Raw genomic sequence first — 57,391 nt, 5'->3', positions numbered from 1 at the left:
GCATCATCCAGTCGCTGCAAGGCCGCATAAGTCATGCGGGCGCGCTCAACGGCGCGCGTCAGGCTGTTGGATTGCCGGAACAGCCGGGCTGCTTCGTCGCTGCCTCCTGACAGTTCGCGCGATAGCACGGCCTGTGTTTCGGCAACGCCTGGACGCACCAGCACTTGTGACGCCTGGAAGAAGGCATCGCTCGTTGCCGCGTCGCCGCTCATCCTCGCTGCCAGCAGATCAAAATAGGGGGACATCTGCCGTGAAAGGCCGGAAAGACCATTCTCGCGCTCGACAGAACGGGCCACGACCTGACGGTATAACGGCTCTGCTTCGGCCGGGCGGCCATGACGCATCAGGTAGGCTGCCAGCCTCGCCTGGGCCGCTGCCATGCTGCGGGTTTCCGGGTATTGTACGCTAACGATCTCTAGCGCAGAGCGCAGCAGCGCTTCTGCGTCAGAAATGCGCCCCTCGTCTTCGGCGATCGTTGCCAGCTCGTTCAGAACTTGCGCGCGCATCCGCACGATCGAGACGACGCGGCCGTTGCGCACCGCCAAGGCCCGAGCCTGCGCCTGTTCCAACGCGGCGCGAGCCTCGACCTTGCGCCCCACAAGACGCAGCGCCGTTCCGCGCAACTGGAGGCTTTGTGCATCCAGAATTGTGGCTCGTTCGTCATCTGTCAGCCGCAGATCATCGACCAATCCCATGGCGTTGGCCGTCAGATCCGAGGCGTTGATCCGTCGCGAAACCGAAGGCGTAAGTTCCATGGTGGCGCGCAGGCTGTCCGCGCCCATGGCGCTCGTCTGCCGCAGGGGCTGGCCCAGCCGGTCCAACGCCTGAGCATACCTTTCCTGATTGAGCAGGTGAATGGCTTCGTAATTGCGACGCAACCGTTCCACCACGCCGCTACCGGCGGGCATTGCAGCGGCTTCGGAAAACAGGCGGTCTGCCTCGGCAAACTGGCCAAGGTTGGAGCGTTGCAGGCCAGCGTTTACAAGGAACTCGACGCGATCCATCGGAACATCGCCTGTCGAAGCCTGCCGCTGGTCCAATGTCTCGAAGTATGCCGCGGCCTCGGCGTAATCGCCAGAATTGTTGCGACGATAACCTTCTGCCAGCGCTGTTGCTGGATCAAGCGTTAGGGCCTGTATCCGGGCATAAGCTTCGGTGTCGTTGATGGAAGTCGTGGCAATCTCGATCGGCTCGTCCAAAATACGATCCGCATAGATCGACCGCAGAGCCAGATCGAGCGCACCGTGATAGGCGGAGAAGCCTTCCACCACGAATGTCGTGTTGCCTCTGGCCACGCTCACCACTTCGTAGGCCAGATCAGGGTCTTTCCACCGGCAATCCGTCCGCATGCGCCCAGCAACGGACGCGCGGCTGGCGTCTAGGCAGGTGACCTTCTGGCGACGCCGATCTGCCAGACGGGCAAGTTCATCGTCCTGGCCATGCCGCAGGGCAAATACATATCCAACCGGCAGGGCGGAATCCCGGCAGACGATGGCCCATGTCCTGTCCAGGGGCGATCGGTTGGCCTGATCCGTCGTGCGCGACTGGACCTGGCAAAGTGCCTTGCTGCCGCCCGATCCGAGAGGGAAACTGTCGCGCAGGAGCAGCGATTCCTCAGCTGCCACCGCGTGGCCAACCGAAGGGCCGCACACCACTGCAAGCGCAGCAACGCCCGTTGCCAGTCTGATTCCGAAGCTCGCCAATCGGTTACGCATCGCCTGCTCCCTTAGCCCGGCCTTCACGATCCACGCGAAGACCAAGACCACTGCATCGAATTACTGCGTATCCCGAAGACTCTTGTGCCCTTTGCCACAGCATAGGCGCGTCGATGCGGCAATGCCAAGTGATACACCGGCAATGTATGACGAAATGTCGCGGTCAGGGTGTGACAAAATGTCGCGGTCAGGCGTCAGAAGCCCTCGAAAGTCACTGCCTCTTCCAGCGCCGCGCGAGGTACCTCAAACCGGTTTATGGCTGCGTCCTGATCGCTATAGCCGATCGCCAGCCCACAGAAGAACACATGATCCTTGGGGATGGCGACGCATTCCCGGACTTGCTTCTGATAAACAGCCCAGGCCTCCTGCGCGCAGGAATCAAGCCCTTCCTCACGCAACAGAAGCATGACCGTCTGCAGCCACATGCCGATATCCGACCACTGCGGCGGCCCCATGTAGCGCGGCGTGTGGACCAGCATCAGCACTGGCGCACCGAAGGCCCGGAAGTTGCGCATGAACTGGGCCAGGCGACCGCGCTTGTTGTCCCGTTCGATGCCAAGCGCAGCGTACATCGCTTCGCCCACACCAAATCGCCGCGCTTCGTAAGCACCCTCAAGATCGGGCGGATAGATGGCGTATTCGGGCGCGTGAGCATTGCGCCCCATTGGTATTACGGCTCCTACGGTTCTGACCAGCCGGTCGAGCGGCTCACCCGAAATGACGTGGGCGTTCCAAGGTTGGACATTGCCACCCGAAGGAGCTCTTTGCGCCTTCGTGAGGACACGCTGAAGGATGTCGAAAGGTACGGGGTCCGAGCGAAAAAGACGCACCGATCGCCGCGTCAGCACTGCCTCGGTTACGTCCATCGAACCGCTTCAGAAACCGAGGAATCGCACGTTTCCGTCGATCGGCTCGCGCTGGCGACTGAAGCCGTTCACGGGATTGCCATCATCACGGTATCCAATCGCAATGCCGCAGAAGAAGATGTGGGTCTCATCAGAAACGCCAATGAACTCCTTGATAAGCTTGGCATACATCGAGAGGAACTCCTGGGGGCAGGAATCAAGCCCCTCTTCGCGCAGAAGCAGCATGAACGTCTGCAGCCACATCCCGACGTCCGACCACTGCGGGGGGCCCATGCGACGATCGAAATAGCAGAGCAGCACCGCCGGGGCGCCGAAAGACGTGGCATTGTTGCGAACGAAGTCGGCCCTTGCATCCGCATCGGCTCGTCCCACGCCCATCGCCTGATACATGGCGGCTCCGACCGCATGGAGGCGAGCCTTGCATTCGGGAATGACCTCGGGATCAGACCACGAATATTCGATCGGATCCTGCATCGGTGACGAAAGCATCTTCGCCTGCAACTCGGCCAGGGGAGCGCCGGTCACAATGGTCGCTTCCCAAGGTTGAAAGTTACAGCCAGACGGCGCCCACCTTGCCTTGTCCAATACGCGACGCAAGGTCTCGAGCGGCACAGGGTCAGGCTTGAAAGCCCGGATGGAACGACGGGAAAGTACGGCTTCGCTGACGGTCATCGTGCTCATGCCGGATTAACTGCCCGGTTAAACCGACATCGTCAAGCGGGACCTACTCGTCCTCGAACAGATCTGCCAACTGTTCGATAATCGTGCCGCCCAATTGTTCAGCATCCATGATCGTCACTGCGCGGCGGTAATATCGGGTCACATCGTGACCGATGCCGATCGCGACAAGCTGGACCGGCGATTGCTTCTCGATCCAGTCGATCACCTTGCGAAGGTGCTGTTCCAGGTATCCCGCGTTGTTGACGGACAAAGTGGAGTCATCAACCGGAGCGCCATCGGAAATGACCATGAGGATGCGGCGGTCCTCGGGCCGGGCCAGCAGCCGGGTATGCGCCCACAGCAGCGCTTCGCCGTCGATGTTTTCCTTGAGCAGACCCTCGCGCATCATCAGGCCGAGATTCTTTCTCGCACGGCGCCAAGGCTCGTCGGCCTTCTTGTAAACGATGTGGCGCAAGTCGTTGAGACGGCCCGGCTGCGAAGGCTTGCCACCGGCCAGCCATGCCTCGCGGCTTTGCCCCCCCTTCCACGCGCGGGTGGTGAAGCCGAGCACTTCTGTCTTGACCCCGCAACGCTCAAGCGTGCGCGCAAGAATGTCGGCGCTGATCGCTGCGATCGAGATGGGGCGCCCGCGCATCGATCCGGAATTGTCGATCAGTAACGTGACGATGGTGTCCTTGAACTCGACATCGCGCTCGATCTTGTAGGACAGCGAATGACCCGGCGAGATCACCACGCGGGCAAGCCGAGCCGCGTCCAGCAGGCCCTCTTCCTGGTCGAAGTCCCAAGACCGGTTCTGCTGCGCCATCAGGCGACGCTGCAGCCGGTTGGCGAGGCGGGTGACCACGCCCTGCAGCCCCTTGAGCTGGGTATCGAGGTAGGCGCGCAGCCGCGTCAGTTCTTCCTCGTCGCACAGGTCAGTAGCCGAAACGACCTCGTCGAACTGCGTGGTGTAGCTCTTGTAGTCGAAGTTCTCGGGCAGGTCGGTCCAGGGACGGTTCGGGCGCGTCGGCAGCATGCCCTCCTCGCCCTCGTCGGCCATGTCCGAATCGGCCGCATCGTCGTCCTGTTCGATTTCCTGCTCGGACTCCGAATCCTCGTCGCCCTCGCTGGTGTCGCCAGCCACTTCGGACGGTTGCTGCTCCTGATCGTCGGAGTTCGAGGGCTCTTCCTCGCCCTCGTCTTCCTGCTCCTCGCCCTCGTCGTCCTGCGTGTCCTCATCCTGTTCGGACGCGGACTGCGTCAGGTCGAGATGCTGCAGCATGTCCAATGCGAGCTGCTGAAACGCCCGCTGGTTGTCGAGCGAAAGGGCAAGGCCTTCGATGTCCTGGCCAACCTTGCTCTCGATCCAGCTGCGCACCATCGCCATGCCGGTATCGGTCGACGCCGGGGATTCCTGTCCCGTCAGCTTCTCGCGCAGGAGCAGCGCAAGCGCGGTTGGCAGCGGCACGTCCTCGGGCTTTGCGGCGCGACTGATCGGGTCGGAGGCCATGCGCATGGCGAGGGCCGCACCGAGGTTGCCGCGCATGCCGGCATAGGCGTTCGCGCCAAGCGCCTCGTAGCGGACCTGCTCCACCGCATCATAGCAAGCGCGCGCCAGTGCCTCGGTCGGCGCATTGCGGCCGTGCATGGCAGCGTTGTGATGGCGCAGCCGCAGCGCCATCGAATCCGCATGACCGCGGGCTTCTGCTACCTGCTCTGCCGGGAGCGAACGCCCTGGCATTGGCACGCGCATGGACTGCCCGGACTGCACCGGCGCATCCGCCGTCCACGCCACCTCGACCTCGGGATCGAGCGAGATCGCCCGCGCAGTGCCGGTCAGCACCGAACGGAAACGGTCGAGGGGAGTTTCGTCAGCCAATGCGCAAATGCCCGTGATTCAGAACGTTCAGCCGATCTTCTGGCCGGTCTTCGCCCAGTCCGCAAGGAAGCCTTCGATACCCTTGTCCGTAAGGACATGTTTGAACAGGCCCTTGATCACGGCCGGGGGCGCAGTGATCACGTCGGCACCGATGCGTGCGCTCTCCAGCACGTGAACGCCATGGCGGATCGAAGCGACGAGGATTTCGGTCTCGAACGCATAGTTATCGTAGATCAGGCGAATGTCGCGGATCAGGTCCATGCCATCGAAGCCGTTGTCGTCATGACGGCCGACAAACGGCGAGATGAAGGTCGCGCCGGCTTTGGCCGCAAGCAGCGCCTGATTGGCCGAGAAGCAGAGCGTGACATTGACCTTCGTGCCGTCGCTGGTCAGCGCCTTGCAGGTCTTGAGACCGTCAATCGTCAGGGGGACCTTGATGCAGACGTTGTCGGCGATCTTGCGCAGGATCTCGGCCTCGCGCATCATGCCTTCGTGGTCCAGCGCCACGACTTCGGCCGACACCGGACCATCTACCAGACCGCAGATCTCACGGGTGACTTCAATGAAGTCCTTGCCCGCCTTGGCAATCAGGGTCGGGTTGGTGGTCACGCCATCAAGCAGGCCAGTGGCAGCAAGGTCGGCAATTTCAGTGGTATCGGCAGTGTCGACGAAGAACTTCATGGGACGAGGCCTTCCAGCAGGGAGAAGTGATTCCCCCGTGCCTATAGGGAAAGCCTCGGCCAATGTCAGTGCCCGAGCATGCGAATTTGTCAGACTATTTCAGGCCAAAAGCGGCCATCAGCACCGGATCGTTGGTCGAACGAGGGTCAGAACGGATGGCGGCCTCTTCCCGGCCGATTGCGCGGAAGATTGCATTGTCCGCCTCATAGGCCAGCGAATTGGCAATGCCGCCAACGTCAACACCTGTCAGCGCGCCAAGGACCTGCCCCAGCAGCGGGTCCCGGCTCACCCGGATCGCATCGCCGAACTCCGGCACCATGATCTCGACAAGGCTCGTGCCCATCTCCTGGTGCAGGAACGACGTCGCCCCCATCGGATCTGAACCGCGCAGCAGCGCGAGTGCATTGCGAATGCCGATAGTGCGCACCGCGTCTGTCACCGCAGGCGCTGCGCGTTCCGCCGCGTCATAGGCCATGTCGTTGAACGCCCGCTGCAGCCGGTCCCTGACGATCGGTCCGGTCAGGATCCGCTCGAGCACGCCGCCGCGGTTTCCGATAGCCTGGGGCAGGGCAAGCCGGGTTACCTGATCGTCCCAGAACCCGCCCGGCGCCAGCAAGCGCGCAAAGGCCCTATCGGTCGACAGGAACAGCAGCCGACGCACGGCCTCTTCCAGCGAGAACTGCGGATAGCTCGCACAGCCGGAAACGGCGAGCACGGCAGCTGACGTCATGCCGCCAAGCAGGACCCGGCGGTTCAGGATGGTGGAAGCCTGCGACACGTTTTTCTCCTCAATTCCTTTGCGCCCGGGCTTTGCCCGTTGCGATGCAGCCCCATATAGACCGGCGAACATGAACCGCGTCCGATGCCTTGTCTTCAACTCCGCGCTCGGCCCGCTCGACTATCGCGTGCCCGCCGGGATGGACGTGGAACCTGGCAGCGTCGTGATCGCACCGCTGGGGCCGCGGCAGATCATCGGCGTGGTCTGGGAAGCGGAACGGCTGCCGGGAACTGAAGTTCCGGATGCCAAACTCCGCCCATTGCTTCAGGTTCTCCCTGTCCCTCCCCTGCCCGCACCATTGCGGCGCCTGATCGAGTGGACTGCCGACTATTACGTCGCGCCGCTTGCGGCAGTGGCGCGCATGGCGCTGTCAAGCACGGCCGCACTGCAAGGCGGCGGCACCGTCACCGAATATCGCCTGACCGGCCGCGAGCCGGATCGAATGACGCCCCAGCGTCTCATCGCTCTGGACCTGTTGCAGGACCAGCAGGCAACGATCCGCGAACTGTCGGAAATCGCCGGGGTCTCCGACGGCGTGCTGCGCGGAATGGTCAATGCCGGGCTGCTTGAACCGGTGGTGGTCGATTCGGACCGGCCCTATCCTCCCGCGGATGCTGGTTTCGCCGCGCCCGACCTGTCGGATGAGCAATCGGAAGTTGCCGCCCGCTTTGTCGAGGCGGTCAATGCACATGCCTTCCACCCGTTTCTGCTCGACGGCGTGACCGGCTCCGGCAAGACGGAAACCTATTTCGAAGCGGTGGCAGCCGCGATTGAGCAAGGGCGGCAAGTCCTCGTGCTCCTTCCGGAAATCGCGCTCACAGAAACCTTCCTCAAGCGCTTCGAAGCGCGCTTTGGGGTACCGCCGGTCACGTGGCATTCCTCGCTGAAATCGTCCGAACGGCGGCGCGCGTGGCGGGCTGTGGCAGCAGGAACGGCGCAAGTGGTGGTCGGTGCACGCAGCGCACTGTTCCTGCCCTTCGCCCGCCTCGGCCTCATCGTCGTCGACGAAGCGCACGAGATCTCGTTCAAGCAGGACGACGGGGTGCGCTACAACGCCCGCGACGTCGCAGTCATGCGCGCTCATTTCGAGAAAGTGCCAGTCATCCTCGCCAGCGCCACGCCGGCGCTGGAAAGTCTGCAGATGGCCGAAGCCGGGCGTTACGAGCGGGTGGTCCTGCCCGCACGCTTTGGCGGGGCGACGATGCCAGACATCCAGATTGTCGACCTGCGCGAGCAACAGCCCGAGCGCGGACACTGGATCGCGCCGCCATTGGTCGAGGCACTGAAGGATCGGCTCGCCAAGGGCGAGCAGTCACTGCTTTTCCTGAACCGGCGCGGCTATGCTCCGCTTACCCTGTGCCGGACCTGCGGCTATCGGTTCCAGTGCCCCAACTGCTCGGCCTGGCTGGTCGAGCACCGCCTCTCGCGCCGCCTCGCCTGTCACCATTGTGGACACGAGATCCCGCCGCCCGATGCCTGCCCCGAATGCAGCGAGCCCGATTGCCTTGTCGCCTGCGGCCCCGGGGTTGAACGCATTGCAGACGAGGTTGCGGCGATCCTGCCCGAAGCCCGCGTCGCGCTGGTCACTTCCGACACGCTGACCAGCCCCGCGAAGGCTGCAGAGTTCGTCGAGATGGCAAGCAACAAGGCGATCGACGTGATCGTCGGCACCCAGCTTGTCACCAAGGGCTACCACTTTCCGGAACTCACGCTGGTCGGCGTGATCGATGCCGACATGGGCCTCGAGGGCGGCGATCTTCGCGCAGCCGAACGCACCTATCAGCAAGTGGCGCAAGTCGCAGGCCGCGCCGGCCGTGGTGAAAAGCCCGGCGAGGTGCTGATCCAGACCCGGCACCCCGAAGCGCCGGTTATCGAGGCCCTGGCCAGCGGCGACCGTGACGCCTTCTACGCCGCCGAAGCCGAAGCCCGGCGCGATGCCGGAGCGCCACCCTTCGGACGTTGGGCCGCGATCATCGTTTCAAGCGAGGACGAAGCCGAAGCGCGCGACGCTGCTCGCGGGATTGGAGGTTCGGCGCCGCGACTGGACGACGTGCTGATTCTCGGGCCTGCCCCGGCGCCGCTGTCGCTCCTGCGCGGCCGCTATCGCTACCGCCTGCTGATCAACGCACGCCGCTCCACCGAACTGCAGCGCGTAATCCGCGACTGGCTCGATCCCCTGCGCTTCCCGCCGGGCGTCCGTGTCGCCGTGGATATCGATCCCTACAGCTTTGTCTGACGCTTAGGGGGCCTGACCCTTAGAGGCAGGTTGAACCAAAACGTCACTCGGCCATTCCGCAAGGATGACCGGCCCCGTCCTCGTTCCGATCCTTGGCGACCAGCTTTCGCCTGACATCTCCAGCCTGGCTGATCGCAAGCCGGACGACACCGTGATCCTAATGATGGAAGTGGCCGAGGAGACCACCTACGTCCTCCATCACAAGGCCAAGATCGCGCTGATCCTCTCGGCCATGCGCCACTTCGCCAAGGAATTGTGCGAGGCTGGCTGGACGGTCGACTACGTTCGCCTTGATGACCCGGAAAACACCGGCAGCTTCACCGGCGAAGTTGCCCGCGCCATAGCTCGCCATGACGTACGCGGCGTGCAGGTGACCGAGCCAGGGGAATGGCGGGTGCGGCAGGCAATGGAGCAGTGGCGCACTGACCTCCCGGTCCGCGTCCGCATTTTGCCCGATACCCGCTTCATCTGCCCCCTGCCCGACTTCTTCGAATGGGCGGCAGGCCGCCGCGAGTTGCGCATGGAATGGTTCTACCGTGAAATGCGCCGCAAGACCGGGCTTCTCATGGACGGTGACAAGCCAATGGGAGGTCGCTGGAATTTCGACGCGGAAAACCGGAGAGGACCCGAGAAGAGCCTCGCGCCGCCAGTTCTCCCCGCGTTCAAGCCGGACGAGGTGACGCACGAGGTTCTCCAAATGGTCGCCGAACGATTTGACAGGCACTTCGGCTCGCTCGGCAACTTTGCCTGGCCGGTTTGCAGGGCCGAGGCGGAGCAGGCAAGAGACGCCTTCCTCAAGGACCGTCTGCCAATGTTCGGCAGGTATCAGGACGCAATGGTGACGGGGCAGGATTTCCTGTTTCACGCCGCACTGTCCCCCGCGATCAATATCGGCCTCCTGGATCCGCTCGACCTCTGTCGCCGTGCCGAGATGGAATGGCGCGAAGGCCGCGCACCACTGGAAGCCGTCGAAGGCTTCATCCGCCAGATCATCGGCTGGCGGGAATACATCCGCGGCATGTACTGGCTGGAAATGCCGGCGCTCGCCGAAGCCAACGGCCTTGATGCCCACCGTCCGCTACCCGACTTCTACTGGACGGGCGACACGCAGATGCACTGCATTGCCGAATGTGTCCGCACCACGCGGGACAATGCCTATGCCCATCACATCCAGCGGTTGATGGTGCTCGGCAATTTCGCTCTTCTTGCCGGCCTTGACCCTCGGGAAGTGGCGGAATGGTATCTGATCGTCTTTGCCGATGCCTATGAATGGGTCGAACTGCCCAACGTGGCAGGCATGATCCTTCATGCCGACAAGGGCCGTCTGGCGTCCAAACCCTACGCGGCCAGCGGCGCCTACATTGATCGCATGAGCGACTATTGCGGCAAATGCACTTACGACGTGAAGCAGAAGACCGGCCCCGGCGCCTGCCCGTTCAATGCACTCTACTGGCATTTCCTCGCGCGGAATGAAAATCACCTGTCGAGCTATCATCGGCTCGCCCAACCTTATGCCACGTGGCGAAGGATGGACGAAGACCGGCGTGACGAATACATTGCCAGTGCCGAGCTTTTCCTGAACAGCCTTTCCCAAAAGCCCTGAACTTCGGGCCGGAACCGATCCGCATACGGTCGTGCTTGCCGATAACGAAAGAATGAAGGACTGCTCTTGCGAACTTTTCCGGCAATGGGTGGTTGATCTGGCGTAAATATTTCTGGCTTGAAGATTTTCCTGCGGTCCATCGCATTTGGGACAAGCATCCTCGTCTCGGCAACTACTCCAGCTTCGGCAGAAAGCTGGTACAAGCTCGATTCCCGCCATTTCGTGCTGCACAGCGCGGGCAGCGTCGAACTCGCCACAAAGTTGTCGAATGATCTCGAACGATTCGATTTTCTGGTCCGGCAGATTTTCGGCATTCCCGATGATCCCAATGCCATGCCGCTGCCGATATATCTGCTGCCCAACAAGGCTGCAGTTGGCGCATTGTACAAGGTCCCGGAGGTAGCGGGGTTCTTCTCGCATGACATCGAAGGCCGCTTCATCGTCTCGCACCGCGAGGTTGCCATGTCCGAGCTCGAACTTGGCGCCCAGGCAACCTTGTTCCACGAATATGCCCATTTCCTGATGTTCCGAAACTCCCGCTTCGCCTATCCCTCCTTGTACGTGGAAGGCTTCGCGGAGTATCTTTCCACCGTCGAGTTTGACAGTCAGGGTCGCTTCGATCTTGGTCGTCCGGCCCGTCATAGAGCGTGGACCCTTGCGCGGGACGATATGCCCCTGACCGAGGTTCTGGCTGGCAAGCAGGGGCGCAATTCGGATCTATTCTACGGCGAGTCGGGGCTGCTGGTACACTTCCTCAGCACGAGCGAGGAGCGGAAGGGCCAGCTCGGCAATTATCTCTCGCTCGTGGCAGGTGGAACGCCGCCCGACGAAGCCGGCACCGCTGCATTTGGTGACCTCAAGAAGCTGGATCGCGAACTCGACAAGTACATGCGCGGAAGCATCAAGTTCTCGCGCTCCGCCACGCCCTTGCCGCAGCCTGCCGCCCCTGCCCTCGAACACTTGTCGCCAGTCGATTCGGCCATCGTTCCCCTGCACCTCATGCGCTTCATCGACAAGCGTGAGGAAGAGGCACTTGGCGAACTGCGCCAGATCGCGCTGGCAAATCCGCAGTCCGCCAATGCCGCTTACGAGTGGCAAGAGCAGCACAGGCGCTCGCGAACAACACCGAAGATACGGCTAAAGAAATCGCGTTGTGGAACGAGGCCGAGAAGTTCAACGAACTTGCCTTGAAACTGGCGCCGGGGATGGCGCGGGCGAACCTCCTGAAGGGCGAGATCGAGATGCACCGGCTCGGGAACGTGTCCATCAGGGCGCCCGAACGGTGGACTGCGGCCAGAAACTGGGTCAAGAAGGCCAGCGACGCATAACCTTACGATTCCTTCGCGTTCTGGACGCTGTTCCAGAGCTACAGTAGCGAGTCGGCGGATATACCCGGTTCTGCGCGCTACGCCTTGCGACGGGCGCTCGAACTCGCGCCGGAGGCGAACAGCATACGCGCAGCCTTTGCCTGGGACCAGGCGAACCAGGGGCGGTTCGATGACGCTATCGCCCATGCGCGCATCCTCGCCAACGATCCTCACGGCGGACAGTACGGTAAATCCCTCCTCGCCCGGATCGAGCGTTGGAAGTCAACCGGGCAACCAGAGAAACCTTGTACGGCAGAGGAAAACGCCTGCGAAAGTGAATGATGCCTCGGCACTGGCGAGGCGACCGCTCCGTCAGTGCCGCGCCCACATGGGTGGCCGTATGCCACCCTGACGGACGACGCGCAGGAGCAGGAACAACCCTGCGCCAGTCGCCACCAGCATGGCGATCACGCTTGCCTCCAGACCGAACGCACCGCCAGTCAGCCAGTCAGGCCCGTTGCGTGTTGTCGCCAGCAGGCCATTTGGCGTGGCGCCCCCTGAAACCGGCACGCTGAACACCCAGCCCTGGGTGAAATTCCACGCGGCATGAATGCCGATCGGGATCCACAGCCTTCGTTTCCAGAGGTATGCCGCGCCGAGCAGGATGCCTGCTTCCATGGCAATGGCGAAGGCGGCAAAGAAGGTCGCTCCCTCGTTTCCCAGATGTGCCGCCCCGAACAATGCCGCGGTAATGCCAAGTGCCGCCCAGGTGCCCAACAGCGCCTCGATGTGTCGCAGCAGGATGCCCCGGAACAGGATTTCCTCGAACGTGGCGGATGTCACCGCCATCGCAAGCATGGCCCACAAGGCCCCAATGCCGTTCACGCCTTCGACCGCAAACCCGCCCAGGACGGCGACGATCCCTGTCATGAGGCCGAACAGCGCGGCCCCGATGAAGAATCCAAGAGACACTTCCCGCCCGAACATGACCAGCGGCAGTTCATCGTTCCCGCGTCGCTCGATCCATCGCCGACAAGCGAAGTACGTCGTGATGGCCAGTGCCGCGGTGATCAGGGCGGCAAGAAAGTCCAGGAAGGTATCGTCCGGCACCACCCTCTTCAGCAACAGCGAAGCCAGCGATGCCACGAAGGCAACAAGCCCGAATTCGATGATGATCAGGACTGCGGGAAAACCGACGATCCGCCGCAACAAGCTTTGCCTTGCCGGTCCGGAAACATCATTCATGCTGGCTCCCCTTCTGGTGCCGTTCCTTGTCGAGCAACCGTTGCTTGATCTTGAGCCCGTAGGCGTAACCACCGAGAGAACCGTCCGACCGGATCACGCGATGACAGGGAATGAGCACCGCCACGTTGTTCGCCCCGTTTGCGGTGCCTGTTGCGCGCACCGCGCCCGGTTTGCCAACGGCTGCCGCGATCTCTGCGTAGGAGCGGGTCTCACCAGGCGGTATCTGTCGCAAGGCCTGCCACACAGCCTCCTGAAATGACGTTCCCTTCACGTCGATCGGAATATGAGAATGATCGCCCGGAGCCTCGACGGCCGCGATGACCTCCTCCAGCAGATTGGCGAAATCCGCCCCCCCTTCTTCCAGAGCGGCCTCGGGAAAGCGCCGCCGCAAAGCTTCGTCGCTCTCGTTGAACGCAAGACGGCAGATGCCTTTGTCGGTCGCAGCGACGAGCATGTTCCCAAGAGTTGTGGGAACGACTGCCCAGCGAATCCTCACTCCCCTCCCACCATTGACCCAGGCCGATGGCGTCATTCCCAACCGCTTCCCAGCAGCCGAATAAAACCGCGAAGGTCCCGAGAAACCGGCATCGTAGATTGCATCGGCAACCCTTTCCGTTCCTGAGAGCGCCTCGGCCATCCGGGCATTTTGCAACGCCCGCGCATAGGCTGTTGGCGACAGTCCCGTTGCCTTGGCAAATACGCGCTGGAAGTGAGTGGGCGAATACCCGCAGCGTTTCGCCAGATCGGCCAGACCCACCGGTTGGCCCGCCGACTTGATAGCCTCGATAGCCGTCAACACGGCGCGCTCGTCGCGCGATACATCATCGGGGGAGCAACGCAGGCAGGGCCTGAGACCTGCCCCACGTGCAGCCTCCCCATCTGGGAAGAAGCGCACGTTTTCGCGGCGGGGATGCCGTGCAGAGCAGGACGGTCGACAGTAAATCCCCGTGGTCAGCACACCTGTGACAAAATGGGCATCATAAGAGCGATCGCGTGCCAGCACCGCCGCCCACGCCTCGTCGTCGGCAATCTTCGATCCACTCGTCATAGGCTTTCGATAAAGCTCCGAACGATAGCTGCAAGCCCGCGTCGCCTTGTGCATGGTCACATCTCCTTCTTGTGCAAAGTTTCTGCCCGCGCTCCATGCCAAAAGCGTCCCGCACCTTGCGGTCAAAGCAATATGGCGCAAAAAGCGGGTACATGCGTGTTGCCAAACAGATAATTGCCCTCCTTGCAGCTCTTTTCGCATTGGTAGCGGCGCCTGTCGCCATGGCCGATCCGGCGGACATCAGCGCGGCAAGCCGCTCCGTGGTTCGCGTGGTGATCATTGAAAGCGACGGCGATCGCGCCCGGCTGATCACCCATGGCACGGGATTCGCCGTGACCCCGAACCTGATCGTCACCAATGCCCATGTCGTCGAGGAGCTGCGCGGAGACGACACTCTCATCGCCGGTGTCGTCCCCGCCGAGGGCCGCAACGGATATCCGGCCAAGCTGGTCGCCTATTCGCCCGGCAATGACCTTGCCCTGCTGCGCATCGAAGGTGGCGGCACCCTTACGCCAATCACGCTCTTTCCCGGTGCACCAACCGATGGTTCGGAGGTCTATGCCGTCGGCTATCCCGGCAACGTCGATCTGGCGCAAGGCTTGTCGATGGCCGATCTCGTCACGCCGCAGGAAGCGGTCAAGACACGCGGCTATCTGTCCGGGGGCCGCTCCTCGCGGTCATTCGATACCCTCTTGCACACGGCCCCGCTTGGATCGGGAAATTCGGGCGGCCCGCTGCTCGATTCCTGCGGCCGCGTAATCGGCGTCAACTCCTTCGGCACGGTCAGCGACAACAGCACCGATTCGTCCTTCTACTTCGCCATTTCGATGCGCGAGCTTTCGGCCTTCCTGCTCCGCGCCAAGGTGGACGTGCATAGCAGCGGCCTGCCCTGTCGCTCGATCGCCGATCTGGACCGCGCCGAAGCGCAACGCGCAGCCGGAGAACAGGCGCGCATGGCTGCCGAACGCGAAGCACGCGCGCAAGCCAGCCAGCAGCAGTTCGAAACTGCGCGGCGCGAGGCTGAAATGGCAGTGCTTTCCGAGCGTGACAACGGCATGGCCCTGGCCGCCCTGCTGCTCGTCGGCGCGCTCGGCGTTGGCGGTTGGGGCATGGTCCAGGCCTCACGGCGGCGCGGAAAATTTCAGCGCAAGCACGTCTTTGGTGCTGCGGCGCTGCTTGTGTCCGCTATCGCAGTATGGTTCCTGCGCCCGTCGCTCGCATCAATAGATAGCCGCGCACGGGAAAACCTCGAACAACCCCAGGCGTCTTCCAGCAGTTCGGCAGCGGCACTCGATCGCCCTGGCTCAGGACGCATGATCTGCGTGCTCGATCCCGAACGCAGCCGCGTCACCGTTTCCGATATCACCGATGTTCCGATCGAATGGACCGAAACTGGCTGCATGAACGGAAAGACGCAGTACGGCCTCGCCAACGATGGCTGGAGCCGAATCCTTGTGCCGAACGGCGAGGAAACGATCTCGGTGAATTCGTATGATCCACAATCCCGGACCTACACCGTGGAACGGTTTCTCGTGGGTCTGGATGCCATGACCGAGGCCCGCGCTGCACGCGCCAGGCTCAATGCGCCCGCATGCGGCGCCGGTGAAGAAGCCGCCCGCCAGTTCGGCCAGAACCAGCAGTCCATCAAGGCACTGCTTCCTCCCGAACCCAATGAGCGCATGCGCTACAACTGCCAGCCTCAGCCCTGAGACCTGTCGATCGGACGTCGATCGAGGAAATCACGATCATACCTATGCACAAGAAGCCAAGTCGCATCTTGTCATATGGGCCTGACGTTGCTAGGCGCGCCCCGTCTGCAGGCCACCCGGTGTTCATCGCCGGGTAATGGTCTGCCTCGGCTTATCCTGGATGAAGGAACTTCGGCGCGTGGAGATTTCCAGCGGCATTACGGCCAGCCTGTCAGGGCGTTACGCCTCGGCATTGTTCGATCTGGCCAATGAACAGAGCTTCGTTTCGGCGGTCGAAAGCGATCTCGAGAAGCTCGATGCTGCACTGCGCGAATCGGCTGACCTCAAGGGCCTGATCAGCAACCCGCAGCTTGGCCGCGATGCAGCCGGCCGCGCAATGGATTCGGTTGCCGGCCTGCTCGGTCTTGGCGACCTTACGAAGAAGTTCCTCGGCGTGCTCGCTTCGAACCGCCGCCTCTCGGCCCTGCCCGACGTGATCCGCGCCTTCGGCCAGATCGCTGCCGCCCATCGCGGCGAAGTCAGCGCCGAAGTCGCCAGCGCTCACCCGCTCGACGATGCACAGATCGCAGCCCTCACTGAAAAGCTGAAGGCCCGTACCGGCAAGTCGATCAAGCTCAAGACCAGCGTCGATCCCGAAATCCTTGGTGGCCTCGTCGTCAAGATCGGCAGCCAGATGATCGACAGCTCGATCCGCACCCGTCTCAATTCTCTCGCCCAGGCGATGAAGGCCTAACGGCCCGCACAGGTTCCAGGAAGGACAGAACATGGAAATCCGCGCCGCTGAAATCTCGAAGGTCATCAAGGACCAGATCGCCAGCTTCGGCACCGACGCCCAGGTCTCGGAAGTCGGGTCGGTTCTCTCGGTGGGTGACGGTATCGCCCGCATCCACGGTCTCGACAAGGTCCAGGCCGGCGAGATGGTCGAATTCGCCAATGGCGTTAAGGGCATGGCCCTGAACCTCGAAGCCGATAACGTCGGCGTCGTGATCTTCGGCTCGGACGCCGAAATCAAGGAAGGCGATGTCGTCAAGCGCACCGGCACCATCGTCGACGTTCCCGTCGGCAAGGGCCTGCTCGGCCGCGTAGTCGATGCTCTGGGCAACCCGATCGATGGCAAGGGCCCGATCGTCGACGCCACCCGCACCCGCGTCGAAGTCAAGGCTCCGGGCATCATCCCGCGCAAGTCGGTGCATGAACCCGTGCAGACCGGCCTCAAGGCGATTGACGCTCTCGTACCCGTCGGCCGTGGTCAGCGCGAATTGATCATCGGTGACCGTCAGACCGGCAAGACCGCCGTCGCGATCGACACCTTCATCAACCAGAAGGCCGTCAACGCCGGCACCGACGAAGGCAAGAAGCTCTACTGCATCTACGTCGCCGTGGGTCAGAAGCGCTCGACCGTCGCGCAGATCGTCCGCCAGCTCGAAGAGAACGGCGCGATGGAATACTCCATCGTCATCGCCGCCACCGCTTCGGAACCGGCTCCGCTCCAGTACCTCGCGCCCTACACCGGTGCGACCATGGGCGAATTCTTCCGCGACAACGGCATGCACGCCGTGATCGTGTACGACGACCTTTCCAAGCAGGCCGTTGCCTATCGGCAGATGTCGCTGCTGCTCCGTCGCCCGCCGGGCCGCGAAGCTTACCCCGGCGACGTGTTCTACCTCCACAGCCGCCTGCTCGAGCGCGCCGCGAAGATGAACGACGAGAACGGCGCTGGATCGCTCACCGCTCTGCCGATCATCGAAACCCAGGCGGGCGACGTGTCGGCCTATATCCCGACCAACGTGATCTCGATCACCGACGGCCAGATCTTCCTTGAAACCGGCCTGTTCTACCAGGGCATTCGTCCGGCCATCAACGTCGGTCTGTCGGTGTCGCGCGTCGGCTCGTCGGCACAGACCAAGGCGATGAAGAAGGTTGCCGGATCGATCAAGCTCGAGCTCGCCCAGTACCGCGAAATGGCGGCCTTCGCCCAGTTCGGTTCGGATCTGGATGCTTCGACCCAGAAGCTCCTCAACCGCGGTGCACGCCTGACCGAGCTGCTCAAGCAGCCGCAGTTCTCGCCGCTCGGCTTCGAAGAGCAGACTGCGGTGATCTTCGCCGGTACCCAGGGCTACCTCGACAGCGTGCCGGTGAACCGTGTCACCGAGTATGAAGCCGAACTGCTCAGCTTCCTGCGCACGCAGCACGCTGACCTGCTCGGCCTGATCCGCGACACCAAGGACCTTGGCGACGAAGCCAAGGGCAAGCTGGTCGCGGCGCTCGACGCTTTCGCCAAGCAGTTCGCCTAAGTCTTTGAAGTCAACGCCACCCCGTCCAGCGCGGCGGGGTGACGGATCAAGGGAGCCGTCATGGCCTCGCTGAAGGAACTCAAGGGCCGGATCAACTCGGTCAAGTCGACCCAGAAGATCACCAAGGCCAAGCAGATGGTCGCGGCGGCCAAGCTGCGCAAGGCGCAGGCGGCTGCCGAAGCCGCGCGCCCCTATGCCAGCCGCCTCGCGGAAGTCATGGGCAGCCTCGCTGCCAAGGTCGCGGGCCAGGACAACGGTCCGCTGCTTATGCGCGGCACCGGCTCCGACCAGCGTCACCTCCTTGTCGTGGTCAACACCGACAAGGGCCTTTGCGGTGGTCTGAACTCGAACATCGTCAAGGAAGCCAAGCTGCAGGCGCGCGCGCTTGAAGCCGCGGGCAAGACGGTGTCGTTCTACCTCGTCGGCAAGAAGGGCCGCGCCCCGATCCGCCGTGACTATCCGAACGGCATCGCCGCCGGATACGATACCGGCAACGTGCGCACGCCCGGCTTCGACGAAGCCAGCGCGATCGCTCGCGAACTCCTCGATATGTTCGAAGCCGGCAAGTTCGACGTCGCGCATCTCGTCGCGCCGGAGTTCAAGAACGCGCTGACCCAGCTGCCGGTCACCACGCAGATCATCCCCGTCCCCGCTCCGACCAACACCGTCGCCATTGACGCGGTGGTTGAATACGAGCCGGGCGAGGAGGAAATCCTCGAGGAACTGCTGCCGCGCTACGTGACCACGCAGCTCTTCGGTGCCCTGCTTGAGCGTGAAGCCTCGGAACAGGGCGCGTCGATGACCGCGATGGACAACGCGACGCGCAATGCGGGCGAGCTGATCAACAAGCTCACCATCCAGTACAACCGCAGCCGCCAGGCCGCGATCACCACCGAACTCATCGAAATCATCGCTGGCGCCGAAGCGCTCTGACGACGACATAGAAGGCAAGGAAACAACAATGGCCACCGCAGCAGCTACCGGCAAGATCAGCCAGGTCATCGGCGCCGTCGTCGACGTCGCGTTCGACGGCGAACTCCCCGCCATTCTCTCGGCGCTCGAAACCGACAACAACGGCAACCGCCTCGTTCTCGAAGTCGCGCAGCACCTCGGCGAGAACACCGTTCGCACCATCGCGATGGACTCGACGGACGGCCTGACCCGCGGCCAGCCCGTGACCAACACCGGCGCGCAGATCTCGGTGCCGGTCGGCCCCAAGACCCTCGGCCGCATCATGAACGTCGTCGGCGATCCGATCGACGAGCGTGGTCCGGTTGGCGCCGAGCAGACCGCTCCGATCCACGCCAAGGCTCCGGAATTCATCGAGCAGTCGACCGAAGCCGCGATCCTCGTGACCGGCATCAAGGTCATCGACCTTCTCGCTCCTTACGCCAAGGGCGGCAAGATCGGCCTGTTCGGCGGCGCAGGCGTGGGCAAGACGGTTCTCATTCAGGAACTGATCAACAACATCGCCAAGGGCCACGGCGGCGTGTCGGTCTTCGCGGGCGTCGGTGAACGCACCCGCGAGGGTAACGACCTCTACCACGAGTTCCTCGACGCTGGCGTTATCGCCAAGGACGCCGACGGCAACCCGACCCCCGATGGTTCGAAGGTGGCTCTCGTGTTCGGACAGATGAACGAACCGCCGGGCGCCCGCGCTCGCGTCGCTCTGTCGGGTCTCACCATGGCCGAGTACTTCCGCGACCAGGAAGGCCAGGACGTTCTGTTCTTCGTCGACAACATCTTCCGCTTCACCCAGGCGGGTTCGGAAGTGTCGGCACTGCTCGGCCGCATTCCTTCGGCGGTGGGCTACCAGCCGACGCTCGCGACCGACATGGGCGCGCTGCAGGAGCGCATCACCTCCACCACCAAGGGTTCGATCACCTCGGTGCAGGCGATCTACGTTCCCGCGGACGACCTTACCGACCCGGCACCGGCCACCTCGTTCGCCCACTTGGACGCAACGACCACGCTGAACCGCGCGATCTCTGAACTCGGCATCTACCCGGCGGTCGACCCGCTCGATTCGACCTCGCGCGTGCTGACGCCCGCCGTCGTCGGTGAAGAGCACTACCAGACCGCCCGCCGCGTTCAGGAAACGCTGCAGAAGTACAAGTCGCTGCAGGACATCATCGCGATCCTCGGCATGGACGAGCTTTCGGAAGAAGATAAGCTCACCGTCGCCCGCGCCCGCAAGATCCAGCGCTTCCTGTCGCAGCCGTTCCACGTCGCCGAAGTGTTCACCGGCATCTCGGGCAAGTTCGTCCAGGTCGAAGACACCGTGCGTTCGTTCAAGGCGGTTGTCGACGGCGAGTACGACCACCTTCCCGAAGCCGCGTTCTACATGGTCGGCGGCATCGACGAAGCGGTCGAAAAGGCCAAGAAGCTGGCTGCTGAAGCCTGATTGAGCTAGCTCCCCGGGCTGGCCCCGGGGAGACCGAAAGGCAAGAGATGTCGCTCCACTTCGAACTCGTCACCCCGGCCCGCCTCGTCCGTTCGGAAGAGGTCCACATGGTTGTCGTTCCTGGCACCGACGGTGAATTCGGCGTGCTGGAAGGCCACGCGCCTTTCATGTCCACGGTCAAGGACGGGACGATCAAGGTCTACAAGTCTGCAGGTTCGGCACCTGAAGAGATCACGGTCCAGGGCGGCTTCGCGGAAGTCGGCGCCAAGGGCCTGACGGTTCTCGCCGAACACGTCGAAGGCTGATTTGCCTTAACCGACACGCAAGGGGGCTGGTCCGCAAGGACCGGCCCCTTTCGTTTTTGCAGAACCGAACCCGGTCGTATGTGTCACATACATTTTTTGCGCAATTCAGCATTCCGAACTTTTCAAGCACGCGAAAATAGGGCAAAGCGACTCCACATCCGCGAAATCGCATCGGGAGAGCCAAGAAACCATGTCCCAGACCCTCGAACAGGTCATCCAGAATGCCGGTGACCTCGTAAACTTCGTCCGCAACCAGCAGGTCGGCCCCAACGTCTATCCCGGTGTTCCGGCAGAATACTCGAACTGGCGCAACGAACAGTGGGCGTGGGCGCACTCGGCGGTGCTCTACAACCAGTCGTACCATATGGTCGATCTGGCGGTTAAGGGGCCTGACGCCTTCAAGATGCTCGAACACCTCGGCGTCAACTCGTTCAAGAACTTCCAGCCTGATCGCGCCAAGCAGTTCGTACCGGTGACGCCCGACGGCTACGTCATCGGCGACGTGATCCTGTTCTACCTCGACGAAAACCACTTCAACCTCGTCGGCCGCGCACCGACGATCGAGTGGGTCGAATACCACGCTGCTTCGGGCAACTGGAACGTCACGGTGGAGCGCGACGAACGCTGGGCGATGCGCACCGATGGCAAACGCAATTCGTACCGTTTCCAGGTGCAGGGTCCGAACGCGATGAAGATCATCGAGAAGGCCACCGGGAAGACCGCGCCTGACCTCAAGTTCTTCCACATGACCCGCATGACCATCGGCGGCAAGGAAGTGCGCGCGTTGCGTCATGGCATGGCTGGCCAGCCGGGCTTCGAACTGATGGGCCCGTGGGAAGACTATGGCGCCGTCCACGCCGCGCTGGTCGATGCCGGCAAGGAATTCCAGATGGCGCTGGTTGGCGGTCGCGCCTACTCGTCCAACACCCTGGAATCGGGCTGGATCCCCTCGCCCTTCCCCGCGATCTACACTGGCGAAGCGCTCCGCCCCTATCGTGAATGGCTCTCCGCCAATTCCTACGAAGCCAAGTGCTCGGTCGGCGGCAGCTACGTGCCCGAAACCATCGAGGGCTACTACACCACGCCGTGGGATCTCGGCTACGGCCCCTTCGTCAAGTTCGACCATGACTTCATCGGCCGTGCCGCGCTCGAAAAGATGGCCGCTCAAGGCAAGCACCGCACCAAGGTCACGCTCGCGCTCGACAACGAAGATGTCATGCGCGTCCAGTCCTCGGCACTGAGCAAGGGCGATCGCGCCAAGTTCATGGAGTACCCGAGCGCGGTCTACTCGATGCACCCGTTCGATCAGGTCCTCGCCGATGGCAAGATGGTCGGCCTTTCCACCTGGATCGGCTACACTGCCAACGAAGGCAAGTTCCTGACCCTCGCGATGATGGAACCGGGCTACGTCGAGCCTGGCACCGAGGTCAGCCTGCTCTGGGGCGAACCCAACGGCGGCACCACCAAGCCGACGGTCGAACCCCACGTCCAGACCGAAATCAAGGCCACCGTTGCTGCAGTGCCCTACTCGGAAGTTGCCCGCGACAGCTACGCCGAAGGCTGGCGCACGAAGAAGTAAGTCTCAAGGCGCAAGCCTGACAGCGAGAGCGCCGGCCCATCCCGACGGGTCCGGCGCTCTTTGCATTGTAGCACTTCCTGCGCTGCTAACGCCTCGTCATCCAGAACTTGTATCAGGATCCATGTCTAAACGCAGGCAGCCTGGTGTGGGGACGGATGTACCCTGAAACGAGTTCAGGGTGACGGCGGTCGAGGCACAAATTTCGTTTGTGTTACTAACAATATCTGGCAAAGTGCGGGTGACAAGAACCGAGCCAGAAACCCGAGGATGCCATGGCCGCCAACAATACCATTACCTTCTACGACCTCGCCCTTTCCACCGGTGCGACGATCAGCCCGTTCGTCTGGGCGACCAAGTACGCGCTCAAGCACAAGGGCTTCGATCTCGACGTCGTGCCAGGCGGCTTCACCGGCATTCTCGAACGCACCGGCGGCAAGACCGAGCGCCTGCCTGCCATCGTGGATGACGGCGAATGGGTGCTCGACAGCTGGGGCATCGTCGAGTACCTCGACGCGAAGTACCCGGATCGCCCTGCCCTGATCCCGCACGAAAGCGTTGCCGTCACGCTCAAGGCACTTGATCACTGGTTCTGGAACGCCGCCGTTGGCCCTTGGATGTTCTGCTTCTGCGCCGACTATCGCGATCTCTCGGTGCCGGCAGACCACGAATACGTCACCCACAGCCGCGAAAAGATGCTCGGCCGCAAGCTCGAGGATGTGCAGGCCGGCCGCGAAGAGCGCCTGCCCAGGATCAGCGCCGCGCTTGAACCACTGCGCGCGGCGCTCGGCCAGCACGAATGGCTCGGCGGGTCGTCGCCCAACTATGCCGACTTCCGAATCATGGGCGGCATCCTGTTCACCGCATCGGTCTGCAAGACTCCGGTCCTTGCCAACGACGACCCGCTCCGTCCCTGGATCGAACGCTGCCTCGATCTCTACGGCGGCCTCGGGCGTCATCCCGGCCTCTTCCCCCTGTTTGGCCTCGAACAGCGCGAAGGCGATCCGGACCTGTTCAACCGCTCGGCTGGCCAAGGCGGCATCTACAAGCGCAACACCGGCCCGGATTCGACCCGCGCCGAAACCCAGCGCATCACCGAAGGAATGAAGAAATAAAAGGAATGGGCCGGAGCGATCCGGCCCTTACTTCCTGAGCTTGGCCAGCATGTCCCCGAACGTCAGCCGCGTGTCGATCGTGGTATAGACGCGGATCGGACGTCCTTTGGGGTTCGGCCTGCAGGTGCCATCGTCCTGCACCGTAGGCGCAGGCACAACGGCGTAATCGCTCGAAGAAGGGTCAGGCTCGAACGCGGACTGAAGCACCGTCAGCGTGACCAGCGGGCTATCGCCCAAGGCATAGGCTTCGCCCACCTTAAGCCCCATCTTCGCTGCGGCCTCGGACAGTCCGGATATCTGACCCGCCAGCCAAGCCCCGGTCCCGCCATTCTCCTTCATCGCTTGGAGTTCGGCCATCGAGAATAGCATTCGCCGATACGTGTTGCGCGGCACTTGCCATATCGCAACGTCGGAGCGGTTGAAGACGACCTGTGCTGCGGCAACGTCAATTGTTATGTTGTACTCGCCCGGAGATCCACCCGGCACGGGCAGGCCAAGCCCGGGATACTCCGGCCCGCCAATCCACACCAGCGTCAGCCGCTTGGCGATGCGCGGCTCGATCAGCAAGGCTGAAGCAAGATCGGTCAACCCGGCCCCGGCGCAATAGAACAACGGCAGGGGATCGTCCCGCATCGCCTCTGCAATGATCGCATCGACCGCTGCCGAGCGCGCCGGGACGAACGCGGAGACCATCGCTTTCTCCGACCCGACGTTGACGGGAACCTTGCCGGTCAGCCCCATGACTCCAAGCAATTCGCGGGCCTTGTTTGCTCCATCCGTTGCCTGATGCTCTGATTTTGCCCAGATTTCATCGACATGAAGATGCGATCCGATGATCGCCCGCACTTCGACCGAAGGCGAGCGCAAGTGGTGCGCCAGCTGGAACAGCCCGTCCGGGTCGCCGGAAAAGTCGTTATCGCAAATCACGCGAAAGCGACGTTGGTCTGCCGAGGCTCGCGCCAGGCCGGGTACGACCACCAGACCTCCAGCGGCGTGCAATAGCCCCAGAAAAGACCTGCGCTTCATCACTTTACCGCTCCTGCCACGCGCAGCAAAAGTTGGCGCACCCGCTCGGCCAGTTGTTCATCGAAGCGTACCGCAGGGACAGCCACGCTGAACGCACCGGCAAGCTGCTCGTCGATCCATACCGGGACCGCCATGCCGCATATCCCGACCGTCGCCTCTTCCTGGGCGAGGCTGAAGCCAGTGGCCATGATCTGCGCAAAGTCGGCGCGAAGCTCCCCCTCTGTCGTCCTTGTCTGCGGCGTCAGCTTGGCGCGTTCGGTCTCGGCGAAATAGCGCTCCATCTCGGCCGGCGGCAGCCACGCTGCCATGATCTTGCCGGCGGCCAGTGCATGGAGCGGGCGTCGCGTGCCAGGGTCGACGGCATAGCGCAGCGCCTGATCGCTGGCCTCTGTGACCAGCGCTTCGACTTCCCAGCCACGGCGCACCATGAAAGACGATGTCTCGTTCAACTCGCTGCGGAGGGCGCGGACCAGCGGCGCCACCCGATCCTCAAGCGTCAGTGCCGTTTCAGGGGCTCGCAGCCGCTGCAGGCCCGGCCCCGGCAAATAGCGTCGCCCTTCCCGCGTCAAGTATCCACGCTCGGTCAAGGTGGCGAGCAGATAGGACAGGCTGCTGACCGGAATGGCCAGCGCGCCCGCAATCTCCTGGGCCACCGCGCCCTGCCGATGCGCCACGACGTACTCGATTACGTCGAGCGTCCGCATCGCCGACTTGACGGGGTTGGATGCGGTTGGTGCGTTCACTTGAACGTCAGGCTGCCGCGGCGCTCTGCGAACCGCCAGCCGTCGGCGGTAAGCGCAAAGCGATCGTGGAAAGAGCCGACGAGCGGGGCGCCGTCGCCTGTGAACAGCAGCATGGCGCTGGTGCCGCATGCAGTCGCCGGCCCTTCAACATCAATGACCACGTTCGAGCAGACATGTCGTGTAGTGCGTGGCGGACGGGCCTTGAACGCGGCGAGGATCGCTTCGCGTCCCACTACTCCCTGATCTGGCGCGGTCGGGCGGTACATGACACCATCCTCGGTATAGAGGGCTGCCACTTCCTCCCAACGCGCCTCGTCGTTCAGGTTGGCATAAAGCGCAACCAGCCGGGCGCAATCATGCTCGGCCGCGCGGCGGTCTTCCGGACTCACAGGCGGCTCGCTGCGATGTCTGCGCCTTCGCGCAGCGACTTGAGCTTGCGCCACGTCACGATCGGATCGAGCTTGCCATAACCGGCAAATGTGCCGAAGCCGCAGTCGGTGCTGGCGACCACGCGGTCCACGCCGACGAAGCTGGCAAAGCGCTCGATGCGCTGGGCGATCAGCTCAGGATGCTCGATGTAGTTCGAGCAGGTGTCGATCAGGCCCGGCGCAAGGATCTTGTGATCCGGCAGCTTCGCGTCCCTCCACACCGTCCATTCGTGTTCGTGGCGCGGGTTGGCGCCTTCGAACAGGATCGTGGCGGGTCGGGCCTTGATCACGATGTCGACCACGCGTTCCAGCGGGATATCATGATCGTGGGGGCCTTCGTAGTTGCCCCAACAGATGTGCATGCGCATCTTCTCGGGCGGAATGTTGGCCGTCGCCGCGTTCAGCGCTTCGACGTTGGCGGCGGCTACCTTGAGGAAGTCCTCTTCCGACATGTCCTGATAGCCGGTGTGACGGCTCATCGCGAGATCGGGACAATCGAGCTGGAGGTAGAAGCCCGCGTCCACGATCGTCTCGTACTCCTCGCGCATCGCATCGGCGAGGTCGGCGAGGTAAGCTTCGTGGGTGGGATAGTGGCGATTGACCTGGAAGGCGGTGATCAGGCCCGGCGAGGCCGCATTCATGAACGCTTCCGTATCGGGCGCTGCGTGCTTTTCCAGCGCCGCCTTGAAGCGGCGGATATCGTCGTGCAGCGGCTGCAGCGTGACCTTTCGCACCGGCCCGATGCACGAAGCGCGGACGAATTCCTGGCTGCCCATGATCGCCGAGAGCTTCTTCGCAAGATTGGGCACTTCGGCAAGGTCAGCAGCGGGCTTGCGATCGATGTGGCCGCCGAAGCCGGAGAGGCGCTCGATCATGTACGTGGAGTAGCCGACCTTGCCGAGTTCGCCATCGGAGACCACCGAGACTCCGGCATCGACCTGCATCTTCACCGCGGCATCGACGGCGGCAGAAACTTTCGCGTCGAAATCCGCGGCATCGTAGGGCTCACCCTTGTCCCGGGCGAGGAGCAGAGGCGTCAATTCATCCCCGCGCGGGAGGCTGCCGACGTGGGTTGTCTTGATCTTGGCCATTTCAGTCGCCTCTTCCGCAGTTCATATCCATGAAAAATTCATAGAGAACTTGGCGGGCGAAACAAGGGGAATTGCTGGCTTTTGCGCGGAAACGCCGCGGGAGGGAGTTTACGGGTTTACAGTGTCCTGAGAAAAATGCCGCAACCGCCCCGGGTACACTTCAAGCGGCAGATCAAAGCACTGAGCCATCATTCCCCACGCCAACGACGCGCTGCCATATTTCCATGCTGTAGGACAGCCCTGCCGATCAGCGGCAACAAATTGACACTGCCTTGGGCCGGAATGGGACAGACGGGCAGAACCCCACGATATTCCAGCGAATTCATTCAAGTTGGATCCGTCGTTAGTAACGAGTGCAAGTCTTTGATTCTAATCGTTTAACAGCATGAAACACCATCGATGGTATTGCCTCTTAATACCGAAGGTTAGTAATGCCCCCTTGCTGACACAATGGTTAACACAGTTTTAATACTTGTTACTTTCGCGTATACCAAAACCCGACCCCAACAATCGAGTCGCAACCGAAAAGGGGCAGCAAACTCCAATCCAAGGATAATGCACATGCGCAGGATGATGATTGCGGCCGTTGCCGCCACGGCCCTTATTTCGACTTCGGCAATTGCCGCCGTATCGTTCAATTACGACACCGGCACAGGCTTCGTCGGCAAGGGCGACGTTTCCGTGCTTTACGGCTGGAACAACGCCCAGGCGAAGGCCAACATGACGGCAGACGCGCTGTCATTCTACACCCTTGCCAGTTCCGAAGTCGAAGCCACGTGTGAATGGACGACCGGCGTCAAGAAGAAAACCCCGCATCAGAAGAAGCGCAAGATCGCAGTGATCGATGCCAACGCTGTGACCTTCGATGTTCGCAACAACAAGAACGGCACCGTTACGGGTATCAACCTGCTTGGCTATGGCGCTGATCTTGGTTCGACCACCGACGCTCCCGAAGTCGGTTCAGTCTGCGTCGGCGACGGCAATGAAGACAATGGCGCCAACGGCATCATCACCAGCGTCGTCGATGTCCCGGGCTCGGAATCGGAAGCCATGCTTTACGTCTCGTTTGGCGGCGTCGACTATGCCTTGCCGAACACTCCGATCGTCACCACCACGATCTGATCGACGGCTTGATGTCCTTGGAGAGGGTGCCGGGCAACATCGGCACCCTTTTCCTTTGCGCCAGCGTGAATCCCTTCCGATTGCATCGGACGGATGGCTCCTAACTCCTGTTCTACCGCGTTTTCAGGGTCACCTGATGATGCCATCTGGTTCGAAAACGCCCAAGAGCGCCTTCGTCAAAAGGTCTTGCGGACGCCGATCTGTATAGAGCGGCCCACAGCGTCGAGCAGGTAGGGCTGGTAGCGCAAGGGCGTGTTGCCGGTCCCGTCCGTAACGCGCTGTCGACTGTCGAACAGATTTCGCGCATTGATGCTGACGCGTGTGCCGCTTGCCCAAGTTGCATCAGGCAACACGCGCCCAAGGTCGGCGAACAGCCGGACATCGATCAATGCGCGCGAGGCATAGCGCAGATCTGCAGCAGACGGGGAAGTGCCGGCTCGGATACTTGTTGCACCTTTCCATGTCCCGCTGGACTGCAGCCCGAATCCCTTTCCTGCAATGCCGGCATTGAATTGAATGGCGTGCCTGGCCTGTCCGCCGCCATAGCCGAATGCGCCGCCATCAAGAAGATCGACGCTGGGCAAACCTGCACGGGCCAGGCGTTGGGCCTTGAGCGTCCACGTGTGGTTCAGGGAGAAGTTGACGCGCCAAGGCTTGGGCCCTTCCAGGCCCGGGCTGCCAGCCGGGCCATCTTCGTCATTGTCGATCAGCGCCGTGCCCAGTTGACGGGCCTGCCGGACCTGAGCCTTGCCGAAAAAGCGTGAGAAGTTGACGCCCCATCGCAGTTGCTCATGCTCCTCGCGTGCAAAGGACACCGGTCTATTGTCCACCCGGACGAGGCGGCCACTATCATCCCGACCAAATCGGTCAGCGAAAGCCTGCTGCACTTCGGCATTGAGCGGTGGCAGCGCGCCGATCCGGTTGAGATAGCGTGTGCGCGTGAAATCTGCGTTGAGATTCAGCCTGCCGCGGTCTTGCAAGGCCAACGTCCCGCCCAAGCTCAAGGTTCTGCGACTTTCGTTGCGCAAGGCGGCATTCCCGCCACTGGTGACGGTGACGTCCACCGTTTCATTGCGAATGAAATCGAAGAAGCGGACGTTTGGATAGACAATAACTGGAGCATTGACGATCGCCAGCTGCGGGGCAATGTCCTCGCCCGTGAACCCGCCCCGCAAGGAGACACTGGAAACCGGTTGCCAATTCAAGCCGTAGGCGTGGTTCCACAAGCGCCCCACGCCGCTTGCGTTTCGCAAGCCCAGCGCAAGATTGGCCCGGAGATCCCCGATCGCAGCCAAGACATTGTTGCGCCGGCTTGCGAGGGGCACATCAACCGACACCTGCCCGTTCGCATCGTTCCTTCGTGTCGAAACGAGCGAGCCGTTGCTTTCCGAACGTTGCCAATGGATGCCGCCCCCACCCCGGAGCGAAACCATGATCTCCCCGGTCGGCAATTTGGCGGCCGGGCCAGTCAACGTCGCCTGTGCACTGGCCAGATCGCTGTTCGAACGGGCGATATCACGCCGGGAAATGCCGAGGAAGGCATTCGGCACTTCAGCAAATGGGCTGAACAGGTTTGCATCAATTGCCGCTTGCAGCGCCGCAGTATCAACGCCCCGATCGGTCAGTGTCCGATCTTCGCGGTGATTGTAATTCAATGAAAGCGTGCCGGTCCACTTGCCCAGATTGTGGTTGATGGTTGCTGCCAGATTAGCCCCGCCTCCTTGCCGCTTGGCCTCCAGCGGCACCGGCAGATAGCGCGCCACATTGACAGCTTGCGAAAAGACCGAGACCGGACTGGCAGGGTCCAACCCCAGGAGCGCCGTGGCCGCCCCTTGCAGCGAACGGCTGCGGGTCAGCTCACCATTGGCGGTGATGTTGACATTCGTGCGGGGTCCGAGCCGGCGCCCCAGCGTCGCATTCATCGACCAGGTCCGGGAATCCGGCACCAGGCTGCGGTATGCCGCAATACCATTCAGGTTCGTTGCATTGGCATTGGCAACAAACTGGGCCAGTGTCGGGTTAGTGGACGGAACGGCCGCCACCGTTACCCGGGTGCCGGCAAGCTGGCTGAACATGGGGTCGATTTCGTTGCCCGATCCTGCAAGAGCCACGACGTTGCCAGCAAGATCATAAGGTGTGACCCCTGCCGGAGTGGGCAAGATCGGGCGGTCGCTTTCAAGCAGCATGTCGGTGTCACGCATGCGCGCCGTGATCGTGGTCCGGTTCGAACCTGATATCTTGGTGTACCCGGCGGCGGCGCCGGCGCCAGTCCCCTTGCCCGCAGTGGCGAAGGCGCCTTCGGCATTGAGCGTCGCCTGGCGGAAAGCGGGCTTCAGTTGAATGTTGACGACACGACGCTCCGGTCGCTGACCGATGCGCGATGCGGTATCACGGGGAAGCAGCTGGATCTTGCGAAGCGCCTCGGGCGGCAAGTCGGCAATGTCATCAATTCCATTCGCCAACTGGCCATTGATCAGAACGACCGGGCCGTCATCGGAAGCGTCAATGCCGGATGCAACCTGATCGAGAAGGTCCCCCACCGTATCGGTTCCATAGGCCGAGATATCCGCTTCCTCGAGCTCATCCTCGGCAATGATGCCGTCTATGATCGACGTTTCGCGCTGCCCCTTTACGACGATGGGATCGCCCGTGTCTCGAGGATTTGCCGTCAGGGCGCCGGGAACCTGCGCATCCTGTTCAGCACCGGCGCCGAATGCGGGATGCGGCAAGAGGAGGCACGCAGCAGACAGCGCGACCGCTTCGCTTCTTGTCAGCGCATGAGACAAAGAGGCTCCCCCGTTTACCCCTCGAAAACAGGACCGATCTTGGCAAAGATTTGCCATAATTGCCAGCCGATCCTGTTAAAGAGGAGCAGTAATCTGAAAAGCATCACTTTAGTTAAAGATGACTGCGCGATAAGCAAATCTGACGAGACACAGGTCGACGGTGATCCGTAAACATGACTAAACAGGTCTACGCCTTGTCTTGCGAAGGCCGCCGACCGGTAACCCGCTGGTAGAAGCGGGAGAAGTAGCTGGGGTCTTCGAAGCCGAGTTCGGCGGCAACCTGGGTGGCGGTGGCATTGGTATAACGCAGCAGGCGGTGGGCTTCGAGAGCGAGGCGGCGGTGGATCAGGTCCATCGGCGAACAGCCTAGCCGCGTGGCGGTGAGGCGCGAGAGCGTGCGCCGGGTCAGGCCAAGCGATCCGGCGTAGAAATCGAGATCGCGGTGCTGGCGGTAATGCAGTTCGACAAGTTCGCGGAAGCGGTCAAGGCGCCGGTCGGAGCGCTCGAGCGCATCCCCTGCAGGCACATCCCTGACCAGCGTGCGGATCAGGCTTTCGGCCAACGAGAGGAACAAGGGGTCATGCTGCTGCCAGTCCTGCTGGAGCAAGAGCATTTCACGCGCCAGCCAGAACGCGCGGGTGGCAGCTTCTTCGGAAAGGGCAGCGATTCCGCCTTGGGCCAACGCGGGGAGCAGCGGGTCTGAAGGCTCTGCTGCGCGTGTGGAAAAGTCGGTGGACAAGGTGAGGACAAATCCGCTCGTCCCCTGACGGAAGCGGAAGCCGTGGACGGCAGCGGCAGGAACGATAACCCTGCCCGGCCCTTCCAGCCCGACGGTGCGCGTATCGAGCGTGATGGTGGCGTGTCCTTCCTCTACCAGAAGGACCTGCACGAAGTGGTCATGCCGATGGATGCCGATTTCCCAATCGTGCAGCGCGCTACGCTCGGCAATCGTCTCGATATGCGCAAAGCCGCCAGCGGTTGGCGCCATCCCTTCGCCATAGAGCGCGTATCTGGGAATTGCCTCGATCATGTCCCAAAAGTGCCAGCTGTTTGTCCTGACGCTGCATTCCTCCAGATGCCGCACTCTGTCAAATTCCGCAGGATCAGGCCCGCATCCCAGTGCGGGCCGCGTGGGAGAATTGTCATGAAGACCCAGGTCGCCATCATCGGCGCAGGCCCGGCCGGCCTGCTGCTCGGACACCTGCTCAAGGCCGAGGGCATCGATTGCGTGGTGCTCGAACGGCAGACGCCCGATTACGTGCTTGGCCGCATTCGCGCCGGGGTACTCGAACAGATCACGGTCGGCCTGATGGCACGCCTCGGGCTGGATGCGCGCCTCAAGGCCGAGGGACTGGTCGAGGAAGGCTTCAACCTTGCCGATGGCGAACGCCTGATCCGCATCGACGTCGCCAATCTCACCGGCAAGACGGTGGTGGTCTATGGCCAGACCGAGATCACCCGCGACCTGATGGACGCCGCCCCCGAACGCGGCCTGCAGGTGATCTATGGTGTTGGTGACGTTGCGCTGCATGACATCGAAAGCGAAGCGCCCTACGTCACCTATGCGGCCGACGGCACGCAGCTGCGTCTCGATGCGCGCTTCATTGTCGGTTGCGACGGGTTCCATGGCCCCAGCCGCAAGGCCATCCCGGCCAGCGTGGCGCGCGAGTATGAGCGCGTCTATCCGTTCGGCTGGCTCGGCATCCTTGCCGATGTGCCGCCGTGCAATCATGAGCTGATCTATGCCAACCACGAACGCGGCTTTGCCCTCGCCTCGATGCGCAGCCACACGCGCAGCCGCTATTACGTCGACGTGCCGCTGACCGAAAAGGTCGAGGACTGGTCGGACGAGCGCATCTGGGACGAGCTGGCGGTGCGCCTTGGGCCCGAGGCTGCGGCGAACATGACGCGCGGGCCTTCGATCGAAAAGTCGATCGCGCCTTTGCGCTCCTACGTGTTCGAACCGATGCGCCACGGCAGCCTGCTGCTGTGCGGCGATGCTGCGCACATTGTCCCGCCCACCGGCGCAAAGGGCCTGAATCTTGCCGCCAGCGACGTGCATTATGCCGCCGAAGCCCTGAGCGGATATTTCAAGCGTGCCGATAACGATGCGATCACGGGATACTCCGCCAAGGCGCTGGCCCGCGTGTGGAAGTCCGAGCGTTTCTCGTGGTCGCTGACCAAGCTGATGCATCGCTTCCCCGAGGACGGCCCGTTCGAGCGCGCCATGCAGGTGGCCGAGCTGGAGTACATCGCGTCCAGCAAGGCAGCGCAGACGAGCATCGCCGAGAATTACGTCGGCTTGCCGGTGTAACATCGTCATTTCACCGTCACAAAGTCGATACAGAAAGCTCCTGGAAACAGGGGCTTTCTTTACATGCGGCACATCGACATCCTGCTGACAGGCAACCTATCCGGAGGACGGGAACCCTTCGTTCATTCCGATCTGCGCGTGGTGTTTCACCGCTGGAAATCTGAGGCCCCCCTTCCCCTCATGGAAGGGCGGCCCTGGGCGTTCATCGATTGGGTGCTGGACGAAATGTCCGGCCTTGAACTGTGCCGCCGTCTGCGCTGCGGCGACAGCTTGGGGCAGGAAGCGCATATCACGATGATCCTCGAGGAAGACGACGCCGAGGCCAAGCGCCGCGCCCTGCGGGCCGGAGCGGATGACTATATCGTCGGTCCCGTTGACCGAGGCGCGATTCTCGACCGGGTGCTCTCCATCCAGCTTCCCGAGCACGAAGCGCCGACGCGGGTGCTGCGGTTGGGCGAACTGACGCTGGACCTTGCTGCGCTGCAGGCCCGCTGGCGGGAGAAGCCGCTGCTCCTGATGCCGAACGAGATGCGCCTGCTGCGCTACCTGATGGAGAAGCCCGGCCACGTATTCAGCCGCACCCAGCTGATTGCGGCATTGGGCAAGCACGATCAGCCGATCGACGAGAGGACCGTCGACGCCTGGATCAGCCGCCTGCGCCGCGCTTTGCGCGATGTCGGCGCAGGATCGCCGCTGCGCACGGTGCGCTCGATGGGGTACGTGCTGGATCGGCCGTAAGGTCAGGTTCGCAGGAATTCCGCCAGTTGACGCAGGCTTTCCGCCGTTCCATCGCAGGCGCCTGATGCCAGTTCCTGTTCGAGCGCTTCGGCACTTGGAAACAGGTTCGAAATGGTGACTTCGGTGCCGCCATCGCGCTCGGCAAAGCTGACCGTGGTTATCGCTCCGTCGGCGCTCTCTTCGTTGGTCCAGACGATCCTGAGATCCCGCTCGACTTCGAGATAGGTTCCGTAGAACGCCATCGGTCGATCCATGGACACGTGGCCGATCTCGAGCCGGTAAGTGCCGCCGACGCGCACGTCCATCTCGCACGAGACGAGCGTCATGCCGTATGACCGTGGCACCCACCACTGACGGAACAGCGCGGGGTCGGCCCATGCGCGATAGACCAGATGCACCGGCGCCCTGAAGCAACGGATGACGACCAGCTCCCTGTCCGACGGACGTTCCACCCGCGTTTGCGGATCGGGGCTCTCAGCTTGACTGACCATCGTCATTCTCCCTTCGCATCATTGATTCAAGAACATTGTCCAGCGCGCCAAATCGGGCCTCCCAAGCCTGCCGGTAGCGCTCGATCCACGCGGCTTCGTCTTCCATGCGACGAGGCCCCAGCCGGCACTTGCGCACCCGTCCAATCTTCTCCGTGGCAACAAACCCGGCGGCCTCGAGCACGCCGACATGCTTCTTCATGCCGGTGAGCGTCATGCCGAAACGGGAGGCGAGATCGGTGATCGAGGCATCTGCCTGCACAAGGTGCAGCATGACTCCCCGCCGCGTGGGATCTGCCAGCGCCGCGAAAGCTGCATCAAGGCCGGACGACTCATACTGAACCATATGGTTCACTTTCTCACGATCAGGCCATTGCCACAACAAAAAAGAGGCGGCCTGTTGTGACAGGCCGCCTCTCGAGGGTGGTTGATCGGTGCGGCGTCAGAACGTCATCGAGGCCGAGAGCGCAAACGTGCGGCCAACATCGTAGGAGTTGACCTCGATGCGGTTGGCACCGGACTGCTGGTATTCGTAGTTGCGGCGGCCCGTGATGTTGCGCGCTTCGAACTTGAGTTCGAGATCCTGCTTGAACAGCTTGAAGCCCTGGCGTGCAACGAAATCGATGCGCAGGCCAGGGTCCTGCACCACATCGGGCTGGCCGGTGTTGAGCAGACCGCGGCTGAAGACGCGCTTGCTGGCGTAGCTGAGCAGGATGGTCTGCTGCGAGAGCTTGTCGGTGTCTTCGAGCCCGAGCTGGACGTTGGCGATATGCTCGCTCTGCCCCGTCAGTGGCGCGCCATTGGTGAAGTAGTCGAGCGCGCGACTCGATGCGGCGAGGTAGTACGACGTCTGATCGCCTTCCTTCACCTTCAGCTTCGACTTTGTGTAGGTATAATTGGCGATCAGGGCAAAGCGGCGAGACTCCCACATGCCGCCCCAGTCGGACATGTCGAAGTACTTCTGCAGTTCGACTTCGGCGCCGTAAAGATCGGCCTTGGGCGCGTTGGCGAAGCTGGTGATGAAGTTGTCGCTTTCGAGGCTGACGAAGCTCTCGATCGGCTTGTCGATGCGCTTCCAGAAGCCTGCGATCGAGAAGCGCTGGTCACGCGCATAGTACCACTCGTAGCGGGCCTCGGCGTTGGTCAGCGTGCTGTCCTGCAGGTTGGGGTTGCCGCGATAGGTGCGGTTGGTGTCGGGATCGAAGTAGAACTGGTAGATCAACTCGCGGAACTGCGGGCGGGCGATCGTCTTCGAGGCGTTGGCGCGCAACTGCATGTCGTCGCGGAACGACCAGGTCAAGGTGGCCGCCGGCAGCCAGTAATCGTTGTTCAGGTTGGTCGGCGCGGTGACCGTGGTCACCTCATTGAACACCGGGATGGCCGCAACCCCCATCTTCGCCGTTTCATAGCGAACACCGGCATCGAGCTGCAGCGTATCGGTCAGCTGCGCATCGATCTTGGCGTAGGCACCATGGTTCTTCAGCGTGGCGAGGAAGGCGGGGTTGCCTTCGTTCGTATCGACCAGACCGATGTTGAACGCCTTGATGACGGCGTTGCTCAACAGGTAGTCCGGACGGAACAGGTTTACGCCATCGGGCAGATCGACGGCACGCCACTGGAAGTCGCGTCGCGAGCTGGTGCGGCGGGTATCGGTATAGGCATAACCAACCGTCGCGGTGATCGCGGGCGAGACCTTGTACGAAACGTCGATGCCGCCCGACCACAGATCTTCGTTGAGATCGGAAAAGCTGACGTTGGCGCGACCGGCGTTGCCATCGAGATTGTTGACGAAGTATTGGCCGAGCGGGTCCGAGGCGACGTTGGTACGGACGTATTCGAAGCCCAGTTCGTAGGGCGCCTCGCGCTGCGAATTGGCGAAACCACCGCGCAGGTCGACGCTCAGCCCATCGAGCGGCTTGAGTTCGGCGACGATCTGGCTGTCGATCAGCTGGCGTTCGTACCAGGCGGTTTCCTGCTGCTGCCAGTCTGCCGAAGTCTGGTTGCGCTGGCCGAGGCTGATGCGCGTGTGCTTGAGCGTGTCGCGGATGTAGAGGTTGGTCCAGCGGATCTTGTTGCGACCGAATTCGAGGCCAAGACCGAGCATGCCGTTGACGACAATGCGATTGTCGGTGGTCACGCGGCGGAAATCGGACTGGAGGTCAGCGAGATCGGATTCGACCGAAGTCTGGCTGAGTACGTCACGGGTTAGCCACTTGTTGTTGTAGCCTGCGGTGGCGATGACGCCGAGCGTCGCGCCGCCGAGCTCGAACGACTTGCCCGCCGAGAACGAGAGCGAGCCGTTGCCCGGCATGTTCGGGATGCGCTGGGTCAGGCCGTTGCGGGTATTGACGATGCCCTGCCCCACGGCAACCGCATCGACATTGCCGGAACTCAGGCGTTCACCGCTGGCAAAGAAGCTCTGCAGGGCCTTCGTGTAATCACGCTGGCCGTTGTCGAAACCCGTCCAGTCAGTGCTGGAACCATAATAGGTGTAACCCAGCTGATTGGTGGTCTCGGTATCCCATGAACCGCCGATGCCGACGTTGACGAAGGCTTCTTGCGGGACCGACTTGGTGGTCAGATTGACCACGCCGCCGCCGAATTCGCCCGGGTAGTTCACCGAATAGGACTTCTGCACCAGCGACGAGGCGATGATGCTGGAGGGGAACAGGTCAAGCGGGACGACGCGCTTGAGCGGCTCCGGGCTTGGCAGAGGAGAGCCGTTCAGCAGCGCGAGCGAATAGCGATCGCCCAGGCCGCGCACGTAGACATAGCCGTTGCCGACGACGCTGAGGCCCGTCACGCGGCCAAGTGCGCCTGCGATGTTGCCTTCGCCGGTCCGCGCGATTTCGGCAGTTCCGAGCACGGAGACGACCTGCGGGGCGGCACGCTGCAGGTTGCGGTCTCGCTGGCCGGTAACGACGATCTCGCCACCCGGAATGGAGACTTCCGGCGCTGCTTCCTGCGGCTGTTCCTCAACCTGAGGACCAGTCGCAGCCTGATCGGGCGAAGCCTCGGATGCCGGGGGCGGTGTCTGCATGGCCTCTTGCGCGTGGGCAAGCGCCGGGCAGATCAGCGCGGTGGAGAGCAGCAGCAGGTTTGCGAGCCGCGAGGTATTCATCTGTCGTCCCCCCTGGGGAAAAGGAATGTTCTGTAGTGCGGGAAAGGGGGCAGCCGTTGCCGGCCACCCCCCGGGTTTCCCGAAAGGCGCCGATCAGGTGGTCGGCAGCAGCGTGCAGGACTGGCTGGTGGTGCCGAAGTTCGCGGCCGTGCTGTTGCAGGTCCAGCCAGCGTACCAGGTGTCCGAGCTGTTGCGGACGGCACCGACATACGGTGCAGCCGAGAAGAACGAGGACAGCGTCGTCACGTCGAACGCCGTGACAGCGGTTTCATTGGCGCCGTTGATGTAGAGGCTGGCCAGCGTGGACGCGAAACCGGCGTTGTTGTTGTTCGCACCCGAGCCGAAGAAGCCGGCGACCTGTGCCGCGGTGTAGGCACCCGTACCGATAAAGCGGTCGTCACCGGTGCCAGCGCAGGACATGACCACCGAACGTGCGGTCAGGGTCGAGGAGGCCGTGCCGCCCGAGCCGTTCATGCGGATGCACTGGTTTGCCGGAGCGACGACCACGCCGTTGTAAAGGTTGATGTCGGAGTTGCCGCGGAAGAACAGAGCTGCCTGGCCATTTGCTTCGTTGTTGCTGCTGGTGGCGGGCTGGATCGCGGTGAAGTTGGCAATGCGCGAAACCTGACGCGGCGTCTGGCTTTCGTTGCCATTGCTGTCGAGCTCCATCAGCGTGTCGCCCGCGCCCGAACGCTGGATCAGCAGCAGATACTGCAGGTTCGCCTGCACGCCGGTGTCCATGTCGAGGCTGTCATCGTCAGCACCGACAGAGATGTAGTGCTTCATATTGACAGTGCCGCCGAAGAACTCGGCGCCATCGTCCGAACTGTTGTAGCTCTGGATATAGTCCAGCTCGGTGCCCGAGCCCACGCCTTCGAGCGTAAGGGCCTGAAGCTCCGAGTTGGAACCAAGCACGTAGCCCGAATAGCGGATCTGGACGTACTTCAGCGCACCGCTGCTGTCGGCGCTGTTGGTGCCGCCGTAGAGAGCGGGATCCGCCGAACCTTCGGTCTGACGTTCGCAGGTGCTGGCGGTCGAACCGCTGGCGACCGAACCGGTGGTGCAGTCGGTGATCGGCGCGCGGCCCATCAGCACGACGCCGCCCCACTGGCCCTGCGAGGTCTCGGTGTTGAGGCCGAGCACGTTGTCGCGGCTGGTGAAGACGATCGGTGCGCTGGCAGTGCCGACCGCATTGATCTTGTTGCCACGGTTGACGGCAAGCCAGGACGTGCCGGTATTGCCGAACAGGATCACGCCCGGCTGGATGGTCAGCGTCACGCCAGTGCTGGTGCTGCTGAAGCCGGCATCGGTGCCGACATCGACGCGACCGTTGATGGAGTAGAGCAGACCCGCGATCTTGGGGAGCGTGGTTGAACGGGTGATGCGGGCAGGCAGGGTGCACACGCGCCATGACCCCTGAGCCGAAGTGACCGTGCCCGCATCAGTCAAGCCGGTGGGGTCTTCGATGGTGGGGCAACCGGCTGCCGCGACGACCGGGCTCGTGGTCGGCGTGGGCGTGGGCGTCGGCGTCGGGGTCGGCGCAGGATTGATGACGACATTGCCGCCGGTGCCCGGCGAGGCGATGTCGGTCGGGCCGCAACCGGCGAGCGCAAGTCCGCTGCAGCCGACGAGCATAAGGCCGTGGATCTTCTTCACTTGGTATCCCCCATGGATAACAGCGGGAGCGATTCCCGCCAGGTCGAGGGGTGATCTAGGCGCGCAAAGTGACAGCCACTTTGCGGTTTCCTGACAGAAATAAGTCAGTTTCTCTGACGGTTATTTGACATTTGTGACGACCGGACGGAAATCCGCCGGACAGAAAATTGCAGTTTTGTGACAATGTTTCACTTTGATTGCAGTCACTGTCATCGGGTGCATAATCAGACTCAACAAGCCGATGCGCTGACGGAATGCGTAGGAAGCCAAGCAAGGAGAGTCCCGATGTCTGCCACCCTGTATCTCGCAGCCGCACTGATGGCGCAGGCTCCCGCCACGCTGACTGTACCGGCCCCTGCAATCGAGAGTGGTGATGTTGGATACGGCGAGATCATGGCCGGTCGCCCTCGCGCTGCGATCAGCAGAATTGAGGGCAGCGATCTGTTGCGGAAGCAGGATCCGCTGGCCATGATCAACCTTGGCACCGCCTACAAGCTTGTCGGTGAAAGGGAAAAGGCCGCGAAGCTTTACCGCGGTGCAGCTTCAAGCGATCAACGTTACGACGTAGAGCTTTCCGACGGACGCTGGATCGATTCACGCCGCGCCGCGTCGCTGGCAATGAAGCAATTGGACACAAACGAGGTTCTGGCGCTGCGGTGACTAGGGCTCCGGATTTCATCTGCGAAGAATGAGGAAAAGGATCGCAATTCCTAACCTTCGTTGAATTTTCAAAACGGAAATTCTTTGCTTCACTTCGGATGTAGATTCTGGGGTGGGTCTCATATGGTGTCGTTGAAGTGCTTTCTGGGCTATCATCGCCCGGTACGATCGAAAGTGTCGTACGATCTGGAAGGTTATGTAGGACAGTGTGAGCGCTGCGAGCGGAGCATCAAGCGCTTGCGCAAGGGCCGCTGGATCGTACGAAGGCAGTCCCGCCGCTGATCACGGCGTGACGCGAGAGAGACAGCATCAATCACGTTGGGCTCGTGGCGTCGTCGCGCCTTATCGGGTGACGCGCGGGCCGAACGTGAGCGATGCGGCGCGCCAGCTGCGGCGGGCAGCCCTCAACATGTTCGTGGCCCAGATCAGCTTGATCTGGTGCGGCCTTATGGGAGCCGCTCGCCCCGTGCCGCGACGAGCACGGCGTACCAATCCGTTCGTGTCCACCGTACCTTGAGCGCGGCTGCGCCCTCGGCAATGCGCTGTGGCTTCTGCGATCCGATGATCGGCACGATTCCGGCCGGGTGCGCCATGAGCCACGAATAGGCCGCGACGGTCCGCGATACACCTTGTGCGTCTGCCACCGTGTCGAGCGCGGATGCCACGGCCATTTCGCGATCCAGCTTGGGGCCAGCCACACGGCCACCACCAAGCGGGGACCAGGCCATCGGGGTCAGACCCAGCTGCATTGCCTGATCGAGTTCGCCATTTTCGAAGCAGTCGATGCGTAGAGGGCTGATCTCCGGCTGCGTGGTCGCCAGCTTCTCGCCGAGAAAATGATTGAGCGCGGCGATCTGATGAGTGGTGAAGTTGGAGACTCCCAGCGCGCGAACTTTGCCCGAAGCCACCGCATCATCAAGCACGCGCGCGGTTTCGTGTGGATGGGCAAGGATGTCCGGCCGGTGGATCTGCCACAGGTCAATCACGTCGGTCTTCAGGCGGCGGAGGGAATCCTCGATCGCCTTGCGCAGGTAATCCGGGCTCTGATCGTAGGGCAGAGGCGGCAGGATGCCGCCTTTGGTGGCCAGAACCACGCGCTGGCGCAGCGCACGTTCTGCGGCCAGGACCTCGCCCAGCAGCGTCTCGGCATTGCCGAAGCCGTCCTGCCCGTCGAAGCCATAGATATCGGCGGTATCAAAGAAGGTGATGCCGGCATCGAGCGCAGCGTGAACCAGCTTCGCCGCATCGGCGGCGCTGCGGCCGCCTTCGGCGAGACGCCACATACCCCACGCAATCGGCGATACGGCAATGCCGGTGTGGCCCATTGGGCGGAAAGCAGGCGGAAGTGGCAGTTCGCTCATGAAACAGTCCTGTATGGTGGTGCGACCGACGCGCGCTCTACGAGGATAAGGGGCACGCGAGGATGGGTTAAATCATTACCGTCAATGAGAATTTCGGTGGCAGGACAAACAAGCGCCGACAGACGGCGCAGGCAAGCTCGGTGCTTCGGGCGTAGTCCCCCTCGCCAGCATGCAGCATGGTGCTGCTTTTTTGACCTGGATGACCTCCACCGGAAAGGCAGACAGCACGGAAAAATCGCCCCGGAGCACGACAAATCCCTCGAAAAAGGTTAATATTTCCTAATTTTTCATTGGTATTCAAAGGTTTGTAATTGCAAGACAAGAGACATTACAGCATATGTATGGTTGGGGTGGCCAGAGGTATAGCAATGAACAGCCAGGAACGAGAAAGGATCGCAAGGATCACGCTCCTGCTTAACGAATTGCTATCTGCGCCCGAAGAACAGACGCCCACCGACACGCCTCCATCGACCGCTGACCTGGTCGCCATCGCCAAGAGCGAAATCCGCGCCCGCCGTCGCCGGCAGGAGCTTTTCCCGAACATTCAGGTTGCTGACCCTGCATGGGACCTGATGCTGGAGCTGTTCATCAATCAGGCCGAGGGCCGGCGCATCTCCGTGACGGGTCTGGGATTGAGCGCGAATGTGCCCGGCGCAACGGTGCTGCGCTGGCTTGCCATGTTCCACGAATCCGGACTGATCCTGCGCGAGCCGGATTCGGCTGACCGGCGGCGCATCTGGGTATCTCTCACCGAAAGTGGATGGGAGAAAATCGCGATGGGAATCACCCCGTCAAAGGCGGGGCAGCAGTCCCAGCGTTCGGAACGAGCCGAAGAAAAAGGCTCCGGCTCTTCCTGGTTGGCAGCCTGACGCTTCAACCGCGACCGCGATAGGGCGCCACGCCTTGATCGGGCAGCCACAGGCCTGCCGGGGGGGCATCGGACTGCCAGAACACGTCGATCGGAATGCCGCCGCGGGGATACCAGTAGCCACCAATCCGCAGCCAGCGCGGCTTCATTTCGGCAAACAGCCGCTGGCCTATGCCAACCGTGACGTCCTCGTGGAATCCTGCGTGATTGCGGAAGGACCCGAGGAACAGCTTGAGCGCCTTGGATTCGACGATCGTCTCACCCGGAGCATAGTCGATCACCAGATGGGCAAAGTCGGGCTGGCCGGTCACCGGGCATAGCGAGGTGAATTCGGGCGCAGCAAAGCGGATCATGTAGAGCGTGCCCGGACGCGGATTTGGCACATAATCGAGCACGGCCTCTTCCGGCGATGCCGGGAGGGCGGTGTTCTGCCCAAGGAAAAGAGGAGTCTTGGTCATTGTCTGGCCTCTGGATGCGCAGGCGGTGCGAGTTGGTTTCCCGCCAAGCGATCACTTCAAGAATAGAATTGGCCCGCCCATGCACCCGTCGCAGACGGGGAGCAAGTGGCCCGATCGTGCCTCTTGGTTCACGAGGCATTAAACTGGCGGGTTGTCATGCCCCGGCGATGAGGTTGTTCCCGGGGTCATTTGTCATTTCGGCGGCGGCGCTAGCGCTTTGCGCAAGCGCGGCGCGCGCGCAGGATGCCACCACGTGGCAATTGCCCCCGTCGGAGAAGCCCAGTTCCGCCGCGCAGGGCCCGGTCGTTCCCGATGCGCCCCCACCCCGCGCCACGACCGGGCAACCCGGTGCAACGCCGTCGCCACCGGTTGTTGCCGTCCCTGTACCGGCGCCGGTACCGTCACCGGCAGCGCCTGTTGCGCTCCCTTCTGCCAAGCCAGCGCCTCGGCCATCCGCCCAAGCTGACGTACCCGAAGCTGAGACCGCGGCCCTGCCGACGCAAGCAGCCGAAAGTGCGCCTCCGCTTCCCCAACCGACAGCGGCTACACCAAATTTGCCCGAGCCGATGTCGCCTCCCGCGGTGCCGGTCACGGCGACGACGACAGAGCCCGAAGCGCGAGGCGCCACGCTTTGGCCGTGGGTGGCAGCGCTTGTCGGCTTGCTCGCGGCCGGGGCATCATGGGCGCTGCTCCGCCGTCGACGCACGGCGCCGCCCGAGGTTGCCTTCGAACCGCCAGCGATAAAGGCCGCGTCCCCCGCCAGCTCTCCTGCACAAGGTCCCCACCTGGCGGAGACCGCGCTTGTGCCGGACGCTGCCCTGACGCTCGACCTCGCTGCCGCGCGCATGAGCGCGACCCTCGTCAATGCCACGCTTTCCTATCGGCTGGTGCTGTCGGCCACAACGCAAGCGCAAGACGTGGTGATTTTTGGCGGAATGACTGCCGCGCACGCCTCGCGGCCAGTGCAGGACCAGCTCGACCCGCGCAATGCGCCCGAGTTGCATACGATTCGGTCAATAGGCGCTGGCGAGATCATCGAAGTTGCGGGCGAAATACGCCTGCCCCTCGCCGAAATCACACCGATCCGTCATGGCAATGCCGCCTTGTTCGTGCCACTCGTCAGACTTGAAATGACGGCCACCGTCGACGGACGACCGTTCACCATGCGCGCGGCCTTCGTCGTCGGCCTGGAAGAAGGTGCAGCGGGGCAAAGGCTGCAGCCCTTCCGGCTTGACCTCGGCCCGCGCATCTACCCGAAGATCAGCCAGCGCGCGCTCACCGTTCCAGCGTTTGCGTGAGTTCATCGGGAAAGGTCGCGCGGCTGTCCGTTTTTGTGGTCGACGCACCCGATTGCCGCGTCTAGTCTTGGCCTAACGAACCCGCGCCAGACGGGTCGCACAGCAGGCAGGAGCACGATTAACCATGGACTCACTGGTTTCGACCCAGTGGCTCGCGGACGAAATGGGCGCGAGCGATCTACGTATTGTCGACGCTACGGCATTCTTGCCAGAGCATGGTCGCGTGCCGCGCCTCGAATATGAGGCATGCCACATTCCCGGTGCAGTCTTCATGGATCTGGCCGAACTGGTCGATGCGGCCTCGCCCGTACCCAACACACTGCCGTCGGCCGAAAAGTTCGCCAGCCGAATGCAGACGCTCGGCCTTGGCGACGGCAGCCGTATCGTGATTTATGACGACAGCCCGGTGAAGACATCGACCCGTGCCTGGTTCATGCTGACCAAGTTCGGTGCCCAGAACGTGGCGCTGCTCGATGGCGGGATCGCCAAGTGGAAGGCGGAGGGCCGCAAGTGCGCGCAAGGCGTTGAAACCTTGAGACAACGCCACTTCACGGTGTGGTCTGACGAGAGCCATGTGCGTTCGAAAGCCGATGTGCTGGCCAATCTCGACAGCAACGCCGAGCAGGTCATCGACGCGCGTGGCGCCGGGCGCTTTACTGGCGAAGTGCCGGAGACCAACCCTGCGCTGGCGAGCGGCCATATACCCGGCGCGCGGAACCTTCCTTATTCGAGCCTGTTCAATCCCGATGGCACGTGGAAATCGCCTGACGCGATCCGCAGCCTGTTCGAGGCAGCCGGCATCGACCTTTCGCGCCCGCTGATCTCCTCGTGCGGCTCGGGAATGACGGCCAACGTGCTGATTTTCGCGGCACATCTGATCGGCAAGGAAGATGTCTCGCTCTACGACGGATCGTGGAGCGAATGGGGGATGGACCCGGCAACCCCCAAGGCAACCGGCGCGGCCTGAGGTTCCTGTCAGCGATCATTGCTGCTATCGCCCGAGGCCATGAGCAGTTCTGACGATTTCGAGAATTATGGGGCGGCGACGCGGGGCGTGCTGGCTGGACGGCGCGAGGAGTGGACCGGGACGCCGGGGCATCCCGGGGCCGTCGTCAACCCCGCCGTCTGGCGCGCTTCGACGCATCTTTATCCCGATATGTCAGCACTCAGGGCCCATCCAGCCAACGAGGACGGGCGGTTCTATTATGGGCGCAGGGGATCTCCAACTCAGTGGGGACTCTCCGAGGCATTGACCCAACTCGAGGGCAACTCTGCGGGAACTGTGCTCTATCCCTCAGGCGTCGCGGCAATAGCCGGAGCGCTGCTCACGGTGCTGCGTCCCGGCGACGTGCTGCTGATGACGGACAATGCCTACGAACCCTCGCGCATCATGGGACGGGGGCTGCTGAAGGACTTCGGTATCGAGACGCGCTGGTTCGATCCGACCGACCTTGCCTCCTTCGAAGCGGCATGTTGCGAACGGACGCGCTGCGTGCTGCTGGAAAGCCCGGGCAGCCTGACCATGGAGGTGCAGGACGTGCCCGCCATCGCAGCGGCGGCCAAGGCACGCGGGATCGTCAGCGTACTCGACAATACCTGGGCCTCGCCGCTCGGCTTTCAGGGACTGCGCCATGGTGTGGACATCGTGGTGATGAGCCTGACCAAGCACGTTTCCGGCCATTCCGACTGCATGATGGGCAGCGCCAGCGCCGGGCCGGAGTGGTATCGCAAGCTGCGGCTGCGCTCGCAGGGCATGGGGACAGTGGTCTCGCCCGACGATGCCGCGCTGATGCTGCGCGGCCTTCGGACGATGAAGCACCGGCTCGAGGCGGAGACGGCATCGGCGCTGGGAATCGCACAGTGGCTGGAGGGGCGGCCGGAGGTGGCGCGGGTGCTGTGCCCGATGCTGCCGGGATCGCCCGGGCATGAGCTTTGGCGCCGGGACTTCACCGGCGGCTGCGGATTGTTCAGCTTTGTGCTGAAGGGCGGCACGAGCGCGGCGCGCGATGCGCTGATCGATGCGCTGACGCTGTTTGGCATCGGCTATTCATGGGGCGGTTTCGAGAGCCTGGCAACGCCGGTCGATCCGGCGGGCATCCGCACGGCAAGCCAGTGGCCGCTCAAGGGGATGGACGCCGAGGATCGTTTCGGCGTGCGACTTTCCATCGGGCTTGAAGATAGCACCGACCTGATTGCCGATCTCGAGCGTGGGCTTGCCGTGTGGGCAGGAGCGACCGCATGAACAGCTTCAGGCAGCAAGTGGCCGACGTGATCCGGGTGCTGAACGAGATCGGGTTCGATCTGGGGACCTACCACATCTCGGTCTGGGGCGCGCTGCGCATCGTGATCGTGATGCTGCTGGTGATCGTCGCGGCGCAGCTGATCGGCAAGCTGGCGCGGCGCACGTTCCGCCGGTTGACCAGCCTTGACCGCACGCAGCAACTGCTGGGCGAGAAGATCGCCACCATCGTGGTCTGGGGCATCTCGATCCTGGTCGGGATCGACGTGCTGGGGATCAGCCTGACCGCGCTGACGGTGTTTTCAGGCGCATTTGGCCTCGCCATCGGTTTCGGCCTGCAGAAGACCTTCGGCAACCTGATCGCCGGGATCATCCTGCTGATGGACCGCTCGATCAAGCCGGGCGACGTGATCGCGGTGAACGACGGCAAGGGCAATTCGTTCGGCGAGGTCAAGAAGATCGGCATCCGCGCGGTTTCGGTGACCACGCGCGACAATCGGGAATACCTGATTCCGAACGAAAACCTGATGACCAGCCAGGTCGAGAACTGGTCGTACTCCTCGCGCGAGGTGGCGATCAACATTCCCGTTGGCGTGGCCTATGGAAGCGATCTGGAGCAGGTCGAGAAGCTGATGCTCGAGGCGGTGGCCAGTGTCCCGCGCGTGCTGAGCTTCCCCTCGCCCGGCGTGCTGCTGAGCGCGTTCGGGCCGAGCAGCATCGACATGACGATCGTGGTGTGGATCGACGATCCCGAGGGTGGCGTAGGTAACGTGCGGTCGGACATTCTCAAGGCGGTGTGGCGCCTGTTCCGGGACCACGGGGTTCAAATTCCGTTCCCGCAGCAGGATCTGAACCTGAAGGACAGCGAGGGTTTGCGGATGCTGGTAGAGGCTTTGCGGGGCGAAGGTTCCCCTCACTCTCCACCGTCACCCCGGACTTGATCCGGGGTCCCGCTTGTTTCTGCACCGTCGTCCGAAGTGAAAGCGGGACCACGGGTCAGGCCCGGGGTGACGTTAGATCTTGAAGATCGTGTAACCAGGTCCAGCGCAGCCGCTAAAGAACATCTAGGCGGTGGGAAAAGCATTCTCGCTGGTGACTTGCGCTCACCGCGCCCATCTGGCCCCCATGAGCAATCCCTCTTCAAGAGTCGGAACCGTATTCCTTGTCGGCGCGGGGCCCGGTGATCCGGACCTGCTGACGCTGCGTGCGGCGCGGCTGGTGATGAATGCGCGCGTGCTGGTCCACGACGGGCTGGTCGATCCGGCGATCCTCGCCATGGCGCCCAAGGGCTGCCGGATGATCTCGGTGGCCAAGCAGCGTTCGCGCCACACCATGCGTCAGGAAGAGATCAACGCCCTGCTGGTGCGCGAGGCCCTGGCCGGGAATGACGTGGTGCGTCTCAAGGGCGGCGATCCTTTCGTGTTCGGGCGTGGTGGCGAGGAAGCGGAAGACTGCTTTGCCGCTGGTGTCCCGGTGCAGGTCGTGCCCGGAATCAGCGCCGCCATGGGCGCGGCTGCTTCGGCGATGATCCCCCTCACCCACCGCGACGCGGCAAGCATCGTCTCGTTCGTGGCAGGCCAGTGCAAGGGGCTGACCGATCAGAACTGGGCTGGCCTGGCCGGGGTCGGCAGGACGCTGGTGATCTATATGGGCGTGGCGACTTCGGAAGCGATTGCCGAAAAGCTCATGGCAGACGGGCTCGCGCCCGACATGCCGGTGGCAGTCATCGAGAACGCGGCGCGCCCGCAGATGCGCGTGCTGCGCGGAACGCTGGCGGCTCTCGGGCCGCTGGTATCGGAAAACAAGGTCAAGAGTCCTGCCCTGATCGTGATCGGCGAAGTGGCAGGCCGGGGAGACATGATGGAATTGAAGCAAGTTTTGGAGGCAGTGCAGTGAAGATCATCACTGGAAGTGATCTGCGCACCGGCGACGTGATCTGGTGGACCGGCGAAGGCTGGTCGCGCCATGTCAACGATGCGGTGGAAGCAGGCGAACATGCCGAGGCGATCATCGCCCGCGAGAACGCCAAGCAGATCGTCACCGATACGCAGGTGATCGAAGCCACGCTGACCGACGAAGGCGTGCGCCCGGCGCACATCAAGGACCGCATCCGCGCCCTCGGGCCAACGGTCCGCCTCGACCTTTCCCTCAAGCCTGCCGACCCCAATGCCGGCACCTGGGTGATCTGAGATGTATCAATACGACCAATACGACCAGGCAATGGTCGATGCCCGCGTCGCGGAGTTCCGCGACCAGGTGGAGCGCCGCCTTGCCGGTGACATCACCGAGGACCAGTTCAAGCCGCTGCGCCTGAAGAACGGCCTCTACCTGCAGCTTCACGCCTACATGCTGCGCGTGGCCATTCCCTATGGCACGCTGAGCAGCCGCCAGATGCGCATGCTGGGCGATATCGCCGACAAGTATGACCGCGGCTATGGTCACTTCACCACGCGCCAGAACATCCAGTACAACTGGATCAAGCTGCAGGACGCGCCCGACATTCTCGCCGATCTGGCTTCGGTCGAGATGCATGCGATCCAGACCAGCGGCAACTGCATCCGCAATACCACCGCCGACCAGTTCGCCGGTGCCGCCGCGGACGAGCTGGTCGATCCGCGGCCCTATGCCGAACTCCTGCGCCAGTGGTCGACCTTCCATCCGGAGTTCGACTACCTGCCGCGCAAGTTCAAGATCGCGATCATCGGTTCGGAAACCGACCGCGCAGCGATGAAGCTGCACGATATCGGCATCCAGCTGGTGCAGAACGATGCCGGCGAGATCGGCTGCCGCTTCTACGTCGGCGGTGGCATGGGCCGCACGCCGATGATCGCTCCAGTGATCGGCGATTTCGTGCCGCCGCTGCAGATGATCTCGTACCTCGAAGCGTGCCTTCGCGTGTACAACCGCTATGGCCGCCGCGACAACAAGTACAAGGCGCGCATCAAGATCCTCGTCCACGAGATCGGTGCCGACGAATACCGCCGCCAGGTGGAAGAAGAGTTCAAGCACATCCTGACGCTGGGCCTCGAGCCGCCAGCGGCCGAGCTGGAGCGCATCAAGGGCTACTTCGAGCAGCCGGGCTTCGATGCGAATGCGTCCGACGAACTCGACCTGTCCGATCCCGACTTCGCGCTGTGGGTGGACCAGAACGTCCATGCCCACAAGCAGCCGGGCTACGCCATAGTCAACATCAGCCTGAAGCCGGTTGGCGGCATTCCGGGCGATGCCACGGCTGACCAGATCCGCCTGATGGCCGACCTGGCGCTTGAGCATTCGTTCGACGAACTGCGCGTGACCCATGCGCAGAACATCGTGCTGCCGCATGTAAAGAAGGCTGACCTCTATGGTCTGTGGCAGAAGCTGGACGAAGCAGGCCTTGCCTCTGCCAACCTCGACCTGATCGGCGACATCATCGCCTGCCCGGGTCTGGATTACTGCGCGCTGGCCAATGCGCGGTCGATCCCGGTGGCGCAGAAGATCTCGGAGCGCTTTGCCGACCTGGGCCGTCAGCGCGAGCTGGGCGAGCTGAAGCTGAAGATTTCGGGCTGCATCAACGCCTGCGGGCATCACCACGCGGGCCACATCGGCATCCTCGGCGTCGACCGCAAGGGCGTGGAGAACTACCAGCTCCTGCTCGGCGGCTGCGAGGGCGCGGACACCTCGCTCGGCACGATCACCGGCCCCGGCTTCAACGAGGACGGCATCGTCGATGCAGTCGAGAAGGCAACCGATGTCTATCTCGCCCAGCGCGCCGAAGGGGAGCGTTTCGTCGACACCTTCCGCCGCATCGGCATGGCCCCGTTCAAGGAGGCGATCTACGCCAAGGAGACCGCCAATGGTTGAGCAGAACCTGCGTTTTCGCGATGACGAGCCGGTCGGCGATCCTGCGGTGACGGTCGACGCCTTTGCCGACCAGTCGAACGCAACTGCCGTGCGGATCGAACCGGGCGACGATGCCCGCGCGCTGCTGCCGCATCTCGATCGGCTGGCGCTCGTGGAAGTGAACTTCCCGGCCTACACCGACGGGCGCGGCTATTCGGCGGCGCGTATCCTGCGCGAGCATGGCTATCAGGGCGAACTGCGGGCCGTGGGCGATGTGCTGCTCGACCAGCTTTCGCACATGCGCCGCTGCGGGTTCGACAGCTTTGCGCCGAACCAGCCGATCAGCGTGGAGGCCGCCGAAAAGGCCTTCGCGACCTGGCCTGAAGTCTACCAGAAGACCGTCGACGGACGCCCGGCAATCTGGGCGAAGCGTCACCCCGCCTGAGCTGCGGGAAAAGGACTTAGAAGTATGGACAGCACCGTGAACCGCAAGATCGACCTGATCGATGTGCGCCCGCGCTTTACCGAGACGGACGCGATCCGCCTGAACAACCTGTTCCGGGGCACCGACACGCACGAGATGCTGCGTTCGGTGATCCGCGACGGGCTGGCGGGCGACCTTGCGGTGGTTTCGAGCTTCGGCGCGGAAAGTGCTGTCCTGCTTCACCTTATTGCCGAGGTCGATCCTTCGGTGCCGGTGCTGTTCCTTGAGACGGGCAAGCACTTCCCCGAGACGGTAGCCTATCGCGATGAGCTGATCGGGTTTCTGGGGATGACCAATCTCCAGATCATCGAGCCCGATCCGGAAGTGATCGCCAAGAAGGACGAGAACGGCCTGCGCTGGTCGTGGGACCCCGATGGCTGCTGCGAGATCCGCAAGGTCGAGCCGCTGGCCAAGGCGCTGCTGCATTTCGATGCATCGCTGACCGGGCGCAAGGGCTTCCAGTCCAAGACCCGCGCCGGCCTGCCCCGCTTCGAGATCGACCACTCCGACGCGCAAGGGCGGCTCAAGATCAATCCGCTGGCATCGTGGGACAAGACCGCGCTCGAAGCCTACTTCGCGCAGCACGGCCTGCCGGCGCACCCACTGGTGGCCCAGGGCTATCCGTCGATCGGATGTGCGCCCTGCACCAGCAAGGTCGCCCCCGGTGAAGATCCCCGGTCTGGCCGGTGGAAGGGCTGGGACAAGACCGAATGCGGCATCCATTCGCCGACGGATGCCAGCAAGCCGGGCGACGAGCTGCCACCGGGCTACGATCCGATCTTCTGATCGGCATTTGCCAGTCGCGACAGTGCTCTGCTAGGTCCCTGCGCCGGGACATGGGGGAGTAGTCGGTTGGCAGTGGATGCGCGCAGGATCGGGTTCTGGGCCGGACCGCTGGGGTTTGCCGTAACGCAACTGGCGGCAGCACCGGCAGGCATGCCCGATGCGGCATGGAGTGCGGCGGGCCTTGTCTGGTGGATGGCAGCCTGGTGGATGACCGAGGCGATGCCGCTTTCGGCAACGGCATTCCTGCCTTTCCTCGTGCTGCCGCTGACCGGCGTGGCGGATGCCAACAAGACGGCTGCCGCCTACTACTCGCCGATCATGTTCCTTTTCGTAGGTGGCGCCTTTCTGGCGCTGGCAATCGAGCGGACCGGGCTCCACCGGCGGCTGGCGCTGTTCATAATGGGCCTGGCCGGTGCAAGGCCGGGGCAGTTGCTGCTGGGCGTGATGACCGCGACGGCAGTGCTTTCAAGCTTCATTTCCAACACATCGACGGCCCTCATCATGATGCCGATGGCGATTGCCATGCTGCGTGCGGGCGGCGTACGCGAAGGGGAAACCGGGGGCATGGCCGGAGCGCTGCCGATGGGCATTGCCTTTGCCGCATCCATCGGCGGACTGGCGACGCTGATCGGCACGCCGACAAACGCCATCGCGGCAGGACTGATCGAGAAGGCGCTCGGGACCCGGGTCACGTTCCTGCAATGGGCGATGTACGGCGTGCCGATCGCCGTTGCCGCCGTGCCGATTGCCGCGTGGATCATCGCGCGGGTGCAGAAGCTGAAGGAGGATGCGTTCGATCCTGCGGCTGCGCGCGATGCCGTTGGCCATTCCGCGCAATGGAGCGTGGCCGAGCGGCGGTTGCTTCCAGTGGTGCTACTGGCCTTCCTGGCGTGGGTGTTCCAGCCGCTGATCGAAGGGGTGTTTCCGAAGGGTGGCTTCACCGATGGCACGGTGGCTGCGATCGCGGGGCTGGTCCTGTTTTTCCTGCCCGACGGCACCGGCCGCCCGATGCTGACCTGGCCCGAGGCCAATCGCGCACCGTGGGACGTGGTGCTGATGTTCGGCGGCGGCCTTGCCATGGCGATGGGCATGACCGAAAGCGGGCTGACCAAGTGGATGGGCGAGATGCTGCTGCCGCTTGCCCATGTGCCACTTCCGGTGGTTGCACTGGTTCTCGTTGGGTTCGTGATCGTGGTGACGGAGTTTGCCAGCAACATCGCGGCGGCGAGCGGAATCATGCCGGTCGTGGCAGCGCTGGTGGCGGCGCTGGGGGCCGATCCGATCCTGCTGGCTCTTCCGGCAGCCTTCGCCGCGACCTGGGGCTTCATGCTGCCGGCAGGAACCGGCCCCAATGCGCTGGCCTGGGCAACCGGGCACTGTTCGATGCGCGCGATGGTCAAGGCAGGCTTCGCGCTCGACGTGGTCGGGGTGTTCCTGCTGGTCGGCGTAGTTTGGACCGTCGCCGCCTTTTCATGATTATGTTACGTAGTCTTGCTTGATTTGGGCTTCACCAATCGGTGCAAAATAGTCTAACATCGAAGAAACAGGCCTCCCGCTGACTCCCTGTGAACCAGTTCACAGCAGACGGCGCAGAATGAGGCGAAAGAGTGGTCGCACGTTCTTTCGTCAGAATTCGCAGTGGGGAGATTCGCCGTGCGCCGCATTTTCAAGACATTGCTGGCGGGCAGCGCCGGGGCCGCCAGCCTCGCCGCGCTGATGCTGGTGCCGACCGGCGTCGCGACAAGCGCCGACCACCTCGATCCGCCGAGCCGCACCGACGGCGGCGTAGATCCCAACCCGGATATTCCGGCCGACATCGCCGACGTGTTTGCCTGGCATTCGAATGGCACGACCAAGATCGCGATGACCTTTGCAGGACCCGTCTCCGCCGCCGCGACGACGCCGCTCTATTATGACCGGGACGTGCTCTACAAAATCAACATTTCGACTGCGGCACCGGGCAATACCCCCGAGTTCACAATCAAGTATCGCTTCGGGCCGGGCCAAAATCCTGGCGAATGGGGAGTACGAATCGAAGGCGTGCCCGGCGTTAACGGCGTGATCGAAGGTCCGGTCGAGCAGAACCTCCAAAAGGATGGCGTGAAGGTCCGCGTCGGCCTGTTCGACGAACCTTTTTTCTTCGACCTGATCGGTTTCCGCGAGACGCGATCCACCGGCACATTGAAAATCCGCAACGACCGCAACTTCTTCGACACCCAGAACGATACCGCGATCGTGCTTGAAATTCCTGACGCGAACCTTGGCGCAGGGGTAACCAATCTTGGCGTCTGGGGACAGACCGCCCGCTTTGGGGGGAACATCTGATGAGCCTGCGCAAGATCATCCGGATCGCGACGCCGTTCGCTCTGGCCCTGACGCTGGTCGGGTGCGGCGATGATGGTGCTGGTAGCCAAGTCGTCGTCCCGGCCCCGCTACCGAGCTCGACATCGACCGCGACGCCGACTGCCACGGCAACCGCGGTTGCCTACGACTCGACCAAATGCTTCCTGCAGCCGATCCAGGGCCAGAACGGCGCAAACCTCAAGTCATTCATCATTCCGGATACATTGAAGCTCGACCTGACCCGACCGACCAAGTTTCCGAATGGACGCCATCCCGAAGATCAGGTCGTCGACATTCTGCTTGCAACCCTGCTGCTCGATATGAGCGTTACCGGCCAAGGACCATACACGCTGGCAGATGTGCCGCTGAATCCGCAGCGCAATGACAAGTTCTTCCTGCTGACCTTCCCGTTCCTGGCAACGCCGAACGGCACGCCGCAGGTAGCGACCGGCACCGGCACAAACTTCAATTTCCGCACCGACCCGGATTCGGCCTATGTCAGTGTGGACCGCATGGGCAATCCGGCTATCGCTACGGCGCTGGTTAGTTCTTCGATGAAGCTGAGCTACAACGATGATACGCCGACCGGAGACGTCGCTGGCGACAAGTATCTGACCGAATACGAGCACGAACTCGACAAGCTGTTCGGGCTGATTGGCGACGATCTGGAAAAGCTGCAGTTGAAGATCTGCGCGACGAAGTCCTGACAGGCATGAGCGACAAGCCCGGCCCCAAGTGGCCGTGGATCCTGCTGGCGGCGGTTTTCCTGATAACCGCCGCCAGCATTGCCTTTGACAAGTACAAGGCTCGGCAAGGCCCGCCGGATCCGCTGCCTTCGGAAATCAAGCCATGGTTCGGACCACGCAACCAGCTCGAACTGGAGCAGGCAGCGCAAGTTGCAGTGGATGGCGCACGCGCGCGGTTGGCGCTGAATCCTGAGGAGTGGCTGCGGCAGGAGGTACTGGCACGAGCTCTAGTCAGGCGCTTCCGCGCGACAGGCGCATATGCAGATCTCGCCGAAGCGGACGGATTGCTGGACAAGGGGATGGCGGGTGCCCCCTTCCCCGCCGGGCCGAGCCTGTCTCGCGCCGAAGTTTCGGTCCTGGCACACCGCCTCGACGCTGCCGGAAAGGGGCTCGAACGGTTCTTCGCGCAAGTGGGGGAGCCGGACGACGGCGAGTCTGCCGGCGCATGGAGCCTGAAGGGGGACATCGCCTTCCAGCGCGGCGACATGAAGGCAGCGCGCCTCGCGTTCAGCCGCGCGGAGGAATACGACAACAACGCCGCCGTTGCGTTAAGGCAATCTATGCTCGCATTGCGCACGGGCGATCCTGATCTTGCCCGCCGCCGCATCAACGCAGTGCTGCGCGCCCCGAAGCTGAGCCGCTACGTCAAGTCGCAGGTCGGCTTGCAGCGGGTGACGATCGCATATGCCACGGGAGACTGGAAGGCGGCGGGCACATGGGCCCGGTTTTCCGAGCGCTTCTTCCCTGGCAGCCCGCTCGCCATGGCGCATGTCGCACAGCAGAAGGCTCTCGAAGGGGACGTGGCTGGAGCAGTTCGGCAATATGCAGCGATCTTGGCCAAGGCCCCCTTGCCGGAGATCATGGACGCGCTTGCTTTCACGCTGCGCCTGCAGGGCCGCGGCGCCGAAAGTCGGGCGTGGGCCGAGAAGGCCGGCGCGATCTGGACCGAGCGCTATAGCGTGATGCCAGAGGCGGCAGCGGCGCACGTGGTGGAGCACGAACTTGCCTTGGGCGATCCGGCCAAAGCCCTGCCAATCGCGAAGGCCGATGCACAGGCGCGCCCGCACGGGTCCAGCCTGATCTTGCTGGCGCGGGCGCAGCTTCTGACCGGCGATGCCAGAGGTGCACTTGCAACGCTTGAACGTGCCGAGAAGACCGGCTGGCGGACGGCAGGACTTTATCTTGCCATGGCAGACGTCCACACCGCGCTTGGAGACACCGATGCCGCCGAAGATGCGCGGGAGGACGCGCTTGATCTCAATCCCAAAGCCACCGATCCGGCGGCGCGCTACATCTGGTTCGGTCACGATTAGGACGCTACTGACGGCGCTGGCCTGGCTTTGCCTCGCCAGCCCTGCCGCCGCGCATCTTACGCCCAACTCGGAAATCCGCCTCGATTTCGCACCGGGGCTGGTCAAGGCCGACATCGTCGTGCCGCAGGCCGAATTCGGCTACGCCACGGGATTGCCGACGGACAACAGCACGGCCAGTCTTGCCAAGGCGCAGGCGCGCGTAGTGGCCGACATGGCCGTGCTCGACGCAAATGGAAAGCCGTGGCGCGTCGCTGTGGATCGCATCGCATTCGAACAGATTGCCGGGCCGCCTGACCTGCATCTGGAGCTGTCCTTGACACCCCCGCCCGGTTCTCCGGACAGGTCGTTGCTCTGGCGCTGGCATGTCGTGACGCGCGAAGCGCCGAACCACTTCGCCCTGTTGGTGGTGGACGGGGATCTGGCGGGAGGTGTGAGTGGGGAGCGCGAACTGATTGGCGCGCTCACTGCCGGTAAGTCAGAATTGCTGGTGGAGCGCGGAAAGGCGGGGCTGGGAGCGTTGTTCCTCAATGCCATGGCGCTTGGTGCCCGGCATATTGCCGAGGGCTATGATCATCTGCTGTTCCTGCTGGCGCTGCTTCTCCCTGCCCCGATGCTCGCGGCAGGCGGACGCTGGGGCGAGGCGCGGCCGCCAGCAGCCACGTTGCACAAACTGGCATGGATCGTCACGGCCTTCACGGTCGGTCATTCGACGACGCTCATCCTGGCCGCACTCTTCGGCGTTCGGCTTCCACCACAGCCGGTTGAAGCGGGTATCGCGCTTTCTGTTCTCGTCTCGGCCATTCATGCGGCGCGGCCCGTGTTTCCCGGCAAGGAACCACTCGTTGCGGGGCTGTTTGGCCTCGTCCACGGGCTCGCCTTCGCCACGCTGGTCAGCAACTTCGGACTTGGCACGACCACGCGCATCGTCGCTATCCTTGGCTTCAATTTGGGCATCGAAGCCGTCCAACTGGCCGTCGTGGCGGTCACTCTGCCAGTCCTGCTGATGCTTGCCCGCTGGCGATACGGCAATCGCGCGAGGCTGGTTCTGGCGGTGCTGACCGGTATCGCTGCCCTTGTCTGGCTGTCGGAGCGACTGGGCCTTTCCTGATATGGACATATCGGCCCGCGCCACCCTATCAGAAGGCTGAGGGGGCTGTGAATGATACGCGATGATGACAGCTCTGCCTTGACGCAGGGGGCAAATTCGGTGCTGGGGTCGCCGCTGCGCCTGCTGACGGGGACGCTGATCTTTGTTCTCGCCGTCTATGTCGTGTCGACGTGCGGGTTTGTCTATGCGGGCTGGCCGTTCGGCGATGCCGCCTACATGGTGCTGCTGACCGTGTTCTCCGTCGGCTATGGCGAGATCCGCCCGGTCGACACCTTGTTCCTGCGCTGGTGGACGAGCGCGACGATCATGCTGGGGTGCACCGGAATGATCGTGCTGACCGGTGCGCTGGTTCAGGTGTTCACACTCTTCCAATTCCGCCGCCTGCTGGGTCTGGACAAGATGATGACCGAAATAGAAAAGCTGACCGGCCATGTGATCATCTGCGGTTACGGCCGCATCGGCGTGCAACTGGCCAAGGCGATGACCGAGGCTAAGAAGCCTTTCCTGATCCTTGAGCGAGACCATGCCAAGGCCGAGGATGCCAAGGCGCAGGGCTTTCTGTGCATGGTTGGCGAAGCAACGCACGAGGAGACGCTCAAGGCTGCGGGGATCGCGCGGGCGAAGGTGCTGGCATCGGTCCTGCCCGACGACGCGGCGAACGTTTTCATCACGCTATCGGCGCGCAATCTCAATCCCGCAATCGAGATCATCGCCCGCGGCGAGGCGCCGACGACCGAGAACAAGCTGTTCCACGCCGGCGCCGACAAGGTGGTGATGCCCACGCATATCGGCGCCGAGCGCATTGTCGAGATGATCCTCTACCCCGCTACCGGACAGCTGGACGACATCGGCGCGGTGCGGCGCAACCTGCACGATTTCGGGCTGGACATCGAGATGGTGGAGATGGGCGCGGACAGCGCCCTCACCGGCGAGACCGTCGGCGAGGCCGAGCGACGCGGCGACGGCGCATT

53 protein-coding genes (2 of these 53 only partly in view) are annotated in these 57,391 nt (G+C 62.9%); 32 read left to right on the top strand and 21 right to left on the bottom strand.

Features of this window, described 5'->3' with window-relative positions; translation table 11 throughout:
* The 6 genes from AC1Q5P_RS12190 to AC1Q5P_RS12165 all read right to left on the bottom strand — a co-directional run.
* Positions 1–1,715, bottom strand: the 5' portion of a protein-coding gene (locus AC1Q5P_RS12190) for a CHAT domain-containing protein (RefSeq protein WP_492519067.1). The gene continues 1,453 nt to the left of window position 1, outside the view; the window shows 1,715 of its 3,168 coding nt (coding positions 1–1,715); it begins with the start codon at positions 1,713–1,715; the stop codon falls past the left edge of the window.
* Positions 1,716–1,909: 194 nt separating this feature from the next.
* Complete coding sequence (locus tag AC1Q5P_RS12185) at positions 1,910–2,581, bottom strand: nitroreductase (RefSeq protein WP_492519066.1); 672 nt, start codon at positions 2,579–2,581, stop codon at positions 1,910–1,912.
* Positions 2,582–2,590: 9 nt separating this feature from the next.
* Positions 2,591–3,262, bottom strand: coding sequence for a nitroreductase (locus AC1Q5P_RS12180; protein ID WP_322788218.1), 672 nt, complete (start codon positions 3,260–3,262; stop codon positions 2,591–2,593).
* Positions 3,263–3,305: 43 nt separating this feature from the next.
* Positions 3,306–5,120, bottom strand: a complete 1,815-nt coding sequence (gene cobT / locus AC1Q5P_RS12175) for a cobaltochelatase subunit CobT (RefSeq protein ID WP_193828021.1) — start codon at positions 5,118–5,120, stop codon at positions 3,306–3,308.
* A 27-nt stretch (positions 5,121–5,147) separates the two neighbouring features.
* A complete protein-coding gene (fsa, locus tag AC1Q5P_RS12170; RefSeq protein ID WP_492519065.1) occupies positions 5,148–5,801 on the bottom strand; it encodes a fructose-6-phosphate aldolase in 654 nt (217 codons plus the stop codon).
* Positions 5,802–5,895: 94 nt separating this feature from the next.
* A complete protein-coding gene (locus tag AC1Q5P_RS12165) occupies positions 5,896–6,579 on the bottom strand; it encodes a DUF4197 domain-containing protein (protein WP_039335044.1) in 684 nt (227 codons plus the stop codon).
* Between the two features lie 70 nt (positions 6,580–6,649).
* On the opposite strand from AC1Q5P_RS12165, the gene AC1Q5P_RS12160 reads away from it, so the two are divergent.
* From AC1Q5P_RS12160 to AC1Q5P_RS12145, 4 genes are all read left to right on the top strand, one after another.
* Complete coding sequence (locus AC1Q5P_RS12160; protein WP_492519064.1) at positions 6,650–8,815, top strand: primosomal protein N'; 2,166 nt, start codon at positions 6,650–6,652, stop codon at positions 8,813–8,815.
* A gap of 64 nt (positions 8,816–8,879) precedes the next feature.
* Positions 8,880–10,418 carry a cryptochrome/photolyase family protein gene (locus AC1Q5P_RS12155; RefSeq protein WP_039335049.1) on the top strand — a complete coding sequence of 513 codons (1,539 nt, stop codon included), beginning with the start codon at positions 8,880–8,882 and terminating at the stop codon, positions 10,416–10,418.
* 117 nt (positions 10,419–10,535) lie between these two features.
* Positions 10,536–11,609, top strand: a complete 1,074-nt coding sequence (locus tag AC1Q5P_RS12150) for a hypothetical protein (protein ID WP_492519063.1) — start codon at positions 10,536–10,538, stop codon at positions 11,607–11,609.
* A gap of 14 nt (positions 11,610–11,623) precedes the next feature.
* Positions 11,624–11,746: a hypothetical protein gene (locus tag AC1Q5P_RS12145; RefSeq protein ID WP_492519062.1), complete on the top strand. Its 123-nt coding sequence runs from the start codon at positions 11,624–11,626 to the stop codon at positions 11,744–11,746.
* A 351-nt stretch (positions 11,747–12,097) separates the two neighbouring features.
* On the opposite strand, the gene AC1Q5P_RS12140 is transcribed toward AC1Q5P_RS12145, so the two are convergent.
* Positions 12,098–12,970, bottom strand: a complete 873-nt coding sequence (locus tag AC1Q5P_RS12140; RefSeq protein ID WP_492519061.1) for a CPBP family intramembrane glutamic endopeptidase — start codon at positions 12,968–12,970, stop codon at positions 12,098–12,100.
* Positions 12,963–14,018: a bifunctional DNA-binding transcriptional regulator/O6-methylguanine-DNA methyltransferase Ada gene (gene ada, locus AC1Q5P_RS12135; protein WP_492519072.1), complete on the bottom strand. Its 1,056-nt coding sequence runs from the start codon at positions 14,016–14,018 to the stop codon at positions 12,963–12,965. Before ada ends, AC1Q5P_RS12140 begins: the two co-directional genes overlap by 8 nt.
* Before the next feature lie 152 nt (positions 14,019–14,170).
* Between ada and AC1Q5P_RS12130 the strand changes: the two genes are divergently transcribed.
* The 8 genes from AC1Q5P_RS12130 (at position 14,171) to AC1Q5P_RS12095 (ending at position 23,421) form a co-directional block, all read left to right on the top strand.
* Positions 14,171–15,727: a S1 family peptidase gene (locus tag AC1Q5P_RS12130; RefSeq protein ID WP_230487812.1), complete on the top strand. Its 1,557-nt coding sequence runs from the start codon at positions 14,171–14,173 to the stop codon at positions 15,725–15,727.
* 178 nt (positions 15,728–15,905) lie between these two features.
* Positions 15,906–16,460 (top strand): F0F1 ATP synthase subunit delta, encoded by a 555-nt coding sequence (locus AC1Q5P_RS12125; RefSeq protein ID WP_039335249.1) that lies wholly within the window; start codon positions 15,906–15,908, stop codon positions 16,458–16,460.
* Positions 16,461–16,491: 31 nt separating this feature from the next.
* On the top strand, positions 16,492–18,021 hold the full coding sequence (atpA, locus tag AC1Q5P_RS12120) for a F0F1 ATP synthase subunit alpha (RefSeq protein ID WP_039335058.1): 1,530 nt from the start codon (positions 16,492–16,494) through the stop codon (positions 18,019–18,021).
* A gap of 60 nt (positions 18,022–18,081) precedes the next feature.
* Positions 18,082–18,954, top strand: a complete 873-nt coding sequence (locus AC1Q5P_RS12115) for a F0F1 ATP synthase subunit gamma (protein WP_427464632.1) — start codon at positions 18,082–18,084, stop codon at positions 18,952–18,954.
* 28 nt (positions 18,955–18,982) lie between these two features.
* Positions 18,983–20,425, top strand: a complete 1,443-nt coding sequence (gene atpD, locus AC1Q5P_RS12110; protein WP_039335064.1) for a F0F1 ATP synthase subunit beta — start codon at positions 18,983–18,985, stop codon at positions 20,423–20,425.
* A gap of 47 nt (positions 20,426–20,472) precedes the next feature.
* Positions 20,473–20,730: an ATP synthase F1 subunit epsilon gene (locus AC1Q5P_RS12105; RefSeq protein ID WP_039335066.1), complete on the top strand. Its 258-nt coding sequence runs from the start codon at positions 20,473–20,475 to the stop codon at positions 20,728–20,730.
* 190 nt (positions 20,731–20,920) lie between these two features.
* Entirely contained in the window at positions 20,921–22,309 is a 1,389-nt protein-coding gene (desA, locus tag AC1Q5P_RS12100) for a syringate O-demethylase (RefSeq protein ID WP_492519060.1), read from the top strand.
* Between the two features lie 272 nt (positions 22,310–22,581).
* Positions 22,582–23,421, top strand: a complete 840-nt coding sequence (locus tag AC1Q5P_RS12095; protein ID WP_062343074.1) for a beta-etherase — start codon at positions 22,582–22,584, stop codon at positions 23,419–23,421.
* Positions 23,422–23,448: 27 nt separating this feature from the next.
* Here AC1Q5P_RS12095 and AC1Q5P_RS12090 read toward each other — a convergent pair whose 3' ends face one another.
* The 4 genes from AC1Q5P_RS12090 to AC1Q5P_RS12075 are packed head-to-tail and all read right to left on the bottom strand — an operon-like array spanning position 23,449 to position 26,709.
* The gene (locus AC1Q5P_RS12090; RefSeq protein ID WP_492519059.1) at positions 23,449–24,447 is read right to left on the bottom strand and encodes a nucleoside hydrolase; all 999 of its coding nucleotides are present in this window, start codon (positions 24,445–24,447) and stop codon (positions 23,449–23,451) included.
* On the bottom strand, positions 24,447–25,190 hold the full coding sequence (locus tag AC1Q5P_RS12085) for an IclR family transcriptional regulator (RefSeq protein ID WP_039335078.1): 744 nt from the start codon (positions 25,188–25,190) through the stop codon (positions 24,447–24,449). The genes AC1Q5P_RS12090 and AC1Q5P_RS12085 overlap by 1 nt, the downstream gene beginning before the upstream one ends.
* Positions 25,187–25,579 (bottom strand): nuclear transport factor 2 family protein, encoded by a 393-nt coding sequence (locus AC1Q5P_RS12080; protein WP_492519058.1) that lies wholly within the window; start codon positions 25,577–25,579, stop codon positions 25,187–25,189. The genes AC1Q5P_RS12085 and AC1Q5P_RS12080 overlap by 4 nt, the downstream gene beginning before the upstream one ends.
* Positions 25,576–26,709 carry a cobalamin-independent methionine synthase II family protein gene (locus AC1Q5P_RS12075; protein WP_039335084.1) on the bottom strand — a complete coding sequence of 378 codons (1,134 nt, stop codon included), beginning with the start codon at positions 26,707–26,709 and terminating at the stop codon, positions 25,576–25,578. Before AC1Q5P_RS12075 ends, AC1Q5P_RS12080 begins: the two co-directional genes overlap by 4 nt.
* 561 nt (positions 26,710–27,270) lie before the next feature.
* Between AC1Q5P_RS12075 and AC1Q5P_RS12070 the strand changes: the two genes are divergently transcribed.
* Positions 27,271–27,831 (top strand): hypothetical protein, encoded by a 561-nt coding sequence (locus AC1Q5P_RS12070; protein WP_492519057.1) that lies wholly within the window; start codon positions 27,271–27,273, stop codon positions 27,829–27,831.
* A 176-nt stretch (positions 27,832–28,007) separates the two neighbouring features.
* On the opposite strand, the gene AC1Q5P_RS12065 is transcribed toward AC1Q5P_RS12070, so the two are convergent.
* Positions 28,008–30,560 carry a hypothetical protein gene (locus AC1Q5P_RS12065; RefSeq protein WP_492519056.1) on the bottom strand — a complete coding sequence of 851 codons (2,553 nt, stop codon included), beginning with the start codon at positions 30,558–30,560 and terminating at the stop codon, positions 28,008–28,010.
* 244 nt (positions 30,561–30,804) lie between these two features.
* Positions 30,805–31,647: a helix-turn-helix domain-containing protein gene (locus AC1Q5P_RS12060; RefSeq protein WP_062343653.1), complete on the bottom strand. Its 843-nt coding sequence runs from the start codon at positions 31,645–31,647 to the stop codon at positions 30,805–30,807.
* Between the two features lie 114 nt (positions 31,648–31,761).
* On the opposite strand from AC1Q5P_RS12060, the gene pobA reads away from it, so the two are divergent.
* Together pobA and AC1Q5P_RS12050 are read left to right on the top strand one after the other, a co-directional pair.
* On the top strand, positions 31,762–32,931 hold the full coding sequence (gene pobA, locus AC1Q5P_RS12055) for a 4-hydroxybenzoate 3-monooxygenase (RefSeq protein WP_193828007.1): 1,170 nt from the start codon (positions 31,762–31,764) through the stop codon (positions 32,929–32,931).
* Positions 32,932–32,994: 63 nt separating this feature from the next.
* On the top strand, positions 32,995–33,669 hold the full coding sequence (locus AC1Q5P_RS12050) for a response regulator transcription factor (RefSeq protein ID WP_039335097.1): 675 nt from the start codon (positions 32,995–32,997) through the stop codon (positions 33,667–33,669).
* Between the two features lie 2 nt (positions 33,670–33,671).
* Here AC1Q5P_RS12050 and AC1Q5P_RS12045 read toward each other — a convergent pair whose 3' ends face one another.
* From AC1Q5P_RS12045 to AC1Q5P_RS12030, 4 genes are all read right to left on the bottom strand, one after another.
* Complete coding sequence (locus AC1Q5P_RS12045; RefSeq protein ID WP_492519055.1) at positions 33,672–34,160, bottom strand: SRPBCC domain-containing protein; 489 nt, start codon at positions 34,158–34,160, stop codon at positions 33,672–33,674.
* Positions 34,144–34,503 (bottom strand): ArsR/SmtB family transcription factor, encoded by a 360-nt coding sequence (locus AC1Q5P_RS12040; RefSeq protein ID WP_062343650.1) that lies wholly within the window; start codon positions 34,501–34,503, stop codon positions 34,144–34,146. Before AC1Q5P_RS12040 ends, AC1Q5P_RS12045 begins: the two co-directional genes overlap by 17 nt.
* 96 nt (positions 34,504–34,599) lie before the next feature.
* Entirely contained in the window at positions 34,600–37,278 is a 2,679-nt protein-coding gene (locus AC1Q5P_RS12035) for a TonB-dependent receptor domain-containing protein (RefSeq protein ID WP_492519054.1), read from the bottom strand.
* 93 nt (positions 37,279–37,371) lie between these two features.
* The gene (locus AC1Q5P_RS12030; protein ID WP_230487809.1) at positions 37,372–38,934 is read right to left on the bottom strand and encodes a beta-helix domain-containing protein; all 1,563 of its coding nucleotides are present in this window, start codon (positions 38,932–38,934) and stop codon (positions 37,372–37,374) included.
* A gap of 285 nt (positions 38,935–39,219) precedes the next feature.
* Here AC1Q5P_RS12030 and AC1Q5P_RS12025 point away from each other — a divergent pair, with 285 nt between their 5' ends.
* A complete protein-coding gene (locus AC1Q5P_RS12025; RefSeq protein ID WP_193828004.1) occupies positions 39,220–39,594 on the top strand; it encodes a hypothetical protein in 375 nt (124 codons plus the stop codon).
* Positions 39,595–40,040: 446 nt separating this feature from the next.
* On the opposite strand, the gene AC1Q5P_RS12020 is transcribed toward AC1Q5P_RS12025, so the two are convergent.
* The gene (locus tag AC1Q5P_RS12020; RefSeq protein ID WP_492519053.1) at positions 40,041–40,955 is read right to left on the bottom strand and encodes an aldo/keto reductase; all 915 of its coding nucleotides are present in this window, start codon (positions 40,953–40,955) and stop codon (positions 40,041–40,043) included.
* Positions 40,956–41,323: 368 nt separating this feature from the next.
* On the opposite strand from AC1Q5P_RS12020, the gene AC1Q5P_RS12015 reads away from it, so the two are divergent.
* The gene (locus AC1Q5P_RS12015) at positions 41,324–41,824 is read left to right on the top strand and encodes a helix-turn-helix domain-containing protein (protein WP_052242455.1); all 501 of its coding nucleotides are present in this window, start codon (positions 41,324–41,326) and stop codon (positions 41,822–41,824) included.
* A gap of 4 nt (positions 41,825–41,828) precedes the next feature.
* Here AC1Q5P_RS12015 and queF read toward each other — a convergent pair whose 3' ends face one another.
* Positions 41,829–42,281: a preQ(1) synthase gene (queF, locus tag AC1Q5P_RS12010; RefSeq protein ID WP_039335112.1), complete on the bottom strand. Its 453-nt coding sequence runs from the start codon at positions 42,279–42,281 to the stop codon at positions 41,829–41,831.
* A gap of 154 nt (positions 42,282–42,435) precedes the next feature.
* Positions 42,436–42,717, bottom strand: coding sequence for a hypothetical protein (locus tag AC1Q5P_RS12005; protein WP_156135789.1), 282 nt, complete (start codon positions 42,715–42,717; stop codon positions 42,436–42,438).
* 130 nt (positions 42,718–42,847) lie between these two features.
* Between AC1Q5P_RS12005 and AC1Q5P_RS12000 the strand changes: the two genes are divergently transcribed.
* The 15 genes from AC1Q5P_RS12000 to AC1Q5P_RS11930 all read left to right on the top strand — a co-directional run.
* The gene (locus tag AC1Q5P_RS12000) at positions 42,848–43,579 is read left to right on the top strand and encodes a cytochrome c-type biogenesis protein (RefSeq protein ID WP_062343645.1); all 732 of its coding nucleotides are present in this window, start codon (positions 42,848–42,850) and stop codon (positions 43,577–43,579) included.
* Between the two features lie 124 nt (positions 43,580–43,703).
* Positions 43,704–44,546 (top strand): 3-mercaptopyruvate sulfurtransferase, encoded by an 843-nt coding sequence (gene sseA / locus AC1Q5P_RS11995; protein ID WP_039335116.1) that lies wholly within the window; start codon positions 43,704–43,706, stop codon positions 44,544–44,546.
* 39 nt (positions 44,547–44,585) lie between these two features.
* Entirely contained in the window at positions 44,586–45,821 is a 1,236-nt protein-coding gene (gene metC / locus AC1Q5P_RS11990; RefSeq protein WP_492519052.1) for a cystathionine beta-lyase, read from the top strand.
* Positions 45,818–46,759: a mechanosensitive ion channel family protein gene (locus tag AC1Q5P_RS11985; RefSeq protein WP_492519051.1), complete on the top strand. Its 942-nt coding sequence runs from the start codon at positions 45,818–45,820 to the stop codon at positions 46,757–46,759. The genes metC and AC1Q5P_RS11985 overlap by 4 nt, the downstream gene beginning before the upstream one ends.
* A gap of 184 nt (positions 46,760–46,943) precedes the next feature.
* Complete coding sequence (gene cobA / locus AC1Q5P_RS11980) at positions 46,944–47,714, top strand: uroporphyrinogen-III C-methyltransferase (protein WP_062343642.1); 771 nt, start codon at positions 46,944–46,946, stop codon at positions 47,712–47,714.
* Positions 47,711–48,007 (top strand): DUF2849 domain-containing protein, encoded by a 297-nt coding sequence (locus tag AC1Q5P_RS11975; RefSeq protein ID WP_039335120.1) that lies wholly within the window; start codon positions 47,711–47,713, stop codon positions 48,005–48,007. The genes cobA and AC1Q5P_RS11975 overlap by 4 nt, the downstream gene beginning before the upstream one ends.
* A gap of 1 nt (position 48,008) precedes the next feature.
* The gene (locus AC1Q5P_RS11970) at positions 48,009–49,661 is read left to right on the top strand and encodes a nitrite/sulfite reductase (protein ID WP_062343641.1); all 1,653 of its coding nucleotides are present in this window, start codon (positions 48,009–48,011) and stop codon (positions 49,659–49,661) included.
* A complete protein-coding gene (locus tag AC1Q5P_RS11965) occupies positions 49,654–50,085 on the top strand; it encodes a DUF934 domain-containing protein (RefSeq protein ID WP_039335124.1) in 432 nt (143 codons plus the stop codon). Before AC1Q5P_RS11970 ends, AC1Q5P_RS11965 begins: the two co-directional genes overlap by 8 nt.
* 24 nt (positions 50,086–50,109) lie before the next feature.
* Complete coding sequence (locus AC1Q5P_RS11960) at positions 50,110–50,910, top strand: phosphoadenylyl-sulfate reductase (RefSeq protein WP_039335126.1); 801 nt, start codon at positions 50,110–50,112, stop codon at positions 50,908–50,910.
* Positions 50,911–50,982: 72 nt separating this feature from the next.
* The gene (locus AC1Q5P_RS11955) at positions 50,983–52,386 is read left to right on the top strand and encodes an SLC13 family permease (protein WP_492519071.1); all 1,404 of its coding nucleotides are present in this window, start codon (positions 50,983–50,985) and stop codon (positions 52,384–52,386) included.
* Between the two features lie 177 nt (positions 52,387–52,563).
* Positions 52,564–53,235 carry a hypothetical protein gene (locus tag AC1Q5P_RS11950; protein WP_039335130.1) on the top strand — a complete coding sequence of 224 codons (672 nt, stop codon included), beginning with the start codon at positions 52,564–52,566 and terminating at the stop codon, positions 53,233–53,235.
* Positions 53,235–53,960, top strand: coding sequence for a DUF4331 family protein (locus tag AC1Q5P_RS11945; RefSeq protein WP_062343637.1), 726 nt, complete (start codon positions 53,235–53,237; stop codon positions 53,958–53,960). The genes AC1Q5P_RS11950 and AC1Q5P_RS11945 overlap by 1 nt, the downstream gene beginning before the upstream one ends.
* A gap of 5 nt (positions 53,961–53,965) precedes the next feature.
* On the top strand, positions 53,966–55,312 hold the full coding sequence (locus tag AC1Q5P_RS11940) for a hypothetical protein (RefSeq protein WP_492519050.1): 1,347 nt from the start codon (positions 53,966–53,968) through the stop codon (positions 55,310–55,312).
* Positions 55,251–56,420 (top strand): HupE/UreJ family protein, encoded by a 1,170-nt coding sequence (locus AC1Q5P_RS11935; RefSeq protein WP_492519049.1) that lies wholly within the window; start codon positions 55,251–55,253, stop codon positions 56,418–56,420. The genes AC1Q5P_RS11940 and AC1Q5P_RS11935 overlap by 62 nt, the downstream gene beginning before the upstream one ends.
* 51 nt (positions 56,421–56,471) lie before the next feature.
* Positions 56,472–57,391: the 5' portion of a potassium channel family protein gene (locus tag AC1Q5P_RS11930; RefSeq protein WP_492519048.1), read on the top strand. It continues 178 nt past the right edge of the window; the window shows 920 of its 1,098 coding nt (coding positions 1–920); the start codon lies at positions 56,472–56,474; its stop codon lies beyond the right edge, outside the window.

Source organism: Novosphingobium sp. GW835-FHT14H07, from assembly GCF_058793515.1.
Note: the sequence above shows the minus strand (reverse complement) of the source record. Positions and strands in the feature narration are given on the sequence as shown.

Coding starts and splice junctions, on each gene's coding strand:
- AC1Q5P_RS12075 (WP_039335084.1), bottom strand. CDS start 26,709: ATGGCCAAGATCAAGACAACCCACGTCGGCAGCCTCCCGCGCGGGGAT.
- queF (WP_039335112.1), bottom strand. CDS start 42,281: ATGACCAAGACTCCTCTTTTCCTTGGGCAGAACACCGCCCTCCCGGCA.
- AC1Q5P_RS12130 (WP_230487812.1), top strand. CDS start 14,171: ATGCGTGTTGCCAAACAGATAATTGCCCTCCTTGCAGCTCTTTTCGCA.
- AC1Q5P_RS12095 (WP_062343074.1), top strand. CDS start 22,582: ATGGCCGCCAACAATACCATTACCTTCTACGACCTCGCCCTTTCCACC.
- AC1Q5P_RS12050 (WP_039335097.1), top strand. CDS start 32,995: ATGCGGCACATCGACATCCTGCTGACAGGCAACCTATCCGGAGGACGG.
- AC1Q5P_RS11960 (WP_039335126.1), top strand. CDS start 50,110: ATGGACAGCACCGTGAACCGCAAGATCGACCTGATCGATGTGCGCCCG.
- fsa (WP_492519065.1), bottom strand. CDS start 5,801: ATGAAGTTCTTCGTCGACACTGCCGATACCACTGAAATTGCCGACCTT.
- AC1Q5P_RS12160 (WP_492519064.1), top strand. CDS start 6,650: ATGAACCGCGTCCGATGCCTTGTCTTCAACTCCGCGCTCGGCCCGCTC.
- AC1Q5P_RS12155 (WP_039335049.1), top strand. CDS start 8,880: ATGACCGGCCCCGTCCTCGTTCCGATCCTTGGCGACCAGCTTTCGCCT.
- AC1Q5P_RS12040 (WP_062343650.1), bottom strand. CDS start 34,503: ATGGTTCAGTATGAGTCGTCCGGCCTTGATGCAGCTTTCGCGGCGCTG.
- AC1Q5P_RS11945 (WP_062343637.1), top strand. CDS start 53,235: ATGAGCCTGCGCAAGATCATCCGGATCGCGACGCCGTTCGCTCTGGCC.
- AC1Q5P_RS12145 (WP_492519062.1), top strand. CDS start 11,624: ATGGCGCGGGCGAACCTCCTGAAGGGCGAGATCGAGATGCACCGGCTC.
- atpA (WP_039335058.1), top strand. CDS start 16,492: ATGGAAATCCGCGCCGCTGAAATCTCGAAGGTCATCAAGGACCAGATC.
- ada (WP_492519072.1), bottom strand. CDS start 14,018: ATGACGAGTGGATCGAAGATTGCCGACGACGAGGCGTGGGCGGCGGTG.
- AC1Q5P_RS12060 (WP_062343653.1), bottom strand. CDS start 31,647: ATGATCGAGGCAATTCCCAGATACGCGCTCTATGGCGAAGGGATGGCG.
- cobA (WP_062343642.1), top strand. CDS start 46,944: ATGAGCAATCCCTCTTCAAGAGTCGGAACCGTATTCCTTGTCGGCGCG.
- AC1Q5P_RS12000 (WP_062343645.1), top strand. CDS start 42,848: ATGTCGCCTCCCGCGGTGCCGGTCACGGCGACGACGACAGAGCCCGAA.
- atpD (WP_039335064.1), top strand. CDS start 18,983: ATGGCCACCGCAGCAGCTACCGGCAAGATCAGCCAGGTCATCGGCGCC.
- AC1Q5P_RS11970 (WP_062343641.1), top strand. CDS start 48,009: ATGTATCAATACGACCAATACGACCAGGCAATGGTCGATGCCCGCGTC.
- AC1Q5P_RS12180 (WP_322788218.1), bottom strand. CDS start 3,262: ATGAGCACGATGACCGTCAGCGAAGCCGTACTTTCCCGTCGTTCCATC.
- AC1Q5P_RS12015 (WP_052242455.1), top strand. CDS start 41,324: ATGAACAGCCAGGAACGAGAAAGGATCGCAAGGATCACGCTCCTGCTT.
- AC1Q5P_RS12090 (WP_492519059.1), bottom strand. CDS start 24,447: ATGAAGCGCAGGTCTTTTCTGGGGCTATTGCACGCCGCTGGAGGTCTG.
- AC1Q5P_RS12035 (WP_492519054.1), bottom strand. CDS start 37,278: ATGAATACCTCGCGGCTCGCAAACCTGCTGCTGCTCTCCACCGCGCTG.
- AC1Q5P_RS12025 (WP_193828004.1), top strand. CDS start 39,220: ATGTCTGCCACCCTGTATCTCGCAGCCGCACTGATGGCGCAGGCTCCC.
- AC1Q5P_RS11985 (WP_492519051.1), top strand. CDS start 45,818: ATGAACAGCTTCAGGCAGCAAGTGGCCGACGTGATCCGGGTGCTGAAC.
- AC1Q5P_RS12105 (WP_039335066.1), top strand. CDS start 20,473: ATGTCGCTCCACTTCGAACTCGTCACCCCGGCCCGCCTCGTCCGTTCG.
- AC1Q5P_RS12115 (WP_427464632.1), top strand. CDS start 18,082: ATGGCCTCGCTGAAGGAACTCAAGGGCCGGATCAACTCGGTCAAGTCG.
- AC1Q5P_RS12070 (WP_492519057.1), top strand. CDS start 27,271: ATGCGCAGGATGATGATTGCGGCCGTTGCCGCCACGGCCCTTATTTCG.
- AC1Q5P_RS11940 (WP_492519050.1), top strand. CDS start 53,966: ATGAGCGACAAGCCCGGCCCCAAGTGGCCGTGGATCCTGCTGGCGGCG.
- AC1Q5P_RS11965 (WP_039335124.1), top strand. CDS start 49,654: ATGGTTGAGCAGAACCTGCGTTTTCGCGATGACGAGCCGGTCGGCGAT.
- AC1Q5P_RS12020 (WP_492519053.1), bottom strand. CDS start 40,955: ATGAGCGAACTGCCACTTCCGCCTGCTTTCCGCCCAATGGGCCACACC.
- AC1Q5P_RS12185 (WP_492519066.1), bottom strand. CDS start 2,581: ATGGACGTAACCGAGGCAGTGCTGACGCGGCGATCGGTGCGTCTTTTT.
- metC (WP_492519052.1), top strand. CDS start 44,586: ATGAGCAGTTCTGACGATTTCGAGAATTATGGGGCGGCGACGCGGGGC.
- sseA (WP_039335116.1), top strand. CDS start 43,704: ATGGACTCACTGGTTTCGACCCAGTGGCTCGCGGACGAAATGGGCGCG.
- desA (WP_492519060.1), top strand. CDS start 20,921: ATGTCCCAGACCCTCGAACAGGTCATCCAGAATGCCGGTGACCTCGTA.
- pobA (WP_193828007.1), top strand. CDS start 31,762: ATGAAGACCCAGGTCGCCATCATCGGCGCAGGCCCGGCCGGCCTGCTG.
- AC1Q5P_RS12140 (WP_492519061.1), bottom strand. CDS start 12,970: ATGAATGATGTTTCCGGACCGGCAAGGCAAAGCTTGTTGCGGCGGATC.
- AC1Q5P_RS12045 (WP_492519055.1), bottom strand. CDS start 34,160: ATGGTCAGTCAAGCTGAGAGCCCCGATCCGCAAACGCGGGTGGAACGT.